Origin of the sequence: Microbacterium sp. AG238, from assembly GCF_003610405.1 — a bacterium.
Taxonomy (GTDB): domain Bacteria; phylum Actinomycetota; class Actinomycetes; order Actinomycetales; family Microbacteriaceae; genus Microbacterium.
The window spans coordinates 565708-619841 of the sequence record NZ_RAQC01000002.1; the positions used below are offsets into that span (position 1 = coordinate 565708).

General features: G+C 68.1%; 67 protein-coding genes (1 of these 67 running past the window's edge). 44 read left to right on the forward strand and 23 right to left on the reverse strand.

The window, feature by feature from the left end:
- Positions 1–105 precede the first annotated feature (105 nt).
- From DEU36_RS16055 to DEU36_RS14395, 16 genes are all read left to right on the forward strand, one after another.
- Positions 106–498 (forward strand): hypothetical protein, encoded by a 393-nt coding sequence (locus DEU36_RS16055; RefSeq protein ID WP_147374428.1) that lies wholly within the window; start codon positions 106–108, stop codon positions 496–498.
- Complete coding sequence (locus tag DEU36_RS14325; RefSeq protein WP_147374429.1) at positions 443–2035, forward strand: hypothetical protein; 1593 nt, start codon at positions 443–445, stop codon at positions 2033–2035. Before DEU36_RS16055 ends, DEU36_RS14325 begins: the two co-directional genes overlap by 56 nt.
- A 10-nt stretch (positions 2036–2045) precedes the next feature.
- A complete protein-coding gene (locus tag DEU36_RS14330; RefSeq protein ID WP_120264989.1) occupies positions 2046–3317 on the forward strand; it encodes a hypothetical protein in 1272 nt (423 codons plus the stop codon).
- Entirely contained in the window at positions 3314–4522 is a 1209-nt protein-coding gene (locus DEU36_RS14335; protein WP_120264990.1) for a head maturation protease, ClpP-related, read from the forward strand. Before DEU36_RS14330 ends, DEU36_RS14335 begins: the two co-directional genes overlap by 4 nt.
- A 1-nt stretch (position 4523) precedes the next feature.
- On the forward strand, positions 4524–4889 hold the full coding sequence (locus DEU36_RS14340) for a DUF2190 family protein (RefSeq protein WP_120264991.1): 366 nt from the start codon (positions 4524–4526) through the stop codon (positions 4887–4889).
- Positions 4890–4900: 11 nt separating this feature from the next.
- Complete coding sequence (locus tag DEU36_RS14345; RefSeq protein WP_120264992.1) at positions 4901–5815, forward strand: hypothetical protein; 915 nt, start codon at positions 4901–4903, stop codon at positions 5813–5815.
- A complete protein-coding gene (locus tag DEU36_RS14350; RefSeq protein ID WP_120264993.1) occupies positions 5815–6066 on the forward strand; it encodes a hypothetical protein in 252 nt (83 codons plus the stop codon). Before DEU36_RS14345 ends, DEU36_RS14350 begins: the two co-directional genes overlap by 1 nt.
- Before the next feature lie 21 nt (positions 6067–6087).
- Positions 6088–6447, forward strand: a complete 360-nt coding sequence (locus DEU36_RS14355) for a hypothetical protein (protein ID WP_147374430.1) — start codon at positions 6088–6090, stop codon at positions 6445–6447.
- A complete protein-coding gene (locus DEU36_RS14360) occupies positions 6444–6803 on the forward strand; it encodes a hypothetical protein (RefSeq protein WP_120264995.1) in 360 nt (119 codons plus the stop codon). Before DEU36_RS14355 ends, DEU36_RS14360 begins: the two co-directional genes overlap by 4 nt.
- A 36-nt stretch (positions 6804–6839) precedes the next feature.
- Entirely contained in the window at positions 6840–7118 is a 279-nt protein-coding gene (locus DEU36_RS14365; protein ID WP_147374431.1) for an HK97 gp10 family phage protein, read from the forward strand.
- Between the two features lie 73 nt (positions 7119–7191).
- Complete coding sequence (locus tag DEU36_RS14370) at positions 7192–7533, forward strand: hypothetical protein (protein ID WP_259455389.1); 342 nt, start codon at positions 7192–7194, stop codon at positions 7531–7533.
- A gap of 66 nt (positions 7534–7599) precedes the next feature.
- Positions 7600–8259 (forward strand): hypothetical protein, encoded by a 660-nt coding sequence (locus DEU36_RS14375; RefSeq protein ID WP_120264998.1) that lies wholly within the window; start codon positions 7600–7602, stop codon positions 8257–8259.
- Positions 8260–8503: 244 nt separating this feature from the next.
- Positions 8504–8887 (forward strand): hypothetical protein, encoded by a 384-nt coding sequence (locus DEU36_RS14380; protein WP_120264999.1) that lies wholly within the window; start codon positions 8504–8506, stop codon positions 8885–8887.
- A gap of 35 nt (positions 8888–8922) precedes the next feature.
- Positions 8923–9243, forward strand: coding sequence for a hypothetical protein (locus DEU36_RS14385; protein ID WP_259455390.1), 321 nt, complete (start codon positions 8923–8925; stop codon positions 9241–9243).
- Between the two features lie 61 nt (positions 9244–9304).
- The gene (locus DEU36_RS14390) at positions 9305–12589 is read left to right on the forward strand and encodes a tape measure protein (protein WP_183045414.1); all 3285 of its coding nucleotides are present in this window, start codon (positions 9305–9307) and stop codon (positions 12587–12589) included.
- A complete protein-coding gene (locus tag DEU36_RS14395; protein ID WP_120265001.1) occupies positions 12586–13419 on the forward strand; it encodes a hypothetical protein in 834 nt (277 codons plus the stop codon). Before DEU36_RS14390 ends, DEU36_RS14395 begins: the two co-directional genes overlap by 4 nt.
- Positions 13420–14279: 860 nt before the next feature.
- On the opposite strand, the gene DEU36_RS16430 is transcribed toward DEU36_RS14395, so the two are convergent.
- Positions 14280–14642, reverse strand: coding sequence for a hypothetical protein (locus DEU36_RS16430; protein WP_396652168.1), 363 nt, complete (start codon positions 14640–14642; stop codon positions 14280–14282).
- Between DEU36_RS16430 and DEU36_RS14405 the strand changes: the two genes are divergently transcribed.
- The 8 genes from DEU36_RS14405 to DEU36_RS14440 all read left to right on the forward strand — a co-directional run bounded on the left by DEU36_RS14405 (position 14606) and on the right by DEU36_RS14440 (position 20420).
- Positions 14606–15256 (forward strand): hypothetical protein, encoded by a 651-nt coding sequence (locus DEU36_RS14405; protein ID WP_147374433.1) that lies wholly within the window; start codon positions 14606–14608, stop codon positions 15254–15256. The two genes, DEU36_RS16430 and DEU36_RS14405, sit on opposite strands and share 37 nt — an antisense overlap.
- Before the next feature lie 173 nt (positions 15257–15429).
- A complete protein-coding gene (locus DEU36_RS14410) occupies positions 15430–16251 on the forward strand; it encodes a hypothetical protein (protein WP_147374434.1) in 822 nt (273 codons plus the stop codon).
- Between the two features lie 15 nt (positions 16252–16266).
- Positions 16267–17322 carry a peptidoglycan DD-metalloendopeptidase family protein gene (locus tag DEU36_RS14415; protein ID WP_120265005.1) on the forward strand — a complete coding sequence of 352 codons (1056 nt, stop codon included), beginning with the start codon at positions 16267–16269 and terminating at the stop codon, positions 17320–17322.
- Positions 17319–17786 (forward strand): hypothetical protein, encoded by a 468-nt coding sequence (locus tag DEU36_RS14420; protein ID WP_120265006.1) that lies wholly within the window; start codon positions 17319–17321, stop codon positions 17784–17786. Before DEU36_RS14415 ends, DEU36_RS14420 begins: the two co-directional genes overlap by 4 nt.
- A complete protein-coding gene (locus DEU36_RS14425; RefSeq protein WP_120265007.1) occupies positions 17779–18126 on the forward strand; it encodes a hypothetical protein in 348 nt (115 codons plus the stop codon). Before DEU36_RS14420 ends, DEU36_RS14425 begins: the two co-directional genes overlap by 8 nt.
- 13 nt (positions 18127–18139) lie before the next feature.
- Positions 18140–18466, forward strand: a complete 327-nt coding sequence (locus DEU36_RS14430; RefSeq protein WP_120265008.1) for a hypothetical protein — start codon at positions 18140–18142, stop codon at positions 18464–18466.
- A gap of 199 nt (positions 18467–18665) precedes the next feature.
- A complete protein-coding gene (locus DEU36_RS14435) occupies positions 18666–19424 on the forward strand; it encodes a M23 family metallopeptidase (protein ID WP_120265009.1) in 759 nt (252 codons plus the stop codon).
- A 72-nt stretch (positions 19425–19496) separates the two neighbouring features.
- Positions 19497–20420, forward strand: a complete 924-nt coding sequence (locus DEU36_RS14440; RefSeq protein ID WP_120265010.1) for a M23 family metallopeptidase — start codon at positions 19497–19499, stop codon at positions 20418–20420.
- Positions 20421–20495: 75 nt separating this feature from the next.
- Here the strand turns inward: DEU36_RS14440 and DEU36_RS14445 are convergent, their stop codons facing one another.
- Positions 20496–21473: a hypothetical protein gene (locus DEU36_RS14445; RefSeq protein WP_147374435.1), complete on the reverse strand. Its 978-nt coding sequence runs from the start codon at positions 21471–21473 to the stop codon at positions 20496–20498.
- A gap of 65 nt (positions 21474–21538) precedes the next feature.
- A complete protein-coding gene (locus tag DEU36_RS14450) occupies positions 21539–21817 on the reverse strand; it encodes a hypothetical protein (RefSeq protein ID WP_147374436.1) in 279 nt (92 codons plus the stop codon).
- Positions 21818–21906: 89 nt separating this feature from the next.
- Here DEU36_RS14450 and DEU36_RS16170 point away from each other — a divergent pair, with 89 nt between their 5' ends.
- Both DEU36_RS16170 and DEU36_RS16060 read left to right on the forward strand, forming a co-directional pair.
- Positions 21907–22062 carry a hypothetical protein gene (locus DEU36_RS16170; protein WP_183045415.1) on the forward strand — a complete coding sequence of 52 codons (156 nt, stop codon included), beginning with the start codon at positions 21907–21909 and terminating at the stop codon, positions 22060–22062.
- 300 nt (positions 22063–22362) lie between these two features.
- A complete protein-coding gene (locus DEU36_RS16060) occupies positions 22363–22773 on the forward strand; it encodes a hypothetical protein (RefSeq protein WP_147374437.1) in 411 nt (136 codons plus the stop codon).
- Between the two features lie 139 nt (positions 22774–22912).
- On the opposite strand, the gene DEU36_RS14455 is transcribed toward DEU36_RS16060, so the two are convergent.
- From DEU36_RS14455 to DEU36_RS14470, 4 genes are all read right to left on the reverse strand, one after another.
- Complete coding sequence (locus DEU36_RS14455) at positions 22913–23560, reverse strand: hypothetical protein (protein WP_147374438.1); 648 nt, start codon at positions 23558–23560, stop codon at positions 22913–22915.
- Between the two features lie 24 nt (positions 23561–23584).
- Complete coding sequence (locus DEU36_RS14460) at positions 23585–23944, reverse strand: hypothetical protein (RefSeq protein ID WP_147374439.1); 360 nt, start codon at positions 23942–23944, stop codon at positions 23585–23587.
- A gap of 85 nt (positions 23945–24029) precedes the next feature.
- Positions 24030–24305: a hypothetical protein gene (locus DEU36_RS14465; RefSeq protein ID WP_183045416.1), complete on the reverse strand. Its 276-nt coding sequence runs from the start codon at positions 24303–24305 to the stop codon at positions 24030–24032.
- A 22-nt stretch (positions 24306–24327) separates the two neighbouring features.
- The gene (locus DEU36_RS14470; RefSeq protein WP_120265016.1) at positions 24328–24693 is read right to left on the reverse strand and encodes an ATP-dependent DNA ligase; all 366 of its coding nucleotides are present in this window, start codon (positions 24691–24693) and stop codon (positions 24328–24330) included.
- Positions 24694–24812: 119 nt separating this feature from the next.
- Between DEU36_RS14470 and DEU36_RS14475 the strand changes: the two genes are divergently transcribed.
- Complete coding sequence (locus DEU36_RS14475) at positions 24813–25766, forward strand: DMT family transporter (protein WP_259455391.1); 954 nt, start codon at positions 24813–24815, stop codon at positions 25764–25766.
- 7 nt (positions 25767–25773) lie between these two features.
- On the opposite strand, the gene DEU36_RS14480 is transcribed toward DEU36_RS14475, so the two are convergent.
- Genes DEU36_RS14480 through DEU36_RS14505 form a run of 6 tightly spaced genes read right to left on the reverse strand, consistent with a single transcriptional unit; the run spans position 25774 to position 31738 of the window.
- A complete protein-coding gene (locus DEU36_RS14480; protein ID WP_120265018.1) occupies positions 25774–26748 on the reverse strand; it encodes an NAD(P)-dependent oxidoreductase in 975 nt (324 codons plus the stop codon).
- Positions 26745–29426, reverse strand: a complete 2682-nt coding sequence (locus DEU36_RS14485) for an alpha/beta fold hydrolase (RefSeq protein WP_120265019.1) — start codon at positions 29424–29426, stop codon at positions 26745–26747. The genes DEU36_RS14480 and DEU36_RS14485 overlap by 4 nt, the downstream gene beginning before the upstream one ends.
- Complete coding sequence (locus DEU36_RS14490) at positions 29420–30514, reverse strand: 3-oxoacyl-ACP synthase III (protein WP_120265020.1); 1095 nt, start codon at positions 30512–30514, stop codon at positions 29420–29422. Before DEU36_RS14490 ends, DEU36_RS14485 begins: the two co-directional genes overlap by 7 nt.
- A 52-nt stretch (positions 30515–30566) precedes the next feature.
- The gene (locus tag DEU36_RS14495; RefSeq protein WP_183045417.1) at positions 30567–31016 is read right to left on the reverse strand and encodes an ImmA/IrrE family metallo-endopeptidase; all 450 of its coding nucleotides are present in this window, start codon (positions 31014–31016) and stop codon (positions 30567–30569) included.
- Complete coding sequence (locus tag DEU36_RS14500) at positions 30985–31350, reverse strand: helix-turn-helix domain-containing protein (RefSeq protein ID WP_183045418.1); 366 nt, start codon at positions 31348–31350, stop codon at positions 30985–30987. Before DEU36_RS14500 ends, DEU36_RS14495 begins: the two co-directional genes overlap by 32 nt.
- Positions 31351–31399: 49 nt before the next feature.
- On the reverse strand, positions 31400–31738 hold the full coding sequence (locus DEU36_RS14505) for a helix-turn-helix transcriptional regulator (RefSeq protein WP_183045419.1): 339 nt from the start codon (positions 31736–31738) through the stop codon (positions 31400–31402).
- Positions 31739–31821: 83 nt separating this feature from the next.
- Here DEU36_RS14505 and DEU36_RS14510 point away from each other — a divergent pair, with 83 nt between their 5' ends.
- Positions 31822–32064: a helix-turn-helix transcriptional regulator gene (locus DEU36_RS14510; RefSeq protein ID WP_183045420.1), complete on the forward strand. Its 243-nt coding sequence runs from the start codon at positions 31822–31824 to the stop codon at positions 32062–32064.
- A gap of 24 nt (positions 32065–32088) precedes the next feature.
- On the opposite strand, the gene DEU36_RS14515 is transcribed toward DEU36_RS14510, so the two are convergent.
- Both DEU36_RS14515 and msrB read right to left on the reverse strand, forming a co-directional pair.
- The gene (locus tag DEU36_RS14515; RefSeq protein ID WP_120265024.1) at positions 32089–32625 is read right to left on the reverse strand and encodes a nitroreductase family protein; all 537 of its coding nucleotides are present in this window, start codon (positions 32623–32625) and stop codon (positions 32089–32091) included.
- Complete coding sequence (msrB, locus tag DEU36_RS14520) at positions 32622–33029, reverse strand: peptide-methionine (R)-S-oxide reductase MsrB (protein ID WP_120265025.1); 408 nt, start codon at positions 33027–33029, stop codon at positions 32622–32624. Before msrB ends, DEU36_RS14515 begins: the two co-directional genes overlap by 4 nt.
- Positions 33030–33095: 66 nt before the next feature.
- On the opposite strand from msrB, the gene DEU36_RS14525 reads away from it, so the two are divergent.
- The 5 genes from DEU36_RS14525 (at position 33096) to groL (ending at position 37075) form a co-directional block, all read left to right on the forward strand.
- On the forward strand, positions 33096–34091 hold the full coding sequence (locus tag DEU36_RS14525; protein ID WP_120265026.1) for a DUF2332 domain-containing protein: 996 nt from the start codon (positions 33096–33098) through the stop codon (positions 34089–34091).
- Between the two features lie 9 nt (positions 34092–34100).
- On the forward strand, positions 34101–34343 hold the full coding sequence (locus tag DEU36_RS14530; protein ID WP_120265027.1) for a DUF3263 domain-containing protein: 243 nt from the start codon (positions 34101–34103) through the stop codon (positions 34341–34343).
- A gap of 29 nt (positions 34344–34372) precedes the next feature.
- Positions 34373–34957 (forward strand): LytR C-terminal domain-containing protein, encoded by a 585-nt coding sequence (locus DEU36_RS14535; RefSeq protein ID WP_120265028.1) that lies wholly within the window; start codon positions 34373–34375, stop codon positions 34955–34957.
- Positions 34958–35078: 121 nt separating this feature from the next.
- Positions 35079–35282 carry a cold-shock protein gene (locus tag DEU36_RS14540; RefSeq protein ID WP_023954799.1) on the forward strand — a complete coding sequence of 68 codons (204 nt, stop codon included), beginning with the start codon at positions 35079–35081 and terminating at the stop codon, positions 35280–35282.
- A gap of 173 nt (positions 35283–35455) precedes the next feature.
- Positions 35456–37075 carry a chaperonin GroEL gene (groL, locus tag DEU36_RS14545; protein WP_120265029.1) on the forward strand — a complete coding sequence of 540 codons (1620 nt, stop codon included), beginning with the start codon at positions 35456–35458 and terminating at the stop codon, positions 37073–37075.
- A gap of 60 nt (positions 37076–37135) precedes the next feature.
- On the opposite strand, the gene DEU36_RS14550 is transcribed toward groL, so the two are convergent.
- The 3 genes from DEU36_RS14550 to DEU36_RS14560 form a co-directional block, all read right to left on the reverse strand.
- Entirely contained in the window at positions 37136–37423 is a 288-nt protein-coding gene (locus DEU36_RS14550) for a WXG100 family type VII secretion target (protein WP_120265030.1), read from the reverse strand.
- A gap of 131 nt (positions 37424–37554) precedes the next feature.
- On the reverse strand, positions 37555–39213 hold the full coding sequence (locus tag DEU36_RS14555) for a sensor histidine kinase (RefSeq protein WP_396652176.1): 1659 nt from the start codon (positions 39211–39213) through the stop codon (positions 37555–37557).
- Between the two features lie 142 nt (positions 39214–39355).
- Positions 39356–40048: a response regulator transcription factor gene (locus tag DEU36_RS14560; protein WP_023954791.1), complete on the reverse strand. Its 693-nt coding sequence runs from the start codon at positions 40046–40048 to the stop codon at positions 39356–39358.
- 88 nt (positions 40049–40136) lie between these two features.
- Here DEU36_RS14560 and DEU36_RS14565 point away from each other — a divergent pair, with 88 nt between their 5' ends.
- Positions 40137–41141, forward strand: coding sequence for a CPBP family intramembrane glutamic endopeptidase (locus DEU36_RS14565; RefSeq protein ID WP_120265031.1), 1005 nt, complete (start codon positions 40137–40139; stop codon positions 41139–41141).
- Positions 41142–41165: 24 nt separating this feature from the next.
- Here DEU36_RS14565 and DEU36_RS14570 read toward each other — a convergent pair whose 3' ends face one another.
- Genes DEU36_RS14570 through DEU36_RS14580 form a run of 3 tightly spaced genes read right to left on the reverse strand, consistent with a single transcriptional unit; the run spans position 41166 to position 44874 of the window.
- The gene (locus tag DEU36_RS14570) at positions 41166–42809 is read right to left on the reverse strand and encodes a DNA repair helicase XPB (protein ID WP_120265032.1); all 1644 of its coding nucleotides are present in this window, start codon (positions 42807–42809) and stop codon (positions 41166–41168) included.
- Positions 42810–42869: 60 nt separating this feature from the next.
- Positions 42870–44597 (reverse strand): helicase-associated domain-containing protein, encoded by a 1728-nt coding sequence (locus DEU36_RS14575; RefSeq protein ID WP_120265033.1) that lies wholly within the window; start codon positions 44595–44597, stop codon positions 42870–42872.
- A gap of 1 nt (position 44598) precedes the next feature.
- Positions 44599–44874 carry a multidrug ABC transporter ATPase gene (locus tag DEU36_RS14580; protein ID WP_120265034.1) on the reverse strand — a complete coding sequence of 92 codons (276 nt, stop codon included), beginning with the start codon at positions 44872–44874 and terminating at the stop codon, positions 44599–44601.
- 112 nt (positions 44875–44986) lie between these two features.
- Between DEU36_RS14580 and DEU36_RS14585 the strand changes: the two genes are divergently transcribed.
- Together DEU36_RS14585 and DEU36_RS14590 are read left to right on the forward strand one after the other, a co-directional pair.
- Positions 44987–45370, forward strand: coding sequence for a cold-shock protein (locus DEU36_RS14585; RefSeq protein WP_023954781.1), 384 nt, complete (start codon positions 44987–44989; stop codon positions 45368–45370).
- On the forward strand, positions 45354–46016 hold the full coding sequence (locus tag DEU36_RS14590) for a DUF3027 domain-containing protein (RefSeq protein WP_120265035.1): 663 nt from the start codon (positions 45354–45356) through the stop codon (positions 46014–46016). The genes DEU36_RS14585 and DEU36_RS14590 overlap by 17 nt, the downstream gene beginning before the upstream one ends.
- Positions 46017–46094: 78 nt before the next feature.
- Here DEU36_RS14590 and serC read toward each other — a convergent pair whose 3' ends face one another.
- Positions 46095–47207 (reverse strand): phosphoserine transaminase, encoded by a 1113-nt coding sequence (gene serC, locus DEU36_RS14595; protein WP_120265036.1) that lies wholly within the window; start codon positions 47205–47207, stop codon positions 46095–46097.
- Positions 47208–47331: 124 nt separating this feature from the next.
- Here serC and DEU36_RS14600 point away from each other — a divergent pair, with 124 nt between their 5' ends.
- The 8 genes from DEU36_RS14600 to DEU36_RS14640 all read left to right on the forward strand — a co-directional run bounded on the left by DEU36_RS14600 (position 47332) and on the right by DEU36_RS14640 (position 53178).
- Positions 47332–48030 (forward strand): metal-dependent transcriptional regulator, encoded by a 699-nt coding sequence (locus DEU36_RS14600; protein WP_120265037.1) that lies wholly within the window; start codon positions 47332–47334, stop codon positions 48028–48030.
- Positions 48031–48264: 234 nt separating this feature from the next.
- Positions 48265–48921: a hypothetical protein gene (locus DEU36_RS14605; protein WP_120265038.1), complete on the forward strand. Its 657-nt coding sequence runs from the start codon at positions 48265–48267 to the stop codon at positions 48919–48921.
- Between the two features lie 1107 nt (positions 48922–50028).
- A complete protein-coding gene (locus DEU36_RS16065) occupies positions 50029–50520 on the forward strand; it encodes a hypothetical protein (RefSeq protein ID WP_147374440.1) in 492 nt (163 codons plus the stop codon).
- On the forward strand, positions 50517–51167 hold the full coding sequence (locus tag DEU36_RS14620) for a hypothetical protein (RefSeq protein WP_120265041.1): 651 nt from the start codon (positions 50517–50519) through the stop codon (positions 51165–51167). Before DEU36_RS16065 ends, DEU36_RS14620 begins: the two co-directional genes overlap by 4 nt.
- Positions 51164–51550, forward strand: coding sequence for a hypothetical protein (locus DEU36_RS14625; protein ID WP_120265042.1), 387 nt, complete (start codon positions 51164–51166; stop codon positions 51548–51550). Before DEU36_RS14620 ends, DEU36_RS14625 begins: the two co-directional genes overlap by 4 nt.
- A gap of 486 nt (positions 51551–52036) precedes the next feature.
- The gene (locus tag DEU36_RS14630; RefSeq protein ID WP_147374441.1) at positions 52037–52231 is read left to right on the forward strand and encodes a hypothetical protein; all 195 of its coding nucleotides are present in this window, start codon (positions 52037–52039) and stop codon (positions 52229–52231) included.
- Positions 52228–52482, forward strand: a complete 255-nt coding sequence (locus tag DEU36_RS16435; protein WP_120265044.1) for a WhiB family transcriptional regulator — start codon at positions 52228–52230, stop codon at positions 52480–52482. Before DEU36_RS14630 ends, DEU36_RS16435 begins: the two co-directional genes overlap by 4 nt.
- A 132-nt stretch (positions 52483–52614) precedes the next feature.
- Positions 52615–53178: a recombinase family protein gene (locus DEU36_RS14640; RefSeq protein WP_120265045.1), complete on the forward strand. Its 564-nt coding sequence runs from the start codon at positions 52615–52617 to the stop codon at positions 53176–53178.
- Positions 53179–53181: 3 nt separating this feature from the next.
- Here DEU36_RS14640 and DEU36_RS14645 read toward each other — a convergent pair whose 3' ends face one another.
- Positions 53182–54134, reverse strand: partial view of a toll/interleukin-1 receptor domain-containing protein gene (locus DEU36_RS14645; protein WP_120265046.1) — the 3' portion only. The gene runs 88 nt beyond the window's last position; 953 of the gene's 1041 nt are visible here — the last part of the coding sequence; its start codon lies beyond the right edge, outside the window; the stop codon is at positions 53182–53184.

A 54134-nucleotide genomic window follows, 5' to 3' on the forward strand; every position in this document is an offset into this window, starting at 1 on the left:
GAGAAATCCAGTGACGCGGGTTGACTGCCCACCTCCCGCACGGTCCGGGCAGCTCTCTCCGCGGGGGTAATACGCAGTGTGGGGGAATTCGAGGAGGTGGGGTGAATGGGGCGACCCAAGGCCCCTTGCGGTACGGACGCTGCGTACCGTCGACACCTCCGTGAGGGAACCCCAGTCGACGAGGCCTGCCAGATCGCGCACACCGAGGCCGGCCGCCGATACCGACAGTCCGCACCGACACCGCCCGCCGCGTCGAATGAGGAGCCGATCGCCGCCGAGGAGACGGCGGTGGATGACTTACAGCTGATCGTCGACACCCTTCGCATCGCGTTGAAGGAAACCGTCAAGAAGGACCCGACCAAGATCGCGCCCATCGCCCGGGAGCTCCGGTACGCGGTCGAAGCGGCGCGCGGGCCGGTCGAAGCGCCGAAGGAGATGACCCTTGCCGAGCAACTCGCCGAAGCCCGAGCAGCTCGGGCTGCAAGAGCCGCGGGTTAGGACACTGCCGCTGAGCCGAGTGGGGTCGCTGATCGACGACATCCTCGACATCAGCGATCTCGCGGGCATTCAGTGCGATCCCTGGCAGGAGAGCAGTCTTGAAGCGATCGCATCGGTTGACGCCTTCGGTCAGTGGGCGGCGACCGAGTTCGGGGAGCTCGTCTCCCGCCAGCAGGGCAAGGGCGGGATTCTGCTGCCCTACGAGCTCGCGCACCTCTATCTCTGGCCCCGCGAAGACGGCGCCCCCAAGCTGATTGGTCACACCGCTCATGAGGGAGCGACAGCGCGCGAGGCATTCCGCCGCGCCCGACGCGCCATTCTCGGATCGCCGGTGCTCCGTGCTGAGCTCGTGGGTGGGGGGAAGCAGACGGCGCAAGGCGTCACCGGGATCTCGACGGGCAACGGGAACTGGTCAATCGAGCTGAAGAACGGCAACCGCCTCGTGTTCTTCACCCGCACCGGCGCAGCCGGCGTAGGCGTCTCGTTCGACATCCTCATCGTCGATGAGGCCCAGCACTCGCCGCTGACCATCCTTGAGGCGCTCCTTCCCGCCACGGACGCCAGTCCCAACAAGCAGGTGCTGTTCACCGGCACCGTGCCGAAGGAAGATCAGGACGGGGAGTACTTCGAGGGGCTCCGTGATCGCGGGCGGAAGGGCGGGTTCGAGCGCACCGGATGGATCGAGCACACGCCAGTCGGGTCCGATGATCCGAAGACGGCCGCGGAGATCGACCTGGGTGACCCCGAGGTGTGGCGGCAGGGAAACCCGGGGCTCGGCATTCGGCTCGCGTGGAAAACCGTGCAGGACGACTGGGACCGGATGGGACAGACCAACCCCGAGGCATTCGCGCGTCAGCGGCTTTCCATTTGGCCCTCTCGGCCCGAGGAGGTCGTCGAGGCGTTGTCCATGCTCGACCTGACGATGTGGACGAAGCAAGCGCACCCTGGTGCCGCGGTGCTCGGCGATGGTGTCGTGCTCTCTCTCGCGCTTGGACGAGGCGGCGGGTACGCCACGATCTGCAAGGCCGCCCGCTTCGACGACGACTCGATCGCCGTCGAGCACCACAAGACCGACGCCGGAACGCTATGGGTCTCCAGCGACCTGAAGGCGCTGAAAGCTGAGCTCGGAAACGCGCTCGTCGTGCTCGATCCGAAGAACGCCGCACCGGTACTCGCCGCACTCGACAAGGCAAAGGTGAAGTACCTCGCGATGAATCACGATGAGATCGCCGCCGCGCACTCGCTGTTCATCGAGCACGTGAACGCCGGGCTTGTTCCGCACCGTGATCAGCCCGAAGTCACAATCAGCCTGCAGCACGCTACGACCCGCAACATTGGCCGAGCCGGCGAGACATGGGAACCGTCGGACCCGTCGAAGCCGATCTCGCTGGCTCAGGGCGTCACGTGGGCGTTGTGGGGCGTCCTGAAGTCCGAGGCGACACCGAAGAAGCAGAAGCCGGCATCCCCGGCGCCGCGCGTTGTGAAGCGCGCCGACGTTGGGCGTGGCGAGGTGAACCTCGCCACATTCCAGTTCTAGGAGGTTTGCCGTGGGCGAGCTCGGATATCAGGCGGACCCCGGGGTCGTCACGTGGGGCACGCTCATCGGGTGGGTCGCAGAGCGGAACCCCGACCTGGCGTGGCCCAACTCCATCGATGTGTTCGACCGGATGCGCCGCGAAGACCCACAGGTGAAGTCAGTGCTGCGCGCGGTGACCCTGCCTATCCTCCGCACGGACTGGGTTATCGACGGATCGGGATGCCGCGACGAAGTCACTGAGCACGTCGCCCGCGACCTCGGCCTGCCCATCAAGGGGAAGCCCTACGTCGCGCCGCGCCGACGCAAAGACCGATTCTCGTTCACCGAGTTCCTCCGACTCGCGCTGCTCGAGTTGGTCTACGGGCACAGCGTGTTCGAGCAGGTCTACTCGGTCGACGACGACGGCAGCACCCACCTGCGCAAGCTTGCGTGGCGGCCCCCTCGCACCATCTCCAAGTTCGACGTCGCAAAGGACGGCGGGCTCGACGCCATCGAGCAGCACGGCACCGCCGGAGCCTCGGACATCCGCATCCCTGTTGACCGTCTCGTTGTGTTCGTCAACGAGCGAGAGGGCGCCAACTGGGTGGGGGAGTCCCTGCTCCGCGCGGCGTACAAGATGTCCGTGCTCAAGGACCGAGTGCTGCGCATCCAGGCGCTCACGGCCGAACGCAACGGGCTCGGCCTGCCCGTCGTCACGACTGCGAAGCCTGAGGAATCGTGGGACTTCGCTGAAGCAACCGAGTGGCTCGACAAACAAATCGAGCACGCCGAAGAGATCGCTCGGCAGGCGCGTAGCGGTGATGCCGCCGGGGTCGGGCTGCCCCACGGCGCGTCGATGCAGTTCGTCGGTGTCACGGGGAAGCTTCCCGACACGGACCAGTTCATCCGGTACTACGACGAGCAGATCGCTCGTGCGGTGCTGGCGAACTTCCTGAGCCTCGGCGGCAACAACTCGAAGGGCTCGTATGCGCTGAGTGAAGTGCTCGGGTCGTTCTTCACGGACTCGCTCAACACGATCGCTGAGCACCTGGCCGACGTCGTTGATCAGCACGTGATCGAGGACCTCGTCGACCTGAACTATGGCAGCGAAGAACCTGCACCTCGGCTCGTACCGGGGCCGATCGGTGAGCGCCAGCAGATCACCGCTGAGGTCATCAAGGCGCTCGTCGACTGCGGGGCGCTCGTCGTCGATGCGCCGCTGCGCGCGTTTGTCCGTGACCGGTGGGGCATCCCCATCGAAGACCTCACCACCGTTGACCAGCCCGCCGAGGAGGCAGCATGAACCCTTTCCGACCGCCGGGGCGAGCGAGTACAGAGCGAACCCCGATCCGCGCAGAGGCGCCATCGGCCAGGACCGATGGAAGCGTCGCGACGCTTCGGCTTTACGACCCGATCGACAGCTACGGAGAGTGGTGGGGGATCTCCGCCAAGGAGTTCACCCGCGAGCTCGACCTACTGCCCGACGAGGTCGACGAGATCCGCCTGCTCATCAACTCGCCCGGCGGCGAGGTCTGGGAGGGCATCGCGATCATGAACGCCCTGCGTCAGCACAAGGCGAAGACGGTCGCGGTCGTTGAGGGCATCGCAGCATCATCGGCGTCGTTCATCGCGGTGTCGTGCGACGAGCTCGTGATGATGCGGAACAGCGAGCTCTACATCCACAACGCGTGGGGCACCGTCATCGGTGACGCGACCGACCTCCGATCCGTCGCGGATGACCTCGAGACCCACTACGACCGCAACATCGCCAGCGTCTACGCGGCGAAGTCCGGCGACTCGGTCGAGCACTGGCTCGCCGAGATGGAGAAGGACCGCTATCTCACCGCCGACGAAGCGGTCGCTGAGAAGCTCGCTGATCGTGTCGAGGGCGACGGTGACGCCGAATCCGCCAAGGCGCGGTTCGACCTGTCGGTGTTCGCGCGATCGGACGGCCGCCGCGCCGCGGCGCGCGCCGTTTCCCCTAAGACCCCGGGCTCGCCCGAGCCGGGTAATCCCAACCAGAAGGAGGCGCTCGCGATGAGCGACACCATCAAGGCTGGACTCATCGAACGGCTCGGCGTGAAGGACGCCGACATCTCGGACGAGGCGCTGCTCGCAGCGGTCGACGAGGCGCTCGAAGAGCAGGCCCCCACCGAGGACGCTCCCGCCGTCGCGACGCTGCCCAAGGGCTTCGTGGCAGTCGACGAGAACGTCTGGAACGAGACGCAGGCCAACGCCCGCCAGGGTGCGGAGGCGCGCGCACAGCAGGAGAAGGACCGCCGCGACGGGATCGTCGCAGCCGCTCTCCGCAGCGGTCAGATCAGCACAGCGTCGGCGTCCGCGATCCGCGAGCAGCTCGACACCGACGAGAAGGGCACCGTCGCGTTCCTCGCGACCGTGCCCAAGAACAGCGTCCCCGTCGAGCCCGTGGGTGTCTCCGACACCCTGACCAGCACCGACGACGCGCTCTACAACGCGATGTACGGCGCGGCCGAGAAGGGGGCCTGAGATGGCTGACTACCTGCCCAAGTTCAAGCCCGGCCAGGCGGTGACTTTCACCGCATCGGCCGACGTCACCGGTGGGCGACTGGTGGACGTCACTGGCAACCGGACGGTCGGACCCGCCGGAGCCGACTCGGCTGCCGTCGTTGGCGTTGCCGGCTTCGATGCCAAGTCCGGGGAGCGCGTGACCGTGTTCACCCGTGCTGGCGGCGTTCACCGGCTGGTCGCCAACGGCGCGATCGCCGCCGGGATCAAGGTCTCGTCGGCAGCCGCCGGCAAGATCCAAACGATCGGCGACACCGCCAACCCCGTCGGCCTCGCGCTCGAGGCCGCCGCCGCCGACAACGACGTCATCGACGTCCTGTTCATCTGAGAGGAGTCCAGATGTCGTACACCTACCCGGTGGCGCACCCCACGGGGACGCTCACCACGGAGCAGCTGCACCTGTTCCTGTCCAACCGGAGCCTCATCGCCCGCCGCGTCGCGGACATCACCAAGATGCGGTTCATCGCCGACTACCTGCTGCAGGCGCGTCTCGACGCGACCGGCGGCGGCATCTTCTACGAGACCGGCGAGCCCGTGTTCTCGTCGGAGGACCCCGAGGCGATCTCGCCCCTCGGCGAGTTCCCCCTCGTCGTGCTCGATGACGGCACCGTGGCGTCGGCGAAGACCGACAAGTGGGGCCTTGACACGATGGTCTCGGACGAGAAGATCGCCCGCCAGGGTCGCACCTACGTGGACCGCGGCATCCTGCGCGTGGCGAACACGATCGTGCGCTACGTCGACTCGGTGGCCATGGCCGTGATCCAGTCGAAGGTCACCAGCACATTCACGTCAGACGAGTGGGCAAGCGCTGGAGCGGCCGTCGAGGCGATGATCTCGGTCCAGGGCGAGCGCGCTGACCTGGGGCTGGGCCTCGAGCTCGACACCGTCGTACTGCGTCCGACGCAGTACGCCAAGGTCATCCGTCTGCTCGTGGACGACAAGGCGCTGCCGCGCGAGGCGGGCGAGACGGCCGTCAACGGCAGCCTCCCGGTGAACGCTCTGGGCCTGACCTGGGCGACCACGCCCCACTTCCAGGGCGCGAACCCGCTGCTGGTAGACCGCGACCAGCTCGGCGGTATGGCCGACGAGAAGCTCGGCGGACCGGGCTACGCCTCGGCCGGCAACTTCGGCGTCGAGACCAAATCGATCCGCGACGAAGACGCCGAAGGCTACAAGCTCCGCGGCCGACGCGTCACGGTGCCCGTGGTCCTCGAGCCCCTCGCGGGCGTGCAGCTCACGGGCACGGGCCTCTGATGGCCGGCCACCAGAGCGCCGACCAGAAGGCGCAGGACGCGGCAGCCAAGAAGGCCGCCGAACCGCAGTTGGCAGGCGAGAAGGCTGCAGCTGAGCAGCTGCAGGTGATCGGCCCGGTGGCCGTGCTCCCGCTGAATTCCGGCGGCGAGCGGTACGCCTACCGCGGCGCGCCGGTCAGCAGCGATGAATACACCGACGAGGGCATCGAGCACGCGAAGGCCATCGGCCTCGTCGGTAAGCCCAAGAAGTAACGAGACAGGGGGGCGATGGAGATGATCACACCCGATGACTTCCCGGGCGTGACCGAGGACGTGGCGCGACGCGTCATCGTCGCGGCACGCTCCATCGCCCCCTGCATCGACTCGTTCCCCGACGAGTCAGAAGCGAAGAAGAACGCTCTCGCGATCCTCCGCGGCGTCGCCGCCGAAGCACCCGCCGCCGGATCGCGGCGCGTGCGCTCCCAGGCCATAGGGCCCGCGCGCGTCGACTACTGGGATGCCGAGACGTGGACTGCGCAGGACCGCGCGGACCTCCGGTCGCTCTGCCCGGCGCCACGACCCACGGGTGCCGCGCGCGGGAGCTTCCCGAGCGAACGGCCCATCTCCCGTCTCTGGCCGGAGAGTTACACATGAACTTCCCGTTCGGTACGACCGTCTACAGGCTCCGCGCTGGCCTCGTCCGTGACCCGTACTCCGACGAGGAAACGCACAGCGACTGGGGCAACCCGGAGGAGCCGCTGGTGATCCCGGGCGCGTTTGTCGCGCATACGTCGACGTCGCTCCTTGCGACCGCGACACGGCAGCAAGCGGCGGAGTCGAAGTCATTGTTCTGCGAGGGATCGTTCGACGTCCAGAAGGGCGACCGCATCCGGGACGGCCTCGACGGCCCCGTGTACACGATCGATGGCATCCCGCCCGCTGCGGACAGCCTCCCGTGGACGGGGTGGACGCCGCCTCGCGAGATCCCGCTGACGCGGTACGTCGGCTGACCGAGGAAGGGGTGTCCGGTGGCGAAGAGCGGCGACATGGACGTGAAATTCAACCGGCGGACGATGGACGGCATCCTGCGGAGCCCCCAGATCGTGGCGGAGACGCGTGCGATCGCGGAGGCGGGCCTGTCGACGATTCGGTCGACGGCGCCGGTCGATTCCGGCGAGTACCGCGACGGGTTCGTGCTCGAGCGGCGTGAGGCGCGCTACCGGACCGTGTGGCGTGCTGTTGGCCGTGACGCGAAGACGCTGCTGATCGAGTCGAAGCTCGGGATCATCGCCCGGGCGTTCAAGGCGGTGCGGCGTCGTGGCTAGGGTCACGCCCCCGGACCTTGAGCTGTGGCTGGCGTCCTATGTGCGAGCCTGCGCCGACCGCGACGGCCACAACGTGACCGTTTCGAACAAGGAGCCGGTCAGTCTGGCGCTGCCGATCACCCGTCCGGTGATCGTCATCCGAGATGACTCCGGCGCCCGCCTGTCTGAGGTCACCTTCGACCGGTCCATCGGCGCGTCTGTGCTCGCCGGGTCGCGGTCGAATGACAAGCCAGCGAATGATCTCGCGCGCTGGCTGTACTCCGTTCTGCAGGATGACGCGATCGTCACCTCGGACGGTTCCCCCATCGCGTCCGTGGAGTGGGGCGGGTTCAACGGCCCGTATCCCGTGGCGGACTCTCTCGACGTGGCTCGCCGGTACTTCACCGGTCAGTACACGGTTGTCGGTTCCTGGTGACCGACGCCAACCCATCACCAACTGGACCGCCCATGTGGGTGGTCTGTTTCTCTTGAAGGAGGAGAAATGTCAGCAGACAGCGAGGGGAACGACCTCTCCGCGGTTGGCGTCCCCATTACCGGGTTCGCGGCCGTGCAGCTCCCGACCGACGCAGGCGCGGCTAAGCAGACGTTCGTCGCGAGTAAGGACGGTGCAGCGACACCGCTGGTCATGCCCGAGGGGTACCAGAAGGTTGGCCTGTTCAAGGTCGATGGTGGTCCGCAAGAGGGCGGCGACGCGGGTGATGCGATCGAGTTCTTCCAGCAGGGACACAAACTCGCCGGCGACGACCAGCCGAACGTGGTCATCAACCTCGCGCAGTTCGACGCCCTCGTCCGGCGCCTGGTGACCGGCAAGACAGCGGACGAGAACGGAATGATCGTCGTGACCGGGCTCACCCCCGACCACGTTTTCCCGCTGTTCACTGCGGTGAAGTTCAAGAACGGGTGGTCGGAACGCAAGAACGGTCTCGCCCGCATCAGTGCGGTCGAGAAGGACCAGATGACCCGCGGCGAGGTCACGGGCCGCGCGGTGACGTTCGAGTGGATCTTCAACGAGGAGATCGGCGGCTTCTATCGCGAATGGCTCGTCCCGCCCGCGAAGTCGGCCGCGTCCGCGCGCATGGGAACGCAGAGCGAGCTCGGCGTGCCTGTCACTTTCGACTCCGTCGAATCAGCGAAGGCCTGACCAGGCGGCTGGACCGGCTGGCCGGGGCGCTATCGGGCCGCCCCGGCCAGCCTTCAACCCGAACCCGATACACGAAGGGGGGCCATGACGCCCTGGGACCTCATCGTCTGGGCACTCGCGGGAGCCGTAGCTCTCGTGATCCTGGGCATCGGTCTGGCGCTCGCGATCGGCATGATCACGGCGCTCCGTACCGTCACGAAGTGACAACCGCATCACCAACCCGATAATCCGAAGGAGGGCCGTCATGGCCGGAACCACACGCAACACCGCGGCACCCGCCGCCCCCGAGTACGATTTCGACAGCTGGGACGAGGAAGCCGAACAGAAGGCGATCGCCGCGGCCGTCCCCGACGTGCGGATGATCATTGTCGAGAAGCGCGCCATCGGTCGCCTCACGGACGGGATGATCGTCGAGGCTCCGCTGAGCCTCACCCTCGACGAGGTCGACGAGATGTCAGCGAGCGGCCTGACCCCGGTCGACCAGTTCAAGGTCGTCTTGCGGAAGGTCGGCGGCGACGAGCTCGCGAACGACTTTGGGCGCCGCGACATGGTCGAGTGCGCGATCCTCGCCGAGAAGTACTTCCGTCTGCTCCAGCGCATCCAGCAGGCGGCCTTCCCGGAATCCTGACCGTCGCTCAGCTCATCCGAGAGCACCGCGGTGCCGTGGCTGTCACTCTGCGCGGCTACGGCACCGGCATCTCGGAACTGGGCGACGGCCTCCTCTGGGGGGAGGCGAAAACTCTGCTCGAGGAAGCCGCCACAGACGGCGGAACGGCGCTGGGCGCTGAGCTCGCCGGGTGGGCGTACCCCGCCTCGATGGTGCAGCTGATCACGCTGTCCGCGCAGATCGGCGACAGCAAGGTCTTCCGCAAGGTCGCTCCGTGGGCGCTCGACAACCCGCAGCGCAGAAAGCAGAACCAGGCGACCCCGGATGAGATCGCGGCCGCGCGGGCCGAGCTCGAGGCGGAGTTCGTCTTCACCTGAGTCACCGGGAGGTGTCATGTCGTCTGAGGTTGGCTCTGGTCACTTCACCGTTTTCCCGGTTATGCCGGGGTTCAAGGCACTTGTCACGCGTGGCGCGAAGGAAGCCGGCACTGCGGGCGCGAAGTCCCTCGAGGGTGGGTTCAAGGGTGTCGGGGCGCGCGCTGGGCGCACTCTCGGCCGTGACCTGAAGTCGACCCTGACGTCTTCAGCTGGCGACCTGGGTACGGCGCAGATGCGGACGCTGACCGGTACGGTCGCGTCCGCGTCCGCTGCGCTCGGGAAGGCACGTCTGAAGCAGCAGGACGACGCCGGCCGTGTGCGGGTCGCTGAGGCCCGCCTGGCTGATGCGATCCGGAAATCCGGGGAGGGCTCGACGCAAGCTGTCGCGGCCGAGGAACGGCTCGCGAGCGCCCGTCGGGCCGCGCAAGCATCCACGGATGCGGTCACGGCCGCATCCCAGCGGTTGCGTGCGGCGCAGGATGCTCTGCGTTCGGCTCAGGCCAGCGTGGAGGCCTCGGCGGTGTCCGCGAATCGTGGGCTGCGGGGTGTGCTCAGCAGCTTCAGAGACGGGCACCGGGATGCGAACGCTGCACGGTCGGCGTTCTCCGGCCTGTCGGGGTCGCTGGGAGGAATCTCCCGGAGCGTCCAGGACGTGTCCGGGCTGTCCGCTCTCGGGCGTCTCGCTCGTCTCCAGGCGCAGCAGGTGTCGACCGCGTTCACGTCGATGGCTACTGCTGTCGGCGGGCGGCTCGCGTCGATCGGTGGGTCCGTCGGCCGGGCGCTGGCGAACGTCGGTTCCACCTTTCGGGGTGCGTTCGGCCCGACCATCCAGTACGCCAGTGCCGCGGGTACGCGGATCGCGTCGCCGTTCATGGACCTCGGCCGCCGGGTGTCGTCTTGGATGTCCCCGTTCACCTCGCAGGTGTCCGCGGGGTTCTCGAAGGCCGTTGGTGCTGCGGGGCCGGCCGCGTCTCGGATGGTGTCGACGTTCGCTGCCGGCGCGTCGCGTCTGGGCTCCGCAACCTCGAGCGCACTGCAGTCGGTCATCAGCGCGGCGTCCGACGCCGGTTCCGCTGCGGGGCGTGCGCTCGGGTCGGGTCTTCAAAGCGCCGCGACAGGCGCTGTAACGGTTGCGGCGGCTGGTATCGGTATCGCGTTCGGGAAGGGATTTTCCCGCCTGGGCGCGATCGACACCGCCCGGGCGAAGCTCACCGGTCTTGGGAACTCCGTCGGCGACGTGCAGTCGATCATGGGCGACGCTCTCGGCGCCGTGCGCGGGACCGCGTTCGGTCTGGGAGAGGCGGCGACGGTTGCCGCTGGCGCTGTCGCCGCGGGTATCAAGCCGGGGCAGCAGCTTCAGGCGACGCTGAAGGGTGTCGCGAACGTCGCCGCAGCGTCGGGCACCTCGATGGAGGAAACCGGGGCGATCTTCAACAAGGTCGCCTCCACCGGCCGCGCGTACACGGACAACCTGAACCAGCTCGCCGACCGGGGCATCCCGATCTACCAGGCGCTGGCGAAGCAGCTCGGGGTCACCACGGACGAAGTCCGCACGATGGCCAGCGCAGGCGAGATCGACTTCCAGACGTTTTCCGACGCCGCGGCATCCGCCGCGGGCACCGTCGCGCAGGAGATGGGCAAGACCGTCCCGGGCGCGGCGAAGAACTTCTTCGCCGCGATGGGCCGGGTCGGCGCGAACGCGCTCGAGCCCATTTACGGGAAGATCGCGCCGCTGATCCAGGCGGCGACGTCCGCGCTTGGTCCTATCGAGGAGCGGGCGAAGGCGTTCGGGCAGGTGGTGCTGAACGTGCTCGGCCCGGCGATGGACTTCATCACGAACCTGCTCAACCGGGTGGGGGAGGGAGCGGGCCTTGCTGAGCTCGGGCTCGGCGGCCTGCAGGGGGTCATCGGCCCGCTGATCGGCGCGTTCGTCGCGCTCGGCTCCGGCGGGCTCGCGGGTGTGCTCTCGCGCATCCCGTTGCTGTCCTCACTCGTCCCGGGCCTGACGGGAGCTCTCGGGCTGCTCGGAGGCCCTCTTGGGATCGCGGCTGCCGCGTTCGCGGGCTTCGCGCTCTCCGGCGGTGACGTCGGGGCGTTGGTGTCCAGTCTGACCGGCATCATCGAAACCGTCGTCGCGGCCATCCCGGGACTGGTGGGGCAGGTCGCGCAGTTCGTGCCGATGCTGGTCGAGTCGCTGCTGTCGCAGGTGCCGGCACTACTGACAGCGGCCGTCAGCCTGGTGGACGCGCTGATCACCGGGATCGTCACGGTCATCCCCTCGATCGTGACGGCCGCTGTCGCTCTGGTGCAGGGGCTGATCACCGCGATCGTCGACAACCTGCCGATGATCATCGCCGGTGCGGTCGCACTGGTGGCGGCGCTCGTACAGGGGATCATCACGGCCATCCCGGTGCTGATCACCGCCGCGCTCGAGCTCGTGAGCGGTCTGCTGACCGCGATCGTCGGCGCGCTGCCGATGATCATCGAGGGCGGCATCCAGCTGCTCATCGCGTTGGTGACCGGCATCATCAACGCGCTCCCGACGCTGGTCGAGGCGACCCTGTCCCTGGTGACGGGACTGCTGAGCACCCTGGTCGAGAACCTGCCGATGATCATCCAAGCGGGCATCCAGCTGCTCCTGTCCCTCGTGACAGGGCTGATCGGTGCCCTGCCGCAGCTGATCACCGCTGCGATCACCCTGGTGGTGCAGCTGGTGGCGGGGCTGATCCGGATGCTGCCGGAGCTGATCAAGGCAGGCATCACCCTGGTGGTGTCGCTGATCAAGGGGCTCGTTGAGGCGATCCCGCAGATCATCGCGGCGCTCCCGCAGATCATCGACGCGATCGTGAGCGGATTCGCCGAGGTCGACTGGCTCAGCCTCGGCGCTGAGATCATCCAGGGCATCATCGACGGGTTCTTCTCGATGGTCGGTGCCGTGGGTGACGCGATCGGTTCGGTCGTCGGGGGCATCCTCGACTTCTTCCCCCACTCGCCCGCCAAGAAGGGCCCCCTGTCCGCTCCAGGGTGGCGCCAGCTGAAGACGTCAGGCGCGGCGATGATGGGCCAGTTCAACTCCGGTGCGCAGGCGGAAGCAGACCAGTTCGGTCGCGTCATCCGGGCCACCGCTCAGGCGGCATCCCACCGGGCTCAGGTGCGCATGTCCGCCGTGGGGACCGATCTGGCGGTTTCGGCCGCGGAGCGGGAACACGCCGGCTCGAGCACGGCGAGCGTCGCGCCGAGGCAGCCATCGACTATCGAGCAGACATTCATCGCTCAGTCGAACGATCCGCGCCTCGCGGTTCGGCAGATGGCTCGTGAAGCAGAGAGGGCGTTCGCATCATCATGATCACCTCATCTGTCATCCTCGGCACGCTCCGGTTCCCCGGCTACGCCGCCGAAGGGTGGTCGTTCAAGTCCCTCACCGATTGGTGGGGGCAGACGGAGGACAAGACGGAGCGCACGGAGCGCCCGCAGGGACACGGGGCGTTCACGCCCGTCCGGTCGTTGCGGGCCTCCCGCGCCATCAGCGTCGAGGTCAACTACCTCGGCCGGTCGCAGGCGGACGTGGAGGACGCGTTCGACACCCTGTCTGCGATCGGTGCCGACGGGCCGGTGCTGATGACCGTAGAAACCCCAGCCGGGGCATCGTGGCGGATCGTCACCGTCGAGAAGGTCACACCCTTGAACCACAAGGGCGGGGCACGCCGCGGGTTCGCGGCGGTCGACCTGATCGCGCACGACCCGCGCCGGTATCGGTCGGGGGAGTGGCTGTCCACCCCGCCCCCGTCCCCGGGCCAGGGCCGCACGTGGCCGTCCGTTCGCCCGCTCATCTGGCCGGGCGGTGGGTCGTCGGGCCGCGTCGAGCTCGTGAACGACGGGAAGGCGCCTTCTGCGCCCGTGTTCCGGCTCGGCGGCGCGTTCGCGTCCGCGCTGATCACCTGCGTGGGCACGGGCGCGCGCGTCGGCCTGGACCGGCCAGTGCCGGCCGGGTCGTTCGTGGAGATCGACTTCAGCACCCGCCGGGCGATGCTTGACGGCCTGTCGGACGTGTCCCGGTGGCTGCGGTTCCGTGAGTGGACCGAGGTACCCGGGCTGACGTCCCGCACATACCAGTTCGACGCGACCAGCCCCGACGGGGCAGTCATGCAGGGGATGGTGAATCACGCATGGTGGTGACCCGGATCACGGTGTTTCAGACGCGCGGAGGCCAGACCGTCGACGAGATAGAACCGTCGAAGTTCGACTGGGAAGAGCAATCCAATACCCCTGAGACGATCAACATGACGTTCGTTGACCGGGTCGCGGACTGGATGAATCTGTTCACCCCATGGAAGCACTCGATCGCGTTGGAGGTCGGCGGTCGATGCCTCGGCGGGCCGATCATCCCCTCCAACCTCGACGGCGACAAGAACGAGCTCGAGGTCACCGCGCGCGGCCTGCGGTTCATGCTCGATCGCGTCCCGATCCTTCCGGCGTCCGCACTCATCCGTGAGCTCGCGCCCGGTGGTGTTCCTGACCCGACGTTGGACACCACCATCAGCGGTGTCGACTACGGCACGATCGGGAAGAAGCTCATCCAGCAGGCAACGGTGTGGCCGGGGTGGGCCGACATCCCTATTCGATTCCATCCCGACCGGGCCGGGAGCCGCACTCGCACCTACGCAGCCGTCGACCGGAAGCGTGTCGAGGACGCGCTCGGGGATCTGGAGTCGGTGCAGAACGGTCCCGATATCCGTCTGCGGCTTGAGCGCACCGGCCCGGACAGTTTCGGGTGGGTGTACGAGTCCGGCACCGAAGAACAGCCCCGCCTGCAGGGACAGGTACCGATCGCGTGGGAACCGGACGACCTCACCGGTCTAGGGGTGCAGCGTGATCCTTCCCGCATGGGTTCGATCTCGTGGACGCAGGGCGGCCGCGCCGACGACACAACCCTGATTCGGATGATGTACGACCCGTATCTGGTGGAGCGAGGGTTCCCCCTGCTACACCTCGAATCGGGCGGATCGTCGACGATCTCAAACCCGGTGACGGCGGACTCATGGAACGCCGAGACGCTGCGCACCGCGCGCGCCCCGTGGGAGTTCTGGCGGTTCGCCGTCGCCGCGGACCAGCAGCCCTATCCGTACGAATACGGCTGCGGCGACCTGGCCAACCTGTACCTGTCGCCAGCCATCCGTTACCGGGCAGGCCTGGTGGCGGGCGCCGAGATGCCATCCGTGCCTGGCGCAACGGCGGGGGAGGCGATCCCGTCGTACCTCGAAGCGAGGGCATACACCCGCCGCATCGTCGGCATTTCCGGGTCCTCTGACACCGATCGACTCACGATCACTTGTGGTGAGGCGTACGACGCATAGGGGGTGCCATGGCAGACCCGAAACCGCCGCGGCACGGCGCGGCATTGGTCGTTGACAAGATCGTCGAGGTGCGCCGAACTGTCGAGAGCCTTGCGGTCGCTTCGGGGACTGAAAGGGACAACACCGTCGCAAAGCTGAAGGCCGCGATCGCCGAGCTTGAGCGGCAGCAGTCCATCATCAACTCCCAGCAGAACGATCTGCTCGGACGGCTGGCGTACTCGACCGCGTCGCAGGCGCGCGCTTCGTGGGGTGCTCCAGTTCAGTCCAGTAGCCAGGCGTTCGGACCGTCTCAGTCATTCGAGCTTGACCGGGCTCGTGTCGTCTCGATCACGTTCCAGCTGTCGGCGTTCGCGACTTCGCATGCCCGTCAGGGCGGCGCGTCTGCCAACTCGTGGCTGAGTTCGCAGATCCGGGTGGACGGGACGCTCCAGAACTTCGCTTCGCAGGGTTCGTTCGGCGTGGTGGCGTCGTACAGCGGCGGTCCCGATAGCGGGAGCGTGAGCGTCGGGCTGTCAGCCCGGTGGCTGGGAATCCTGCCCGCGGGTGCCCACGTGGTCCAGGGCGCCCTCAGCCCGTCTATCTCGGTGACAGGGGGCGGGTCGGGTTACGTCGAGGCGACCAACCCGCACCTTTTCGTTGATGTTCTGCAACCAGCTTGAAAGGGACCCTCATGACTCTGACGCCTTCGCTCCCGACCGGCTCGCCGGCAGGACTGCCGCTCCGGGCAGAGCGCCGCATTTGGGCGGGTGCCGTCGCGCGCTCCGCAGACGGCACCCCGCGCACCGGGGTGCTCCCCGCGCGCCTCGATCCGCTTGTGACGGGCAAGCCGTCCATGGGGTACAACATCGCCGAGTTCGTTGCCGTCACTTCCCGATCTCTTCCTGGCGTCGAGCTCGTTGCGAACGACGGCACATTCGAACTCGCCCCGCCCGGGTACGCGGCCCCGAGCGCCAACAGCCGTATCGACGTCATCTGGGTGCGTTCCCGGTTCGCCGAGTTCGGCGACGCGTCCGATGCTCCTGAGTTCGGGATCACAAAAGGCGCGGCGTCACCTACTCCTGCGAAGCCGTCGCTGCCCGCCGGTGCACTCGAACTCGCCGTCGCCGAGGTGAAAGCCACCGACACCACCACGCAGACCGTGATCATTACCCAGTCCGTCCGGTACACCGCGATGGCGGGTGGATCTGTCCCACTCCGCAACCGGATGGAGCAAGATGCTTGGGCGCCCGCGGACGGCTCGCTCGCGCACCGCATCGACAACGGAATCCACCTGGTGCGTGTCGGTGGGGCTTGGGCCGAGCGAGTCCCGGCCGCCCATCAGGGGCGCCGGGGATCCGCAGCGCAACCAGCTGGCATCGAGATTCCAACCGACACCGTCCAGCTCCCGCAGGGCGTCATCGTGAAGACTGGCACGCTCGTCGCAGGCACGACAGTCAGTTTCGGCAACGAGTACTTCCCTGTCGTTGTGTTCGACACGCCGTTTCCCAACAAGTGCTTGTCGGTTACCGCGAACCCGCTCACCGGAGATCCGATCACAAAGGCCACCGGTGCGATCGGCTTCGACACGGTTGCCGCCAATCGGTTCCGCGCGCTGATCCCCGAGTCCTCGAACCCATGGGTGCGCGGCTTTACGTATATCGCCGTCGGCTACTGAGAACGAGGTGACGGGATGAACTGGCGTGTCTTCTATGCCGTGTCGATGTGGACGAACCGCTTCTGGGAGTGGGGGCCGTTCTACACGATCGCCCGGGCACCCTGGGGTGGTGGGTTCCACATCGCTCTAGACATCGGCACCGGCCGTCGCGCGGTGAACGTTCCGGCTCTACACCCGGGCACGGTCGCGTTGGTCAGTAAGACGACGTCGATGGGCTGGGTCATCTACATCGACACGGGCCTCCCCGGCGCCCGCCGTTACCACGTGTACTGCCACATGTCCGGCGACCGGCTCCCGCGGCGAGGGCAGTGGATCGACCGCAACCAGCGCGTCGGACGCCTGGCGCAGTTCGGCGCGAACGTCAGGTTCGACCACGTCGACTATGGCGGCACCGCGTGGGACGGCATCCACCTTCACCTGGTGATGACCGACCGAATCGGCGGCGCGCACCTCATCAGCACCGGGGCAGCGTACGCGAACCCCGAAACCTTCATCCGCGAGGCCCTCGCCGGCACGTCCGCCGGCGGCGGTTCCCGTCCGTTCGATCCCGAGGAGGACGACATGCCCAGCGAAGACTGGCTGAAGCAGCTCGGCGCCGACATCGTCGACCAGGTCACCGACAAGGTGACCCGCCGCGTAGGCGATCACACGCTGATGCCCGGCGCCGGCTACACATATGACGCGGCCGCGTGGCCGGTGCTCAACGACATCCGCCGTGGAGTGATCAACTTCCCGGGCGCCGAGTATCTGATGGGGCCGGCGTTGGCGAACCAGGGCCACATGATCCTCGCCGCGATCGTGCAGCTCGCTGCCGTCGTTGACCCCGACGGTGACGGTCACCAGGGCCTCGACATCCAGGCGTTGATTCTCGAGTCCGAGGAGCGTACGAAGGCGTTCTACGTCGAGCAGCAGAACGCGCAGCTCGCCACGCTCCGCGAGACGCTGGTGAACACGCTCGGGACGATCGAGGGCGTCACCCTCGACACCATCGCCGACGGCGTCGACCTCGCTTTCTCCCGCGCGTTCCCGCAGCCCGCGCCGGCAGCGGCACCGGTGGAGGTCAGCGGGTGATCCTCCGCCTGTACCGGGCGAGCATCTGGCACCCGGACGCGATCCCACCCGACGAGTGGAAGTACCGCAACCTCAAACGGGTGTGGCTGCCGATCTACGACCTGATCGCGATCTTCGCCGGCATTCAAGCCGTCCTGTTCGGGTCCACGATCCTCGACCGCCTGTTCCACCCGGAACTCGTCGACCTGCTCGGCATCACCATGGCGACGATCGCGACGGTGTGCCTGGCGGGGGTGGCGTTCCCGTCCTTATGGCGGGTGGAGATCATCGGGAAGGTGCTCCTCGTCGGCCTCGTCGCCGGGTACATCACCAGCATCCTGCTGTTCTCCCAGCGCCCCGAACCGAACCTGTTCGTCGTCGGCATGCTGACGTTCGGGCTCCCGCTGGCGTTCTTCCGCCTCAACCTCCTCGGGGAAGAGATGAAGGAACGCCGCCCCGAGGAGGAGGCATCCGCACGTGAGTGAGATCGTCATCGCCATCATCGGAGGCGTCTTCCTCGTCGCCGCCGCGCTCGTCACCTACCTCGGCACCCGCGGCAAGACGAACGCGGACGCGAAAGCAGTCCTCGACGCCCGGATCGACGCGCGCGTACAGAGCGAGCTGTCCCGCGTCTACACCCGCCTCGACGAGGTCGAAGAGGCCGCGGTGCAGCGAACGTCCGCATTCGCTCGCATTCTTCGCTCGATAGCACGCCAGTGGCCCAACGAGCGCGGCCCCGACCTGGACCCGTCCGACATCTCTCTCATCGAAGACACCATTCCGCCGACGTGGCTCCGCCGCGCTCAACCTAACAACGAGACCTAGGAGGTCACCCACCATGGATGTCACCATCCCGACCGCGCCGCTCGGCGTCCTGACCCTGCTCGCGTTCTTCGGCACCTACGCGGTGTCGTTCCTAAACGGCGTGCTCCCGTTCGTGCACAAGCCCTGGCAGAAGCGCGCGGTTTCTGTCGCCGTCGCGATCGTCCTCGCGGCAGTTGTGATCGTGTTCTACCACCAGCTCACCGGTGAACCGATCGGCAACCCGTGGCTGTTCGCGCTGCTGTCGATCGTGATCGTCTCCGCGTCGTACGCCCTCGTCACGAAGGATCTCGGCGCAAAGCGGCTGGAGCACTTCGCCGATTCCGACAGCTCCGTCAGCTGAGGCGCTGCCGCGTCACTACACCGCCCTGGTGCCCTTCCCTTGAGGAACGGGCACCAGGGCTTTCATTGTCTGTAGTGGTCATCCTGCAAGAACGCAAGTCGAACACAGCTACTAGCAAGTTTCGGTCATTTCTGTCGCGTATAGAACAGATGTTCTACGCTGGAAGCCAGGAAGAGCAACGTCAGGGAAGGGACATCTCATGCCAACTCTCTCGCGGCCGGTCGAGCCGGACGCCCCATACAAAGGGGGGTGGGGAAGCTACACGGGCCACAGAGGCATCGACTACGGCTGGTGGACCGCTGACCCCGTGCGCACGCAGCGTGTCTACGCGGCACTCGGCGGCCGGGTCTCATCGGTCTACCGCGACGGCGGAAACAACAACGACTGGGGCAACCGGGTCATCATCGACCACGGCTACGGCATCCAGACGACGTACAGCCATCTGCGTACCGGCGACGTTTACGTGAACGTCGGCGACCTGGTGTCGACCGGCCACCACCTCGCTCGAATGGGGACCACAGGTCGATCCGACGGAGTGCACCTGCACTTCGAGCTCTACATCGATGGCGACCGGGTCGACCCGGAGCCGTACTTCATCACACCGCTGCCGCGAATCCCCAACACACCCCAGCCTGAACCCGAACCGGAGGACGACATGTTCACAGACGAAGACCGCAACCTGCTCCGTGGCGCAGCCACCGCAGCCCGCCCCCTGATCCGCCGTCCGGATGGCTCGGTGTTCTTTGCCGATCCGATCGGCGCAGACCACCTCGGTGATTTCCGCAGCGCGGACATCGGCGTCGGCGAGTTTCTCGCGACCGCCGAGAACGTCTGGGGAACACCGAAGTCGGTCGGCGCGCGCGAGTTCGACATCGCTGTCGCGATTGCTAACCGCCGCTGGGACCGAAAGCGCGAGCAGATCGTCGACGCGGTAGTCGCGGCGATCGCCGCGCAGTGAGCCGGCCTCGGCAGAAAGGAGTCAGCTTTGCTCTGGCCAAACGGTAAGAAGACCGAGCCAAGACGCTCGGATATGTACGGCCCGCGGGATCCCATCTACGACCCCGACTACGGGTGGACGCGCGCGTTTCATCTCGGGCAGGACTGGAACATCGGTGGATCAGTTCACGCGATCGCACCAGGAGTGGTCATCGAGGCCGGCCGCGGTGGCGATCCCGGGGTTGGTGGCGAGTCGTGGATGGGGCTGCAGGTGCTCATCGATCACGGCATCGTCGAGGGTCGCCGACTCTATACCCGGTCGTGCCACATGTCGCGGCTGTCCGTATCGAAGGGGTCTTGGATCCCGGAGGGAACTCAGCTCGGCATCGAAGGCCAGACGGGACTTTCGCGGGGCGTGCATCTTCACCTCGAGATGTACCTCGACGGCACCTGGCGCGCATCCGGCACTGACCCGGGCAACACGATCGCCCCCATCCCTTACATCACCAATCATCTTTCTGACCCCCAGCCTGAACCGGAGGACGACATGTACGACCAGAACGCACGCAACGAGCTCTTCGCCGAGCTCCGTAAGCTCACCGAAGAGATCAAGCGATTCGCGTCGCCGCTGAAGCTCTTCACCTACGGCACGGGCATCGTTGCCGTGAACCCGCAGACCGGGAAGTCGATGGTCCTTAGTGCGGGCTACCCCGAGCTGCTGGCCCATCTCGGCTACGCAGGCGGTGGCGCGCCCGTCGTCGAGCAGGGCCAGCTCAACTACGCCACCAACTATGTGGGCGATGCAGTGGGCATCCCGAGCCTGAAGCTCAGCGGAATGTCGGCGCAGACGATCGCCGAGGTGGAGCGCACGGTGGCTGAGAACCGTGTCGCTCTCTCGCAGGATCAGTACGACCGAATCGTCGATGAGGTGGCGGCCGCTGTTCGCGCCGACGGCGTCGACGGCGTTGAGAAGGCGCTCAGCGCCCGCACGACCGTGATCGCGCCGATCGAGGCGTAACCCGCCTGGCGAGCCGTACACCCGGACGGCCCCGGTAGCCCTTCGCTGCGGAGGGGTGCCGGGGCTGGGTCGCGCCTAGGGCACCCTCTTGATTACCTGCTCGAGCAGCGGCTGAAGCAGGTTGGTGGCCTCTCCCGACTTGCTGCTTTCGGGCGGCGGAGCGAGGACGCGACGTGTGAACATCTCAAACATTGCGTCCTGCACTTTCTGATCATCGATTCGTTCGACAAAGCCCCGGAATGACTTGAGCTGCACCTGGATCGCTCGTGCCCAAGTGGCTATTCGCCGGTGGTGTGAGGACTGTCGCGCGGTGTACGCCGCGATCGCGCCGAGAGCTGAGACGATCGCGACTCGAAAGACGACACCCTGCCAATTGATCTCCCGGCTGAGGTTCTCAGCCAGGAACCCGACCCCGCCCAGTGTGGCCAGCACCAAGACCACCAAGGTCCACCTGCGCCAGTTCCTGGCCGAACTAGCTTCTTCTGTAGCGACTGTGTCGAACGACGACTCAAGGGCGGTCGTGGCGGCTTCACTCGCTGCCGCCCGTGCCGACTCCAGCGCCACTTCCGCTTTCCGGGCAGATTCGGCCGCCGACGAACTGACCTCCTCGGCGCGTGTCGCAGCAGAGCTGATTAGACCCTGGACCGTAACAAGAAGCTGAACGTCCTCGAGGCCTCGCTCGAGCGACACCTTCACGCTGTGTCGCGTGGGGTGCGCAGGGTCGGTGGAACGGTCATCGGCAACTGACCCGAGGGTGATCGCCACGCGCGCCGCGGAAGTGTTGAGCAGACTCGCACGCTCGCCGTCTGTGGCCCTCGTAAAACGGCCGATAGAGTCAGCGAGCTCATCTGCAGCCTGTGCGAGGTCACGGTGGGTAGATTCTGCGACATCCATCGACTGAGCCAGTATCAACGCAGTCAGCGTCTGCCGCGTCAACCGCTGCACTGCAATCCGAAGGACCTCATCACGGTTAGGGTCAGCCCCGGCAGCTTCTAGGTCGCTTTGGGCTCGTTGCAGACGGCCAAAGACCGGACGGTAGTCCCAAGATGTCACGAGTCGAAGTGTACGGCGTGTCGATCGCGGGGCGCGCGTACCGGATCGAGGGTCACAGACCGGTACTAGGACTGCTGGGCTACCCCGCGTCGTCGTAGACCCTCCTCGACCCAGCGGTTCGTGCCGGGGATGCTACTTAGCGCCATCGCGAGCACGTGAGTCTCGGGGGAATCGAAATAGCCGGCCCATAGACCTGCCGCCCTAGTGAGGATATCGTCGCGCCCATGAGCGGCGGCGGCGAGCTCGGCGATGACAGGCTCGGGGTCGCGGGTGTACTGGTTGCGGGCGCAAATCGCCGACAGTTCCACGTCGAGCCGGGTGTCAGGTTCGAGCGGTGACCTCATGACCGGGTTCTCCACTTCTCCGGCCGAGAGGGAGCTATCGTACGACACTCGCCGCGCACAGCTCGGCGGCGGACCGATACCGTGTGGGCATGGCGAACTTCGACCTCGTGTGGGTCATCTCGATCACGGCGGGGCTGCTTGGCCTCATCATCACCCTGTTGGTCACCTACTGGGTGATCCGCCTGGCGGTCACACATGCCCTCCGCTCGCATGAGCGGTGGGTGGCGGACGGCGGCGACCGCTAAGGCCGATGATCCATCACGACGGCTTCGACATCGGCACTGAGCCGGGTTGCGAGATCTGCGGCACAGTCATGCGCACGGTCGACGGCTGTTATCGGTGCGGCGGATGCGGGTGGGAGCTCGCCATCCCGTGGACCGAGAGACCTGCGGGCGGGGATGTCCTGCCAGGATTCGTCGGTTTCTGACCCGACTCTCACGTGCTCCCTGTCCGCGCGCAAAGGTCACTGCCGGCTTGATGACTGGGGGCCCGTCTCTGATCGCGACGGGGGTGAAGAAAGGAAAGCCGGAACGGAGATGATTCCGGTGAAGCCGATCACATCGATCACGACTAAGCGCGACGGCATTCTCGACACAAAGGTCTCGGTGATCACGGCGGGGAACACTGTCGATTTCCGCGTCTCGCACGCCGAGGCGAAGATCGTGAAGGACACGCTTACGCAGCTCATGACAGGCGGGACGCCCCCGGTTCAGGCCGAACCGACCGGCACGCCGGTCAGCTCGGCGCCTCTTACGGTCACTCGAGACGGCTGGTCGTATGCGATGGCCGCGTTGCGGCGCGTGCGGTGGATGGCCGGCGTCTCAGCGGTCGACTCCGCTGGCCGATCAGCGCCGCTCGAATGCAGAGGTCGACTGGCAGCGGGGATTGGCGTCCGCTTTGGCGCGGCTCGCTCACCGTTTACTCACCGTTTTGCGCGCGTACTTGGCTGTACTTAGCCGTACTGCGGGCCCGCGTAGCCGCGGAAAGTACAGGAAAGTACAGGAGAGTACTAGCCGCTTCGAAAACGGGGGTTACGGGTTCGAGTCCCGTAGTCGGCTCAGAAAGACGCTGATCGGGCGTCATCCGCTGCGCGGCTCAGCTTGCGAGAATCCGTCCCATCACGTCGCGGGCGAGGCCTGCCGCGGTCGTCTCGTCCACGAGCGTCGCATCGACGATCACCCACACTCCGTCACTCAGCGCGTACGCGAGAACACTCCCGATGCCGTCTTCGACAGCGCGATAGAACACGTCGACGCCCGAGGACGCATCCTGGCTGTACTCGCTCGACGTGCTCAGCGCGGTCTGCAGTTCCCGCTCGGCCTGAGCCTCGAGAAGGGCGACCTCCAGGTTCACGACGCCGTCCGACTGCGGGATGCCCCACCCGCAGCTCGTTGTCGTGCGTGCGGCCTCGTACGCGGCGCGGGCGAGCGGGCCGGGCAGGGCCTCGGCGCTCCACGCGATGGTGGAGAGCGGACCGATCCTGGCGTCGTCACGAGCCACCGCGCGTACCTGCTCGGTGGTCAGCATGTCGTCGCACGGCGGTATCGACACGACATTTCGCGTAGGGGTGGGTGTCGGGGTCGACGGGTTGGTCTCCGGAGTCTGCCGTGGTGCTTGCGAGGGAGGAGGCGTCGTCGAGAGCACCTCTTCCTCGGCAGGGGTCTCCGCGGTGCAACCGGTCGCAGCGAGAACGAGGGCCAGTGAGATCAGACCGACGTGGCGCAGACGGGGCTGTAGCTCCATGTCTGAAACGCTATCGTGGCGCGCTCAGATGATGTCGATCGCTCCGCCGAAGTCGTCGTTCCACGACGACGGGTCCTCGACATTCGACCCCAGGTCGGACTCCGGCTGGCGCCGGGGGAAGTCGGGATGCAGCTGCAACCAGCCGACGGCATCCTCGAAGTCGGGTTCGGGGATGTCGACGGCCGCGGGCCGCGAGAGGATGTGAATGCCGCTCCCGATCACGAGGTCGACCTGCGCGGGCTCGTCCGAACCGGGCTCGATGGCGAGGATGGTGACGACCTCGCTTCCCGAGGTCGCCGCGACGCTCGCCGTCAGAGCCAGCAGGGCACGGGCGACAGCATCGCTGGTGATGAAAGTCTCGCCCCCGTACTTCACGTAACGCATCGCCCTGCACGATGCCACGGCAGCCCCCCGACGAGCACGGGGTTGCAAAGTCGAGTGCGGCGGGCTAGCGCGCGCGCTCGTCGTGTCACTGCTTCCGGATGTTGACGAGCTGCCAGCCCTCGGGCACCTTTGCGAACAGGGCTGCGCGGTCGTCTGCTTCGATGTCGCGCAGGCCATCGCGGCGCTGGTAGGTCGCGGTGGCTTTGAGCTCGGTGCTGCCCTTGATCATCTGCACCGGTGCCGACACGAGGTCGAAACCCTCGGGGGCCGCAGCCTGTGCCTGATCCCGGATCTCCTCGAGCGAGTGCCCCGCGAGTTCGACGGAGGTGTTCTCGACCCGACGAATGGTGCCCACGTACATGGGAACCAGCCTAGGCCGGGTGTCAGTCGAGACCGACCGCGTCGGCTCGGTCGGGCAGCGGCGTGGGGTCCTGGCTGCTGCGGCTGCGCGGCGCGGGTTCGGGGGTGAGGTAGAGGCCGCTGCCGGAGTTCGCGACCGCGGTGAGCGCTTCGAGCCAATCGCGATTCAGCTGCGGTGAGCGATGGCCGTGGAACTTGAAGACCAGGTCGGCGTTCTGATGGATCCACACCGACCGACGGCCGTCGCCGATGCTCACATCATCGCGCCACGTGAAGAAGAAGCACTCGTTGCGGCGCAGCTTGGATCCGATGACCTGTTGCAGGTGCGCGAGCGCGCGATCCTCGATCTCGACCTTGGTGTTGCCGTTGCCATAGATGAATCGCCCCATGATGATCCCCGTCCTCCTCATCCACGCTCCCGGTTCGCCACGACAGCGTCAAGAGGGGGCACACGCAGTGCGAGGCCGCGGTTCGTGGTGTGCGGCGCTCCTGATGCACTATTGACCGAGTGACCGACCAGATCCGACCCCCAGCTCTACCGCTCGGCGTGGCGATCGCCGCGACGGTGTTCATCGGCGTCCTCACCGCCGTGCAGGCGCGCATCAACGGTGCGCTCGGCGCCGCGATCGGAGACGGTTTCGTCGCGGCATCCATCTCGTTCGGAACCGGGCTGGTGCTGATCCTCGTGATCACCCTGTCGGTGCCCAGCGGCCGGCGGGGTCTGCGCCTGCTCGTGGCGGGGGCGGGGCGCGGCATCCCGATCTGGATGCTGCTCGGCGGGCTCGCCGGGGCCGTCACGGTCGCGACCCAGGGGCTCACGGTCGCCACGATCGGCGTGGCGCTGTTCACCGTCGGTCTCGTGGCGGGGCAGACGGCAGGAGGGCTGGTGCTCGACCGCGTCGGGTACGGCCCCGCCGGTGTCGTGGCCGTGACCGTCCCGCGCCTGGTAGGCGGACTGCTGGCGATCGTCGGCGTCGTGCTCTGCGCGCTCGGGCAGCGGGGCGAGCCCGTCGCCTGGTGGATGCTGGCGCTACCGCTGATCGCGGGAGCCGGCATCGCCTGGCAGCAGGGGACGAACGGCCGGTTGCGTCAGGAGCTGGGCAGCCCCCTCTCGACGACGGTGGTGAACTTCACAGGCGGCTCGATCGCGCTGGGTATCGCCGCGGCGGTGAGCGTGACGGTCAACGGGATGCCGTCGGAGCTGCCCGCCGAACCCTGGATGTACCTCGGCGGGGCGATGGGCGTCGTGTACATCGTCATCTCGGCCGCTCTGGTGAAGCGCACCGGAGTGCTGCTCCTCGGCCTCGGATCGGTGGTCGGGTTGCTCGCCGCGTCGATCGTCCTCGACGCGATCGCACCGCCGCCGTCGGGGCCTTCGCTGTTGGCCGCGACGACCGCTGCTGCCGTCGCATTCGTCGGTGTCGTCATCGCGGTCGTGCCGTGGCGGCGACGCGTGCGCTGAGCGGAATTCAGCGACGCGCGGCGTAGTGCTCCGCGAGCCGTGACAGTCCCTCGTCGATCGAGACGGTCGGCGCCCACTGCAGATCACGACGGATCTCGGTCTGATCGAACCAGTGCGCGGTCGAGAGCTGTTCGGCGAGGAACCGGGTCATCGGCGGCTCGTCGGCGCCGGGACGGACGTCCCACACTTTCTCGACGGCGGCTCCGGCAGCACGGGCCACGGCGGCCGGCAGGCGCAGCTTCGGCTCGGGGGCGCCCGCAGCCAGGCAGATGCCCGCCATGAGGTCGCCGACGGGTCGCGGTTCGCCGTTCGTGAGGACGTAGGCGCGGCCGCCGACGGCATCCGCTCGGTGCAACGCCGCGACGATGCCCGACGCGGCGTTGTCGACGTAGGTGGTGTCGATCAGGGCGGTGCCGCCGTTGAGGAGGGGCAGTGTGCGCCGTCGGGCGCGAGCCACGATGCGCTCGATGAGCTGCGGGTCGCCCGGACCCCACACCAAGTGCGGCCGAACGGCGACGACGCGCATCGCCTCGGTGTCTCGGCCGAGGGCGATCAGTTCGGCCTCGGCCTTCGTGCGGGCGTACTCGCCGCGCGCCCGGACCGGATCGGCCGGATCGGCTGCGGCGCCGGCCAGGGCGGAGCCGGCGTGGGCGACCGAGGGGGATGAGACCTGGACGAAGCGCGACACCCCGGCTGCCGCGGCGGCATCGAGCAGGGTCGTCGTGCCGCCGACGTTGACGTTGTAGAACTCGCGTCGGTCGCCGGCGAGCGACACCTTCGCGGCGAGGTGGACGACGGCTTCCACACCGGCGACGGCCTCCGTCACGGTCGCCGCGTCGGTGACCGAGCCGCGGATGTCGCGTGCTCCCGCGATGCCCGAGGGTCGGCGCTGCAGCGTGCGCACGTCATGCCCGGCGGCGATGAGATCGGCCACGACCGCGCGGCCGAGGAATCCGGATGCCCCGGTGGCCAGGACGATCACGGTGCGCTCGGCTTCTCGCCGGCGAGCACCCGCTCGGCCCAGGCCGCCAGACGCGATCGGTCGATCTTCGAGTTGTGCCGGATGTCGGTGGGCAGCGCCGGGACGACGAGGGCGGCGGCGACGGGAGCATCGGATGCCGCGCGAATGCGTTCGGCCAGTGCCGATGGCGCGAGGCCGGGCCGGCGCGCGCCCGACGTGGTCTCGACGACCGCGACGCATACCTGACGGCCTCGGGGTCCGACACCGACGACCGCCGCGCGGCGGACGTCGTCGAGCTTCTCGATCTGCTGCTCGGGGCCGACGGGGGTGACTGGGCTCTCGTTCGTGACGATGACGTGGGGGAGTCGTCCCTCGACCCACAACCGGCCGTCGGCGTCGAGGTGTCCGACGTCGCCGGTGCGGTGCCAGCGCCCGGGGTGAGAGGCGGTGTCGCGCACGGCGTCGCGATCGGTCGCCCACAGGCGGTGATAGCCGCGCTTGAGGTGCGGGGCCGAAACCACGATCTCGCCGGTGACGTGGGGCGCGTCCGAAAGGTCTCCGGTTGCACGACCGTCGGCGTCGAGAGCGGAGATGCGTACCGTTCCCGTGCCGATCGGCGTACCGACGCACACCCCCGCATCGGGCGACTGCTGTGCGCGCTCGAGCTCGTCGAGGGTGACGTCCGTGACGAGCAGGCACTCGGTCATGCCGTAAGGAGTATGCGCTTCCGCCTCGGGCATCAACTCCTGCGCCCGGCGCAGGAGGTCGATGCTCACCGGCGCCCCGGTCGACAGGAACGTCCGCACCTGTGCGAGTGCCGCGCGGTCGTCGGCAGTGAGGGCACCGGCGGTCGCGCAGACGTTGGCGACGGCCGCCGGCGAGAGGAACACGATGCGGGCACGCGAGGCGCGGACCGCTTCGGCGACCGCCGTCGCGGTGAGGGTACGTGGTGCGGACACATCCATGCGCGGTGTCGCCGATCGCGTGCCGAGCGCGGGACCGAGCAGGGCGAAGGGGGCGAAGCCCGTCACCAGTCCGATGTCGGGGGTCACATCGAAGTGCGCACCGAGGGCGTCGCGGAGAGCGGCGAGCTGGGCGTGCGTGTATACGACGCCCTTCGCGGGTCCGGTCGAACCCGAGGTGAAGAGGATCGCCGCATCAGCGTCTGCGGACGGCGGCGCCGGCACCGCGCTGCGAGCACCGGACGCCGCGATCTCGGCGAGCGAGGCTTCGACGCCGAGCGCGCGCGCCGCGGGGGCCGGCAGGTTCGGAGCCGAGATGCGTCGGCCCGGCCAGCCGAGTGCCCGCGCCGCGGCGAGGCCGGCCCGCTCGCCGATGACGAACGCCGGCTCGGTGCCGCGGACGGCGCGCGAGAGCCCGCGGATGCCCAGTCCGCGGTCTGCGACGACCACGACAGCGCCGATGCGCAGACACGCGTAGAGCACGGCGGTCAGCGTCGGTCCGGGCTGCACCAGCAGCGAGACGCGGTCACCGCGTCGGATACCGAACGATGCGAACCCCGCGGCGAGCTCGTCGACACGCTGCGCGAGCTCACGCCAGCTGACATCCAGCGGTTCGCCGCCGACTCGGCGCGTGAGATCGACCACGGCGGTGTCGTCGTCGTCCCGCCTGTCGGCGAGCCGCTGCCAGATCGGCACGAACGCCTGCGCGTCGCTCGCGTCGGCATCCTCGACCGCGGGAGATGCGCCGCGGTCGACGGCGCCCTCGGTTTCACCTGCGTCGGCGGACGAGAGCCCGGCGTCGTCGAGCCAGTCGAGCAGGATGTCGGCGTACGGCCGTTCCTCAGCGAGCATGTGGCCGGCACCTTCGAAACGGTGCACATCGGCGTGAGGCAGACGGCGCGCGAGGTCGTCGAGATGGTGCTCGCCGAACACCGGGTCGCGCGGTCCGCGCAGCAGCAGCGCGGGCACCGTCAGATCGACCAGACCTCCGGCCAGCTCATCGAGCGCCGGCGTGCTCGGATGTTCGGGGGTCGCCGGGATGTCTGCGACGAACGCACCGATGCCGCGCCGCAGCTCGCTCGACGCGTAGGGCGCGCGATACGCGGCTCGAACCTCGGGAGCGAGTGGCGGATCGGCCAACGCCAGGGTCGTGTCGAGGAACGCGGTCGTCTTGACCGTGGTCGTGGCCAGCAGCGACCGGGCGCCTGCGACTCGCAGAGCGGAAGGAAGCGGCATCCCCGCGGGGTGATGGACGGCGGTGTTGAGCACGGCGACGGCGTCGACACGGTCGCGGTGACGAACGGCCCACCCCAACGAGATCGGCCCGCCCCAGTCGTGGCCGAGGGTGACGAGCGTGCCGGCGATGTCCAGGTCGTCGATGAGCGCGCCGAGGTCGTCGATGCGCTGCGGCAGTCCTCGCGTCAGCGTCGTGCGCTCGGAATAGCCCATCTCGAGCTGATCGACCGCGACGACGCGCCACGCCGGACCCCCGGCACGCGCGCGCTCCAACGAGGTCGCGACGAGGGCGCGCCACAGGTACGACCAGGTCGGATTGCCGTGCACCGCGACGATCGTCCCGACGGGAGGGATGCCCTCGCGCTCGAGAACCGGCGCGGTGTCGAGCAGGTGCCACCGGCGCTGCGCGCCGGCGTCGGCTCCGACACCGGCGACGACGCGCGTCGTCGACACGCCGCTCTCGATTCCGGGGAGTCCGCGCGGCACGGCGGGGGTCACCACGCGAGCTCCAGCATGCTCGTGTTCAGACCCGAGCCGACACCCATGAGCAGCACCCGGTCGCCGTGCTGCAACGTCGCCTTCTCCGCGTCGAGTGTGATGGGGATCGAGGCCGGCCCCACGTTGCCCAGATGGGGGTAGGTCACCGGCACGCGACGGCGATCGAGGCCGACGGCCTTCACGATCGCGTTGGTGTGCACCGACGAGACCTGGTGCGTGACGTAGCGGTCGACCGTCGACCACGAGAAGGTCGACTGTGCTTCCTTCCACGCGTCGACCACGAGGGCCAGTCCGCCCTTGAGGAGGGCCTTGGCATCGGTGAACATCCCGTCGACGCTCCCGACGCACAGCTCGTGGAACTGCGTCGCGGCGCGCGTCACGCCGCCGACGATGCGATGGCCGCCGGGGTTCGCGCTCGCGCGCCCCAGCACCGCGGCAGCGGCGCCGGAACCGAGCGTCAGCGAGGCGAACTCGCTCATGAAGCCTTCGCGGTCGAGACCGCCGCGGTTGAGGCGCTCGACGGTGTTCACCTGGATCTCATCGGCATCCTCGCCGTTGACGATGATGGCGTAGTCGATCTGGCCCGACTGGATCATGCCCGAGGCGAGGCTCATGCCGTTGATGAAACCGAGGCAGGCGTTGGCGACGTCGAAGTTGATGGCCGAGGTCGGCAGCCCGAGCCCGTGATGCAGGCGAACGGCGACGGAGGGCTCGAGGTGCTTGCGCGACACCGAGGTGTTGATGAGCAGGCCGATCTGGTCGGGGCGCACGCCGGCCTCGTCGAGTGCCCGGCGCCCTGCCCGGATCGTCGCGTCGTCCGACGACTCGCCCGCCGCCCAGTTTCGTCGCTCGTTCACTCCCGCGACGCGGCGCAGCAGGCCGGGCTTGAGCTTGAGCTCACGCAGCACGCCCGACAATCGTTCCTCGATCGCGTCGGATGAGGTGACGCGAGAGGGGAGGACACTCGCGACCGAGAGGAGGGCGACGTCGTCGTAACGAGTGGTGGCGTTTCCGTGCAATGCGACTCCCGCGGTGTCTCCGGTGGCCAGCGGCTTCTGCCTCCGACCCGCGCTCGAGGCGCATCCGGGCATCCGTCGATTTTACGTCTCGACTCATGCGGTCGGCTGCATGCGGAACGCTGTGCTACCGCGACGCCCCCGTCGGGATGTCCGGCATGCGAAGGACGCGAGGATGCTGGAGCGTGCGTTGGAAGGCCCGGATCAGGTCGACGGTGACATCCAGTTCGAGGGCCATCGCATCCACGTGACCGTCGTGGATGCTCTCGGCGCGCGCATAGTCGTCGACCGGCACCAGCACCCGTGCCGCCCATTCGTCGGCTCTCACCTCTTGCCGTTCGGCGTGGTGCGGATCGCGGAGTGGTACGTCACCGTAGACGGCGTGGGCGCACTCGTGCGCCAGCACCGACCGGTGGAGGCGGCGGGCCATCCCCGGACGGAGCCGGACGATGCGGAGCCCGTGCTCGTACTCGCCGTCGCGGTCGGGTGGCAGATCGGTGATGCTCAGGCTGACGCCGAGAACATCGAGTGTGTCGAGAAGCTCGTCATCCGTCACCGTGATCCCCTCCGCGGTCATGCGGTGGCGCTTTGGCCACCGCCCGCTCAGTATCGCGTGAGGGTCCGACATCGATGCGAGGGATGTGGGACCGGTCGCGGGGGCGGCGGGACCGCTGGCCCGGCATGACGACGACATCGACGAGGGGGATGCCGACGGCGCGGCAAACGGCGTCGAGCTGGTCGATCGTGAAGACCTTCTTCGCCGCGAGGACACGCGACAGCTGCGAGGCCGACATGCCCGCTTGTAGGGCGATGTCGGTCTGACGCAGCCCGCGCCGCGCGATCTCGCCGGCGAGCACATTCGCGACGTGAAGGCTGAGTGGGCCGGGTTCCGGTGTTCTTCCTGTGGGCACGTGCCCAAGTTTGGCCGAGTTGCCGCCGTTCCGCCGCCCCGTCCCCAGATCAGGCGGATGGCGACTCGGCCACCGCGCGACGGGGTCGGCTCGCAACACCCACGTCATTGCGCGAGATGTCGATGGGGCCGGGGCCGCGGCTCCGCCGCTGGCCGGGGATCACCACGACGTCTGCGATGCGGATGCCGACGGCACGGCACACCGCGTCGAGCTGGTCGATCGTGAAGACCTTCTTGGCGCCGAGGACGCGCGACAACTGTGAGACCGACATGCCCGCCTGCGCTGCGATGTCGGTCTGACGCAGTCCGCGCCGCGCGATCTCGCTGGCGAGCACCTCGGCGACATGACGACTGAGTGGGCCGGGTTCCGGTCTCTTTCCTGTGGGCACGTGCCAAGTTTGGCGGAACAATTGCCATGTAGCAAGAGTGTCAATCGTGTTGCCATATGGCAGACGGCTTGCTAAGTACCCGCGTGGCCCGCTCCATCCGCGCGGTCCTCGCGGACGAGCGGTTGACACAGGAATGGCTTGCCGAGGCGAGCGGCATCCCGATGCGCACGCTCGCTCGTCGCTTGCACGTGCGGCGCCCGTCGGCGATGTCGATCGAAGAGCTGGCGCGGATCTCGGCGGCACTCGAGGTCGATATGACGGACCTGCTCGACGACAGCCGCCTGACGACCCGCCGGGTGGGATCCCGCGCTCAGCCGCCGACCTGAAGCCCAGTCTCGGACCCGAGCCGATCAGGGCATCGGGCTGAGGAAGGCCTCGCCGTCGATCGTCTTGCGGCGGCCCGAGTCGCGATCGGCGGGCTTGCCGCCCACGTAGAGCCACCCGAGCAGTTCTTCGCGTTTGCCGAGCTTGTGGGCTTTCGCGACGGCCTTCGATCGTGTGGCACCTCCTGTGCGCCAGAAGACGCCCCACCCGGCCTCGTCGAGCAGCAGGCTCAGGAGGTGTGCGACACCGGATGCCACGGCCTCCTGCTCCCAGCGCGGCACCTTGCTCTTCTTGCTGTAGCTCGCCACGACGGCGATGAGGAGGGGCGCTCGCATCGGTTTCGTCGAGACCCCCCGCTTGCCCTCGGCCTTGTTCAACGCGCGGCCCAGCCGGGTGCGACCATCGCCACGGATCTCGATGAGCCGCCACGGGCGCAACGACGAATGATCGGCGACGCGCCCCGCGGCTGACACCAGCCGCACGAGCTCGTCATGGCTGGGCGCCTCGTCGGTGACCTTCGACCACGACCGGCGCGCGCCGGCGGCCTCGAAGGCTCCGGTCACTTCTCCTGCTCGGGCGTGAACGACAGCGACAGCGAGTTCATGCAGTAGCGGTCGCCGGTAGGGGTGCCGAAGCCGTCGGGGAAGACGTGGCCCAGGTGCGAACCGCAATTGGCGCAGCGCACCTCCGTGCGCACCATCCCGTGCGAGCGGTCTTCGATGAGCTCGACCGCCTCGGGGCGCACCGACTCGTAGAAGCTCGGCCAGCCGCAGTGCGAGTCGAACTTGGTTCCGCTCTGGAACAGCTCGGCGCCGCAGGCGGCGCAGGTGTACAAGCCCGCGCGGCTCTCGTCGAGCAGCTCACCTGTCCAGGCGCGCTCGGTGCCCGCCTGGCGCAGCACCGCGTACTGCTCGGGGCTGAGCTCCTCGCGCCACTGCTCGTCGGTCTTGTTCACGGAATACGTCATGTCTGCTCCTTCGCCTCGTCCTATTCAACTCGACGTTGCGGGTCGATGTTCCCGGAGAATGTCCTCATGTCCGACGAGTTAGCCGCCGTGATCGAGCGATACCGGCGTTTCGCCCGAGACGAGGCCCCCGGGCGCTCCGACCTGTACGCCGCCTGGGCGCGGCGTGTCGTCGACGACACGGCTCTCCAGGAGGTCCTCTCCCGGCTGCCGGCGAACCGTCGTCAGCCGCCGCTCGTGTTCGCGGTGTGCCGGCTGCTCGGCTCGGGTGATGTGGCCGCCGAGTCGTGGGCGGCGTGGGTGCTCGAGAACGCTGACGCTGTCGTCGCCGAGAGCCTTGCCCGCTCGGTGCAGACGAACGAGCCCTTGCGGTGCGCGGTGCTTCTTCCGACGCTGTCGCGTATCGAAGGTCCGATCGCGCTGCTGGAGGTGGGGGCGAGCGCGGGGCTGTGCCTGTATCCCGACCGCTACTCGTACCGCTACGTCGGTGCCGACGGCGAGGTGCGGCTCGATCCGGCGGCGGGAACCTCGGAGGTGGAGCTCGTCACCGAGGTCGTGGGGGAGCGGATGCCGCAGGTGCGGCATCCCGAGATCGTCTGGCGTGCCGGCATCGATCTCGCGCCGCTCGACGTGCGCGACCGCAGCGACGTCGACTGGCTCGCGCGTCTGGTCTGGCCCGGGGAGGACGGTCGTGCCGAACGCATCCGGGCCGCGGCCGCGGTCGCGGCATCCGAACCGCCGCTGATGTTCGCCGGGGACGCCCTCGATCTGCTCCCGGAGGTCGCGGCCCTCGCGCCGGCCGAAGCGACGTTGGTGGTCACGACACCCGGCGTGCTCGTGCACATCCCGCGCGAGCGCCGCGCCCCGGTGATCGAGCGCGCGCGTGGGCTCGGCCGGTGGCTCACGATCGACGACCCGGCCACCCACGAGGGGTGGTCCGCGGCCGTGCCGACCGGTTGGCCGGGCGGCTTCGCCGTCGCCCTCGACGGCGAGATCGACGCCGCGGCCGACCCGCTCGGCCGGTGGTGGGAGTGGCGTCCGGGCTCCGGGCGTCCGTCGTCGTAGCGTTGACACGTGGCCCTGTCTGATCGCGACCGTTCGCTCCTCGACTTCGAGGCACGTTGGGGAGCCCACAGCGGGGAGAAGGAAGAGGCCGTGCGCGAGGAGCTCTCGCTGAGTCCCGCACGCTACTACCAGCTGCTCGGGCGCGTCATCGACTCGCCCGACGCGGTCTCGCACGACCCGTTGCTCGTGCACCGGCTGCGGCGTATGCGGGCGGCGGCCGAGCGCTCACGCGCCGACCGCGCGGCCATGTGACGCGGAGCTTCGGCAGATAGCATTCCTCCGTGCCGACAACGACATACCCGAAAGACCGCTTCGACGAGCTCCCCGCCGACACCACCCGAGTCGGCGCCCATCGGGCGGAGAATCCCCGGCTGCGCGCCGGCGTCCTCCTGGTGTGGGCAGCGGTGGCGATCCTCGTCCTGGTCGCGGCGGGTGTCGTCGGCACCATGATCGTCACCGGACGCATCGCACTCTTCCCGGCGGAGCCGACCGCGACGGCCGTGGTCGAGGCTCCGGTCGAGGCCGACCCTGTGGTCGACACCTCGTATCCGGTGCTGATCCTCAACGCCACGTCGGAGCGGGGGCTGGCGAGCTCGTTGCGCGACACCGTCGTGGGCGCGGGATGGAGCTCGGATGTCGTCGACGCGGGCGAAGCGAGCACTCATGACTTCGCGACCACCACGATCTTCTACGTGACCGCGGCGGACGAAGGCGCCGCGCGAGGCCTCGCGCAGGTCATCGGCGGCGCGGACGTGGAGATGAGCGAGGCGTATGCCGGCCCCGACAGCGCCGACGGGGCGCCGAGCAAGCAACTCACCGTCGTCGTCGGACAGGACCGCGCGAGCGGGACATCGGACGGCGAATGAGCGGGCGTGTTTCACGCTCGTGAAATTCTCGATGCGGCCGTGTCAACAGTGACCGGAACCGCCTGATCCGGCGGAACGCCCTGCTTACTATGACGCTGTCGCACAGCATCAGGAGATTCGCATGACACAGGGCACCGTCAAGTGGTTCAACGCCGAGAAGGGTTTCGGCTTCATCACCGTGAACGAGGGACAGGATGTCTTCGTCCACTACTCCAACATCGAGATGAGCGGCTTCCGTGTGCTCGAGGAGGGGCAGGCGGTCGAGTTCACCGTGGGGACGGGGCAGAAAGGCCCGCAAGCGGAATCGGTGCGTGTCGTCGCCTGAAACCCGCCTCTCGCACAGAGCGCGCCGCCGTCGCGGCGCGCTCTGTCGTTTCCCGGCCGGTCGCCGACGACGCGGCTTGCACTCCCCATGGGCGAGTGCCAGAATGGCTTTAGCACTCACCTTCATCGAGTGCTAAAGACTGTTCTCCACCGTCCGGGAGGGACGACACACACATGGCAAAGATCATCGCTTTCGACGAGGAGGCCCGCCGAGGCCTCGAGCGCGGCCTGAACACGCTGGCCGACGCCGTCAAGGTGACGCTCGGCCCGCGCGGTCGCAACGTCGTGCTCGAAAAGAAGTGGGGTGCCCCCACCATCACGAACGATGGCGTCTCGATCGCCAAGGAGATCGAGCTCGACGACCCGTTCGAGAAGATCGGTGCGGAGCTCGTCAAGGAGGTCGCCAAGAAGACCGACGACGTCGCCGGTGACGGAACGACCACCGCGACGGTTCTCGCTCAGGCGCTCGTGCGCGAAGGTCTGCGCAACGTCGCAGCCGGCGCCGACCCCATCTCGCTCAAGAAGGGCATCGAGAAGGCCGTCAAGGCCATCACCGACCAGCTCCTCGCTGACGCCAAGGAGGTCGAGTCGAAGGAGCAGATCGCTGCCACCGCTTCGATCTCGGCCGCTGACCCCTCGATCGGCGCGCTGATCGCCGAGGCGATCGACAAGGTCGGCAAGGAAGGCGTCGTCACCGTCGAGGAGTCGAACACCTTCGGCACCGAGCTCGAGCTCACCGAGGGTATGCGCTTCGACAAGGGCTACATCAACCCGTACTTCGTCACGGACCCGGAGCGCCAGGAGGCTGTCTTCGAGGACCCGTACATCCTCATCGCGAACCAGAAGATCTCGAACATCAAGGACCTTCTGCCCATCGTCGACAAGGTGATCCAGGAGGGCAAGGAGCTCCTCATCATCGCCGAGGACGTCGAGGGCGAAGCTCTCGCGACGCTGGTGCTGAACAAGATCCGCGGCATCTTCAAGTCGGCTGCCGTCAAGGCTCCCGGCTTCGGCGACCGCCGCAAGGCGCAGCTGCAGGACATCGCAATCCTCACGGGCGGCCAGGTCATCACCGAAGAGGTGGGCCTCAAGCTCGAGAACGCGACCGTCGACCTGCTCGGCCGCGCTCGCAAGGTCATCATCACCAAGGACGAGACCACGATCGTCGAGGGTGCCGGTGACTCGGCTCAGCTCGAGGGCCGCGTGACCCAGATCCGCCGCGAGATCGACAACACCGACAGCGACTACGACCGCGAGAAGCTCCAGGAGCGCCTCGCGAAGCTCGCCGGTGGCGTCGCCGTCATCAAGGCCGGAGCTGCGACCGAGGTCGAGCTCAAGGAGCGCAAGCACCGCATCGAGGACGCCGTCCGCAACGCCAAGGCGGCTGTCGAAGAGGGTGTCGTCGCCGGTGGTGGCGTCGCGCTCATCCAGGCCGGCAAGAACGCGTTCGCCGGGCTCGAGCTCACGGGTGACGAGGCGACCGGTGCCAACATCGTTCGCGTCGCCATCGAGGCCCCGCTCAAGCAGATCGCCCTCAACGCCGGCCTCGAGCCGGGCGTCGTCGCCAACAAGGTCGCCGAGCTCGAGATCGGTCACGGCCTCAACGCCGCGACCGGGGAGTACGGCAACCTGTTCGAGCAGGGCATCATCGACCCCGCCAAGGTGACGCGCTCCGCGCTGCAGAACGCGGCGTCGATCGCGGGCCTGTTCCTCACGACCGAGGCGGTCGTGGCCGACAAGCCGGAGAAGACCCCGGCTCCCGCGGGCGACCCCACGGGTGGCATGGACTTCTGATCCATCGCATACAGAACGGCCCCTCCTTCGGGAGGGGCCGTTCTGCGTTTGGAGGTGGCGTCAGCGGAACATGCCTGCTGCCGCGGCCTCGGCCTGCAGGTACTGCTGGCCCGCCGCGTCCAACGCCGACCCGATGTCGCCCAGTGCCGCTTCGACCTCGCGCTGTGCAGCGCGCCAGCGTTCGGCGACCGCGTGGAAGGCGAGGGCGGCGCCCCCGGTCCACGAGCCCTGCAACCGCGTCAGCTGGGCCATCATGGCCCCCGTATCGGTCTCGAGGCGTGCCGAGGTGGCCCGGATGGCGGCGGTCGCGCTCGCCACGGCGTCGCTGTCGATCGAGAAGATGGCCATGTCGCTCCTTGCGTCGTGCGGTGGGTTGCCGAAACGCTATGTCGTGGGTGCCGGGCCGCGCTCGCGCGCGCGGGCGATCGGGGACAGGAGTGAGCCCGATGCGGCGGGGGAGAAACCCCGCGGAGCTCGGCTCAGCGCTCGTCGCGCAGACGCGGCAAGGGCTGCGTCTCGATCCACAGGTGCTCGGCTGCCTCGCGGCGATCTGCAAGAGGGAAGGCGACGCGGAACGTCGCCCCGCCGCCCGGCGTGCCCTGGACGTCGATCGAGCCGTGCAGCGCTTCCACGATCGAGGCCACGATCGACAGCCCGAGACCTGAGCCGCCGGTCTCACGCGTGCGCGAGGTGTCGGCCCGCCAGAACCGCTGGAAGATCTTCTCGCGCAGCGGCTCGGGGATGCCTTCCCCGTGGTCGATCACGGAGATCCACCCCATGCGGGCGTCACGATCCAGGCCTACCGCGATCTCGATGGGGGTGCCCTCCGGGCTGTAGCGCCGCGCGTTGCCGATCAGGTTCGCGACGACCTGGCGGATGCGGTTCTCGTCGCCGAGCACCACGGGCACCAGGGGCGGTTCGGCCGGTTGCAGCAGCGGCTTCGTGTCGGAGGTGGTGTCGGCGGCGGTGCCCGCTGACGCGGCATCCGTCCTCCGCGACGTCGGAGCCGTGTCGCCTCCCGAACGGGTGGAACGCTCGTCTTTGGGGCGTCGCCGCAAGCGTGAGAGCGTCTGGCCGGTGCGGTTGCGGGCGCCGCCCGGACGCTTGGTCGTCGATCCGGCTCCCGTGTTCGTCGGCACCTCGACCGTGAGGGTCTCGTCGGAGAACTCGATCACCGAGACCTCGCGCTCGGGTGCTGCGGCCCGCGTGTCGAGCGCGGCATCGCGGGCGATCGGACGCAGATCGACGGGCTTGATGACGAGGTCGCGTCGTTCGTCGAGACGCGCGAGGGCCAGGAGGTCTTCGACGAGGCCGCTCATGCGAACGGCCTCCTTCTCGATGCGCTCCATCGACTGCGCGGTGTGCTCCGCATCGGTGATCGCGCCCATGCGGTAGAGCTCCGCGTAGCCGCGGACGGTCACGAGCGGAGTGCGCAGCTCGTGGCTGGCGTCGCCGATGAAGCGGCGCATCTGCTGCACGGTCGCGTCGCGCTGCGCGAGCGCGGTGTCGATACGGTCGAGCATCGCGTTGATGGCGATCTTCAGGCGCCCGACCTCGGTGCCGGGCGAGATGTCGCCCATGCGCTGACTCAGGTCGCCCGCCGCGATCGTCATCGCCGTCTCCTCGACCTGGCCGAGGCTGCGGAAGGTCAGGGTGACCAGCCACCGGGTGCCGAGCGCGCCGGCGAGGAGGATCAGCGCGGCGATCACCGTGTAGATGCTGATGAAGTTGGCGACCGTCTGCGTGACCGAGGTCAGTGGCAGGGCGACGAGCTGGGTGTAGCTCTCACGCGAACCCTCGGGCTGGAGCACGTCGACGCTCGCGTGGAAGGTGCCGTTGCCCTGGCGGGCGGGGAGCTCGAAGGGCTCCGTGCCCTTGACGACCGTCCGGTCGAGGGGGAACGAGGCGGGCAGGTCGGGGCGCACCGATTCGGGTCCGCCCGCGACCGACAGCAGCTCTCCCTCGGCGCTGTAGATCGCGACGACGAAGTTGGTCGGCGCCGGCGCCGCCTTCCCCTCGAAGAGGGCGATGCCGTCCTCGACGGTGACGTCCATGACGGTGCTCGCCAGATCGGTCGGAGCCAGCGACCGCAGGCTGCCGTCGAGGGCCGCGACCTGCGCGTTGCGGAGGAAGATCATCGTGCCCACGCCCGCGGCGATCAGCCCCATCGCGAGCAGCGTGACGATGACCCCCGTCACCTTGGTGCGCAGGCTGATGCCGCGCCACCAGCGGGTGACGCCGTCGTTCGCGGAATCGCTCAGGCGTCTGCGCTCCCGCGGATCAGGCCGACTTGTCGGCCTTGAGCATGTACCCGAAGCCGCGCTTGGTCTGGATGAGCGGCTCGGAGGAGTGCGGATCGATCTTGCGGCGCAGGTACGAGATGTAGCTCTCGACGATGCCGGCGTCGCCGTTGAAGTCGTACTCCCACACGTGGTCGAGGATCTGCGCCTTGCTGAGCACCCGGTTCGGGTTGAGCATCAGGTAGCGCAGCAGCTTGAACTCGGTGGGCGACAGATCGATCGACACGTCGCCGACCTGGACATCGTGGGTGTCCTGGTCCATCGTCAGCTCGCCGGCGCGGATGATCGACTCCTCGTCGGCCTGCATCGTGCGGCGAAGGATGGCCTGGATACGAGCGACGATCTCGTCGAGGCTGAACGGCTTCGTGACGTAGTCGTCCCCCCCGGCGTTGAGGCCCTCGATCTTGTCCTCGGTCTCGTCCTTGGCGGTGAGGAAGAGGATCGGCGCGGTGTATCCCGCCCCGCGGAGCCGTTTGGTGACGCTGAAGCCGTTCATGTCGGGCAGCATCACATCCAGCACGATCAGATCGGGCTCCTCCTCGAGCACCGCCGAGATCGTCTGCGCGCCGTTGCCGACGGCGCGGACCTGGTATCCGGCGAACTTCAGCCCGGTGATCAGCAGGTCACGGATGTTCGGTTCGTCGTCCACGACGAGAATGCGCGGTGCTGTCATAGGCCCATACTGGCACCGGATCCCATCGGTTTGCTGGATATCGCGCGGCAGTGGGTCGACCTGGTAGAGGTCGGGAGAGGATGGAAGCATGCCGCGTCCGATCGATTCCGACCGTCTCGCATTCCACAGACTCGTCTTCGCGCGCCGTCGTTCCGGCTGGTGGACGCCGCTCGCGGTGGGTGCTCTCGGCATCATCCTGTTCCTGCTCATGGTGCTCGTCGTCTCGCTCGCCGCGATCCTCGTCGCGTTGTCGAACGACGACGCGGCACGGGCGCTGAACCGCGTGCTCGACGATCCCGGGGCGCTGGATGTCACGAATCCGCTGTCGCTGCTGATCGGTCTCGGCTCGGTCGCGTTGCTGCTGCCCGCCTACCTGCTCGCCTCTCTGATCGTCAACGGGCGTCGCCTCGGATTCGTCTCCGCCGTGTTCGGCCGACTGCGATGGCGCTGGCTGCTCGTGTGCTCCGGGCTCGGCGTCGCCGTCGCGCTCGTCGTCACCCTCGTGACCGCGCTGCTGCCCGCCGAGGATCCCGGGGCACAGCTCACGCCCCCGACGGGCGGCGCCCTGTGGCTGAGTCTGCTCGTGGTCGTCCTCGTCGTGCCGGTCCAAGCCACCGCGGAAGAGTACGTCTTCCGCGGCTACCTGATGCAGTCGATCGGGCGGTGGCTGCGGCATCCGCTCTTCGCGATCCTGCTCCCGGTACCCCTGTTCGTCATCGGGCACCTGTACGACCCGGTCGGCCAGGCGGGCGTGGCGCTCTTCGCGATCGCGGCGGGTTGGCTCACCTGGCGCACCGGAGGATTGGAGGCGGCCATCGCGGTGCACATCGTCAACAACCTGCTGGCCTTCGTGACCGGGATCGTGGCGGGGTCGGACCCCTCGGCGACGGATGTCGGCTGGGTGAGCTTCGCGACGTCGGTCCTGCTGCTCGGGGGGTACTGTCTCGCCGTCGAGTACGTGCTTCGGCGGCGCCCGATCGCGCGCACATACGCGATGCCGCGGACGCCGATGCCGGCGCCGATCCCCATGCCCACGCCGACGGCGACCGTTCCGCTTCCCGGCGAGCCGACGCCCGAGCTCACCAAGCCCTGACGCAGCCCGCCGGCGGCGGTGCGCTCAGGCTGCCTCGAGCTTCTCGGCGTCGAGGATCGTGTAGCTGTATCCCTGTTCGGCGAGGAAGCGCTGCCGGTTCTGCGCGAAGTCCTGGTCGACGGTGTCGCGCGCGATGAGGGTGTAGAAGCTCGCCGTGTGGCCGTTCGACTTCGGTCGCAGCAGGCGTCCGAGACGCTGCGCCTCTTCTTGGCGCGAGCCGAACGAGCCCGAGACCTGGATGGCGACGGAGGCGTCGGGCAGGTCGATCGAGAAGTTCGCGACCTTCGAGACGATCAGCACGGGGACCTCGCCCGTCCGGAACGCGTCGTACAGCTCCTCGCGCTCATCGACGGGAGTCGACCCCGTGATCTTCGGTGCCCCGAGCGCCTCGGCGAGCACATCGATCTGATCGAGGTACTGCCCGATCACCAGGATCTGCTCACCCGCGTGCTTCGCGACGAGGTCTCGGACGACCCCGATCTTCGCGTGCGCGGTCGCCGCCAGGCGGTACCGCTCGTCATCGGCCGAGGCGGCGTACTCGAGGCGGTCGGATGCCGGGAGGTCGACGCGCACCTCGTAGCAGACGGCGGGGGAGATGAAGCCCTGGGCCTCGATCTCCTTCCAAGGCGCGTCGAATCGCTTGGGTCCGATGAGGCTGAACACGTCGCCTTCGCGGCCGTCCTCGCGAACGAGGGTCGCGGTCAGGCCGAGGCGGCGTCGCGCCTGAAGATCGGCGGTCAGCTTGAACACGGGAGCGGGGAGCAGATGCACCTCGTCGTACACGACCAGGCCCCAGTCGAGAGCGTCGAGGAGCGCGAGGTGGGCGTACTCGCCCTTCCGCTTCGCCGTGAGGATCTGGTAGGTCGCGATCGTGACCGGCTTGACCTCCTTCGACTGACCGGAGTACTCGCCGATCTCTTCCGGGGTCAGGCTCGTGCGCTTGAGCAGCTCGTTGCGCCACTGCCGTGCGCTGACGGTGTTGGTCACGAGGATGAGCGTCGTCGTCTTGGTGTCGGCCATCGCCGCGGCGCCCACGAGCGTCTTGCCCGCGCCGCAGGGGAGCACGACGACGCCCGAACCGCCCTCGGTGAAGATGTCGACGGCTTTGCGCTGGTAGGGCCGCAGGCTCCACCCGTCTTCGTGCAGCTCGATCTCGTGGGGCGTGCCGGGGGTGAAACCGGCGAGGTCTTCGGCGGGCCATCCGATCTTCAGCAGCTCCTGCTTGATCTGACCGCGCGCCCAGGCATCGATGATGTAGGTCTCCGGGGTGGGGTGGCCCAGCAGCAGCGGCTGGATCCGCTTGTTGCGGGTGACCTCCGCCAAGACGGCCGCGTCGTGCGAGCGCAGCACGAGCGTTCCCTCGTCGTCACGTTCGATCACGAGACGTCCGTAGCGCGTCACCGTCTCACGGATGTCGGTCGACACCGAGGGCGGCACCGGGAAGCGCGACCACCGGTCGAGCGTGGCGAGCATGTCTTCGGCGTCGTGCCCGGCCGCACGTGCGTTCCACAGGCCGAGCCGCGTGATGCGGTAGGTGTGGATGTGCTCGGGTGCACGCTCGAGCTCGGCGAAGATCGCGAGCTCGTGGCGTGCGTCCTCTGCGTTCGGGTGGGCGACCTCGAGCAGCACGGTGCGGTCGCTCTGGACGATCAGGGGGCCATCAGCCATAACGAGCAATCGTACCGGTGCTGAGCGGACATCGGCCTGCGCGCCGAGCGTCCGCGATGCTCAGGCCAGACGTGCCGACACGATGCTCGACACCGGGAGGGTGCGCTCCACGTCCGACGCGCGGTCGCGCCCGCGCAGGCGGCCGCCGCCGAGACCCGTCGCCTCGAGCACGAAGTCGCGCGTCGTCCCGTCGGGCAGGCGCACGCTCACCTCGATCACCGCGCGCGCCTTCACCGCCTGCTCGAGCTCGCGCCCCAGCCACGCCGCATCCGCGTCGTCGGAGGAGTGCGCGCCGCGGATGCGGTCGATCAGCGTGCGGTACGACGCGTCCTCGGAGCGGGCCGTCGCGACCTCGGACGAGTCGGTCAGACGGGCCCGGTCGAGGATCCGCACCGCTCCGTCGTCGTCGACCGCGGCGACGGGATAGCGGGCATCGCTCAGCATCCAGAAGACGGCGTCGACGGAGCTGCGGCTGATGAGCCGGTCACCATCACGCACGAGTCCGAGGGGACGGAGCGCCTGATCCACCGCGAGCGTGTCGAGTGCGCTCCGATCGGATGCGGTGACCTGCGTCCGACCGGTCGCGTCGGTCCCCACGCGCAGCCGGCCCTGGCGCTGCGCGGCGCGTTCGAGCTCGTACGCCAACGGCTGAGGCAGGCCCGTGAGCGAGATGGTCGTGAGGAACTCGGCGAGGGATGCCGCATCCTCGCCTGCGGCCAGCGCCGCTCCGATCGACTCGGCGGAGAAACGATAGGTCGAGGCCTGTGCACGCGACTCGCGGCGTGCCGCCCGGCGCAGCCGCGCGTCGATCGCCGGTTCGAGGGGGCCCGGCGCGATGGCGGTGAGGTCGTTCTGGAGGAAGATGCGGTCTACCTCGCCCGGCAGGTTCTGCTGGAGGGCAGCCCGGTCGACATCGCCGCCGTCGGCCATGGCCGACGCCCACGCGGCCGGCCGACCCGAGGCGTCGATGATCGCCCAGAACCGCCACTGCGCAGCCAGACGCTCGGCACGTGCCGGCCACTGCGGGTCGAGCGGGTACGCGTGATGCCATTCCGTCAGCGGCTGCCAGCCGCCGCTCGTCGTGCGCAGAGCTGCGGGGAGCGCGTCACGCAGGTGTGACGCGGTCTCGCCCCACCGATCGACCGATCCGCGCAGGAGCCACGCGCTGCCCTCGGTCGTCACGCGCCATTCTCGGTCGACCGGACCCAGCAGACCTGCGTCGAGACCGATGCCGATCACGAGGTCGACCGTCGCCGCATCCGGCACCGCTCCGGCCTCGATCAGGCGGCGACGATCACCCGCGCCGAGGGTTCCCGCCCCGGTGCGTCCCAGCGGTGACGGCTGGGTCAACGACAGGACGTCGGCGAGCGACGAGAGCGCGGTGAACGCTCGCTCCGCCAGCTGCGCGTCGTCTTCGCGAGACGCGTCAGCGACGAGCGGGGCGGCGGCGTCGGGGCGAGAGAGGTCGCGCCATGCTGATGCGGCGCCGGCGTAGGGCAGCCCGTCGGGGGAGACGAGCCCGAGGTGAAGAAGTTCCTCGCGCGCCGCGCCCGCGGGCACCGGTGCGTCCGACGCCACGGCCTCGTCCATGGCGGCGACGAGCGGTCGCGACAGCAGCGGAGCGGCCTTCGCGACCGCGGCGGGATCGAGCAGGGCCTCGGCGGCGTCGAAGAAATCGGCCCAGGCGGCATCGGCCCCGACGCGACGGCGACGCAGAAGTGCCGTCAGGGCGTCGTCGTCGACCGTGGCGAGCCAGGTCGCGAGGGCACGAGCGTCGACGGGAGACACGTCACCGGCCCTTGTTGGCCCGGCTCCGTCGGATGAAGGTCATGATGAGCACCGTCAGCAGCAGGGCGAATGCGATCGGCGGTGCGATCCACACGATCGCGCTGACCGTCGGCCAGGCTCCCGAACCGAAGTCCGCCTGTTCGAGGCCGGTCGCGGTGCCGATGATGATGGCGAAGAAGCAGACGATCGCCAGGACCAGCAGCCCCAGCGACATGAACGCGAGGATGCGGTCTATACGGCGGACCGGGAGGTCGTCGCTCGGGCTGCGCGTGCTCATCCGCATCAGCGTAGCGCTTCGCGGCGGTGCCGTAGGCTGGTTACCGGGGCTCACACGGCCCCGGCATTCCGTTCTGCCCGCGAAACGCGGTCCGTGACAGCGAGGTACGCACATGCCCACCGGCAAGGTCAGGTTCTACGACGACGAGAAGGGGTTCGGCTTCATCTCCTCCGATGACGGCCAGGACGTCTTCCTGCACGCCACGGCACTCCCGGCGGGCACCGAGTCGCTCAAGCCGGGCACGCGCCTCGAGTTCGGCGTCGCCGACGGCAAACGCGGCCTGCAGGCGCTGGCCGTTCGCGTGCTCGAGGCTCCCGTGAGCCTGAGCAAGCGCAACCGCAAGCCCGCCGACGACATGGCGATCATCGTCGAGGACCTGGTGAAGCTCCTCGACGGCATCGGCGCCGATCTCCGTCGCGGCCGATACCCCAGCTCGGGTCACGGCAAGAAGATCGCCGCGGTGCTGCGCAAGGTCGCCGATGACCTCGACGCCTGAGTCTCCCGACGTCTCGACGTCGGACGAGCCCACGGCCGCCGAGGCGGTGACCGTCGACGAGCGACTGCTCGCCGCGCATGATCTGGCACGCGCGGCGCTCGCCGAGATCACGCCCGCCTCGACGATCGGCGACCCGGTCGACTACGTCATCGAGGCCGACGGTGTCGTCTCGCTGCGCTTCGCCAACCGTCTCGCCGGCTACCCCGGATGGCTCTGGACGGTCAGCGTCGCGGCCGTCGACGGCGCCGAGCCCACCGTGCTCGAGGTCGAACTGCTGCCCGCGGCGGGTGCACTGCTGGCCCCCGATTGGGTGCCATGGGCCGTGCGGCTCGCGGATTACCAGGCCGCTCAGGCAGCCGCTGATGAGGACGAGTCCGACGACCTCGACGATGACGACGCGGCCGAGCTCGACGACGCCGATGACATCGACGATGAAGACGACGACGAGGTGGACGAGGACGACTTCGCCGACGGCAGCACTGCGGTCACCCACGCGGGCGATGTCGACGGCGTCGACATCGATGCTCTCGACGACGACGCCGCTCTCGACGACGACGACCTTTCGGGCGCCGACTCCGGCGACGAAGACGCCGAAGACGACGAGGACGAGGAGTCGGATCACGACGAATCGCTCTGGGAGCGCTGACCGCTCTCACGCACCTGACGACGAAGGGATGCCGCGCGATGCGGCATCCCTTCGTCGTTTCTCAATCGCGCGAGGCGGTCAGAGGCGCTCGATGGTGTAGTCGATGCACTTGATGAGCTGACGCACATCGTCGGGCTCGATCGACACGAACGTCGCGATGCGCAGCTGGTTGCGGCCGAGCTTGCGGTACGGCTCGGTGTCGACGATGCCGTTGCCGCGGAGGCTCTTCGCGACGGCCGCTGCGTCGACGGTGTCGTCGAAGTCGATCGTGACCACGACGGGGGAGCGGTCGGCGGGGTCGGCCACGAACGGCGTCGCGTGCTCCGAGGCCTCGGCCCAGTCGTACAGCGCGGACGAGGACTCGGCGGTGCGGTCGGCCGCCCACTGGAGGCCGCCGTTGCTGTGGATCCACTCGAGCTGCTTGTCGAGCAGGTACAGCGTCGCGACGGCCGGAGTGTTGAGCGTCTGGTTGAGGCGGGAGTTGTCGAGCGCGTTCTTGAGGCTCAGGAACTCGGGGATGTAGCGGCCGGAGGCGGCGACGCGCTCGATCCGCTCGATCGCTGCGGGAGAGACCGCGGCGAACCAGATGCCGCCGTCGGAACCGAGGTTCTTCTGCGGAGCGAAGTAGTAGACATCGCACTGCGAGACCGAGAAATCGATGCCGCCGGCCGCGCTCGTCGCGTCGATGACGGTGAGTGCGCCGTCGTCGCCGACGACACGGCGCACCGGGGCGGCGACACCGGTCGAGGTCTCGTTGTGCGGCCAGGCGTAGACGTCGATGCCTTCGACGGGCTCCGCCGCGATGCTCGACCCGGGTTCGGCCTTGCGGATGTCGGGTCCCTGCAGCCACGGGGCTGACGCCGCCGCGCCGAACTTGCCGCCGAACTCGCCGAAGACGAGGTTCTGGCTGCGGTTCTTGATGAGGCCGAAGGCCGCGGCATCCCAGAACGCCGTCGATCCGCCGTTGCCGAGGATGATCTCGTACCCGTTGGGGAGTCGGAGCAGATCGGACAGGCCCGATCGGACCTGACCGACGAGGCTCTTCACCGGCGACTGGCGGTGCGACGTGCCGAGCAGGATCGAGCCGGGGCCCGACAGGGCGGCGACCTGCTCGGGCCGGATCTTGGCGGGGCCGCAGCCGAAGCGGCCGTCGCGGGGGAGGATGTCTCGGGGCAGGGTGACGTGCGCCATGAGCCGATTCTAGGGGCGGTGCCCGGCTCCGCCGTGCCACGGGCCGGAGGTAAGGGCAGCCTCGGATGTCCTCGCCAGCGGATAGGCTGGGATCCTCTCGACCACGCGCACGACAAGGGCTGTGATGACCGATCTCATCGACACGACAGAGATGTATCTGCGTACCATCCTCGAGCTCGAGGAAGAGGCGATCGTCCCCCTGCGTGCACGCATCTCCGAGCGCCTCGGGCACTCCGGCCCCACCGTCTCGCAGACGGTCGGCCGTATGGAGCGCGACGGCCTGGTCGTCGTCTCGGAAGACCGCTCGCTCGAGCTGACCGACAGCGGTCGCCAGAAGGCGGTCGACGTCATGCGCAAGCACCGTCTCGCCGAGCGCCTGCTCAGCGACGTCATCGGTCTCGACTGGGCCTACGTGCACGAAGAGGCCTGCCGCTGGGAGCACGTGATGAGCGAGCTCGTCGAGCGTCGCCTCATCGAGCTGCTCGGTCACCCCACCGAGTCGCCCTACGGCAACCCGATCCCCGGTCTCGACCAGCTCGGAGACGTGCCCGCGCGTACGTTCGACGACGGTGTGGTCGGTCTCGTCCGCCTGCTGAACGAGACCGGCGGTCCGATCGCCGGCACCGTGCGTCGCCTGGCCGAGCCGGCGCAGGTCGATCCCGAATTGCTTCAGCAGCTGCGGGCGGCGGGCGTCGTTCCCGGTCGCGACGGCACGTTCCAGTTCTCCGAGGGCTACGTGCTCGTGCAGATGGACGGCGTCGACGAGGGGCTCGAACTCCCCGTCGAGGTCGCGTCGCACATCTTCCTCACGCGGCGCGACTGAGCGCCGTCCTCCGCCGCGCCGACCCTGAGCGTCGGGTGGGGATGGGAACGACGGCGTGACTTGTTTGTTGCGTCCCCGCCAGAGGACTCTCGTTTCGCGAAATGACGCGGGACCCTCAGGGGTCACTGTAGTCCCGGGGACGTGCTCGTTGGCAGAAGTTGGCACGGACCGCCTCCTGTGGAAGTTGGTGGCTGGAGTCACGGCGAGGGTGGGCCGCATCGCTAAGGTCGGCTCATGAAGCTGAATGCTTTCCCCACCAGGGGGAGACCCTCGAAGGACATCGTGCAAGGTCTGGAAGAGGTGGTGATGCTCACCCAAGCCGCGCTATCCATCGTCAACACGCAACGTCGCGTGCTGGACCGCGACGCGCTGCAGCTCGGAGTCGGACTCCGTCCATCCAAGCGTGACGCGGCTTACGAGGTGACGGTTGTCGATCAGTTCTACCAACTGGGACAGAGGCACTTCGAGCGGCGAAACATCTCTGCAATGTGGGAACGACCATTCTTGACCGGCCAGCGGGGCCGACCCACCGCGGTTGACATCTCGCTGTTCTACGAGGGAAAAGGTCGCGAAGTCAGGGTCGAGTTCGGGCGCTACACGAAGGAGAAATTGCGTTCAGATGCCAAGAAGTTGAACGCACTGACAACACAAGTCGAGCCGGGCTATGGGAACGTCGTCAACCACTTAGTGCTCTGGGAGGAACGCGCCACCTCTCTCACGCGGATCGCCCTCCTTGCTCAGCTAGAAAGATTCCGGAGGCAAGCTACCGAGGTCAGCTCACCAACCATGCTTGTGGAGGTCCTGATGGCGTCCTCGGTAGATCTGTTCGCTGAACAGCATGATCAGCACCGAGTGATCGACGTTGGTCTCTTCAAGGTCACTCCGAGGTGAAGTGCGCCTGGCCCCTCACCACTCGCGCTTCGGTTAGAGCGTGACGCGCACATAAATATCCCAGGTCAGCGGGTCCTCTTGGCGTGGAGTACGATCTGTTCATCCGCCCCGGGGCATAGAGAAGCCGCCCCGACCCTGCCAGGTCTGAGGCGGCTGTAGAAACGATCTCTGCCGATGAGCGTACCCGACGACCTCACTCTGGACGAACTCCTCGCATACCCCGACCCAACGCCGGTTAGCGCGCGACGTCCAAGAAAGCTGACGCTCGCCGAGATGCGCGCCTGGCCGGATAGCGCGAACGCGTCAGATAAGCGCACATTAGTTAGTGCGAATCAGCACTCTCTGAGCACGTCAGATAACCTACGACCTTCCAGGGCGTATAGGGATGAGGAGATCGACGCTCTCGTCGCCGACCTCGTGGCAGCGCGTGCAGCTCGACGCAACCGCAAGGCGATGCGTCGCCCCTTCCGCCGTCGTGGACAGGCCGACCTCTTCGACGTGGTCCGGCTCCACCTCCGTCGCCTCAGCCGCCGTGTGCTGAACGACCGATGCCGTGACGGCCTGGAGCCTCCCGAGCACGACCTCCTCGTGCTGGCGCTGGAGCGCTACTTGGAGCAACAGTGCTGGCACCTGGTCTACGTCCAGGAGTACGGCGACGCGCGCGAGCCCTCCCGAGTGCGCCAGACCTACCTAGACAGCGAGCGCGCGGTCGAGAGTGTGGCCCGATCTTGTGCGCGTTACGCACTAGACAACTGGTCTCCGGATTGGATTCTGGAAATGAGGCGGCGGGGCGCGAAGGGGGGACGGACGTCCAAGCGGCCTCCGTCGTGGACCGACCACGACCTCGACGCTTTGGCCGCACTGGACGGGCTTACCGTGGCCGCGCAGGCTCGGACGCTGGGGCGCTCCCGGAGCACTGTGGATCGAATGAAGCGAGCGCTTCGGGAACGCGGTTAGCGCGTACTCGCACCCAACTACTGGACTCTCCTCAGCCGTTCCGACACCGAACAGCGTTCGATGCCGGATGCGGTCGATATCCCTGGTATGGAGACCTCGCAGCGGACTGGACGTCCGTGCACAGTGTGCGCGTCAGACGACCGTGATGCCGTGGAACGTGACCTTCTCGCTGGAGGTACCTTTCGCGGCGTTGCGCGCCGGTTCGGGCTTTCCAGCGATTCCCTCCGCCGCCATGTGCGTGGCCACGTCGCCGATGCGCTTCGCGATGACATCCTCGACGCGTCCGGTACCCGTGGCGTCGAGCTGGCGTCGCGTGTGCTGGACGTCATGGAGTCGGCCCGCGATGTGCGGCTGGATGCCGAGTCTGACGGACGCACCGCCATCGCAGCAGGGCGGGCCGAGCTGGAGGCGCTGTCCTTCCTCCAGGACCGCCTGGGCGTCACGAAGGTCGAGACCGGGGAGAACGTGCGCGACGCCCTCGACCTCCTCGCCGCCGTGCGTGCCATCGCACGGGAGCATCCGAGCGTCGTGCTCGTTCTCGCCGATGGCCTGGAGGCCCGGGGGCGGACGGCATGGGCGAGGCAGTACAGGGAGGCCATTGCCTCACTTTCAGAATCGACAACGCGAGAGGTGACAGCATGACCACCGACACCACGACCGAGACCATCGGCGAGCGCCGTCTGCGCGAAGCACGCGAGGCCGTGGCCGCCCTGGACACCTCGACCCCGACGACGACGGCGAGCGCCGTGGCCAGCGTGCAGCCCGGGGACGTGGTGCACAGCTTGGATGAGGGCGGCATCGCCATCGCCCGCTCGGTGAACATTTTCGGGCAGGCATCGGTCATCCTCCGTCGCGGGGATGAGCTTGTCGTCGATGAAGAAATGATCGACGCCAGCCGCGACCGTCACGGGAACGTGACCTGGCCAGCCCTGGTGCTGGACGAGGCGGCTCAAATTGAGAAATGGGGCACCGTCCGACTTCGGGCAGGCCGTGCCCCCGCCGACCTCCGCCCGTGGACGCACGGGAGTGCGCTGTGGCGGGACATGCGCGAGCGCGCACGTCGCGAGGCGCACGCCCTCCCCACTGCCGAAGCACGCGCCGACGCGCTGGCTCAGGTCGAGCGCGTGTATGGAGCCGCCCCTTCTACCGCGACGACGCTGAACAAGGCGCCCGACCCGTCCGTGCGAGCCGCCGAGGAGCAGCGGGCGCGCATCGCCGCGAGCGGTGTCCGCTCATCCTCGACGTATGCACCGCGGGAGCGCGGCGGGTACTCGGAGGGGCGTGAATGAGCAGCACGGGCAGAAACCAGAACAGGGCGGTCGGCGCGGCCATCCGCCAGCTCGTCGCTGCGTTCCTCGTCGCCAACGGCCACCACGTAACCGCCAAGCCCGTCCCGCGCCGCATCAGCGACTCGTTCGAGACCGCGCTCGATCCGGACATCGAAGGCATCCCGGGCATCCATATGGAGGTCAGCGCGAGACTCCGCCCGCGGCTCTCCGAAACCCTGGACGGCGCCGTTCGCGCGGCCAAGATCAACGGCGACGCCATCCCTGTCGCCGTCCTGCATCGGCCTGAACGCGACGTGGCCGAGTCGTACGCCATCTGCACGTTGGCGGACATGTCGCGGCTCATCCACGCCGTCCAGGCGTCCACGTCGCCGCGGTCCTCATAACTTCACACACGCCACCGTGGTGACGGGCATCGCCACGGTCCCGCTGGCCGAGGGTTCAGGTCCCCGACGCCAGCACCCGGGATGGCGGGTTCAGTTCCCCGCCATCCCGGCCCCTTACCCCGACCCCGGCGCGCCAAACGACTAGGGCTGTCGGACTCATCCCGCGCCGGGGTCGGTCCCCTCTCACACCGAAGGACGACCATGAGAACCAAGAAGGCCCGCGTCATTCACGCGTTCAGAACCTCCGGGTCGAACTCGCCCGGCTACAGTCGGCCAGCGCCGCAGCAGTCGCAGTCGGTCCCCGCCGCAGCCGCCGCCGCTCAGCAGCCTCCAGCGCCTCGCACAGCACCGCGGCGACCACAGGACGCCCGCACGCCCGCCGAGGCGCTGGACGGGCTCCTGAGGGCCGGTGAGCCAAAGCTCGTCGCCCCCCGATTCACGGACACCTCCGGCCCGTGGGTTCGCGTCGGTAATGATGAGGTGCGTGTGCCTCGCGATGTCATCGTGGGCACCTCTCGCGCGCGTGACGGTCGCCACGTGGTCGTCGTCGCCCACCTCGATGCCAGCGACGAGGCCGGACGCGTCCAGGTACTCGTCAGCAGCGAGCGCGGGGTCCTCGAATTGGTCGGACTCCCGGCCTCGCAGCTTCGGGAGCTCCGAGTCGCCTTCGTGGGCCGATGACGGCGGCGAGCGCGTGGGCCGAGCTGCAAGACGCCCTGGCCGCGACCACGCCTTCATGCGCGGGCGATGGCCGGTTCACCGACGATGGCCGAGCCGACTCCGCGAACGCCCAGCTCGTGGAGGTCTGTGCGACGTGCCCCGTCTTAGATGCGTGCGCCGCGTACGCCCGCGCCGAGAAGAACCACCGCCTCGTGGGTTTCTGGGCAGGACGACGGCGGGGGACACACCGCGACCGAGTATCCAAGCGGTGAACGTCATCGAGCGTCCGTAAACGATCATCTTCGGACACACTTCACTGCGGCCCCGTTCTGCGGCGTGTCCGTGTCCAATACTCGTGTCCGAAATCTATGTAACGTGAGCACCGTTTGTGTTACAGTCGCTGCATGACGAGTCAGCGCATTGGTTACGGGCGGGTCTCCACTTCGGATCAGAATCCTGAGTCTCAGGAAGACGCGCTCGCGGCGGCCTCGTGCGACCGTCGCTTCATCGACAAGATGAGCGGCACCAAGGCCAGCCGACCCGAGTGGAACGCGTGCAAGGAAGCGCTCCGGAAGGGCGACACGCTCGTAGTCACACGACTCGACCGGCTGGGACGCTCCACAAAAGACCTCCTCGACATCGCCGAGTACCTGGAGGCCAAGGGCGTCAACCTCGTGGCCACCGAGCAGGATGGCGTAGACACCACGACACCGCACGGCAAGATGTTCTTCACGATCCTCGCCGCGGTCGCGGAGTTCGAGCACTCGATGATGAAGGCGCGCACCCTCGACGGTCTCGCCGCCGCTCGTGCCCGTGGCCGCAAGGGTGGCCGTCGTGCTGCCCTCAGCTCCCGCCAGGTCGACGCCATCCGCAACCTGTACGAGACAGGGGAGGCGACGGTCTCGGAGATCGCGGAGGCGTTCAAAGTCTCGCGTCCGACCATCTACCGCGCACTGGAGAGCGCCTGATCCTCAGAACGGAGAGTCATCTCCCACGCGGTTCCACGGATCGGGCTCAGGTGCGAGGTGGGCAGGCATCAAGCTTTCGAGCCCACGAACCCGCGCCACCTCGCGAGCAAGATCAGCGTTCGCATCGAACCCGGGCTGAGCAATGGCGAGCTTGAACACGAGTTCCGCATACGGACCCGTCTCGCCGCCCTGGATGCCGCCTCGCGCGTTGTACACCTGGTCGTTGTCCCGCACTGCGGTGAGCAGCCCGCCGACCTCAGTTACGCCGAGCCCCGACGCACTGTGCAGTCGCTCCCAGATCTGGTCCGTTTTTCGGAAGCTGCCGGAGGCTTGCAGAGCCGCCACCAGCGAGGCATCCAGACCTGACGCCAGAGCGGGTTTGGTGGCGATCCAGTCCATGATCGCGTCGCCAACCTGTGCCGCCGTCATGCCGCTCCGCACCGTGAACGCTTGCTTCTTGCCGAGCGGTCCGTACGGGTCTTCTCCCTGGAACTTCAGTGCGTACGTGGGCACCTCGCGACCGAGGAGCCAACCCACCTCCTGGTCGCACCAGCGACTCTCGATGAAGCCCGGGAACAGGAACACGACACCGGCGTCAGCCGTTCGAAGCGCGCGCTCGATCTCTGGTTGCCATTCCTCGTCAGGCTCGATTGAGTCGTGAGCAACGAAGAGCTTGACGCCCCATCTAGCCAAATGCTCGCCGACCTCGCCGGTCAGTGCCCGCTGCGATGCGAGGTGAGAGGCGAACAGGAACAGCGGCGTCGCTTCCTTCTCCGCCTGAACTTCGATAGAGACCTCGAACAACTGGCGAACGGCTAGAGCAAGCTCGTCCACGTCGGCGCGAGGCAGATCTCGAATGAGCTCTAGGACGGCTCTTGCCCTGTCAGCGTCGGTCACCTCGTAGTGGTCGTCCTGCCAGTGGCCCCACGCCAGCTCTTGAAGCCCCGCCTCGTGCA

Coding starts and splice junctions, on each gene's coding strand:
- DEU36_RS14465 (WP_183045416.1), bottom strand. CDS start 24,305: ATGTACGTGGGCACCATTCGTCGGGTCGAGAACACCTCCGTCGAACTC.
- DEU36_RS14605 (WP_120265038.1), top strand. CDS start 48,265: ATGAAGCTGAATGCTTTCCCCACCAGGGGGAGACCCTCGAAGGACATC.
- DEU36_RS16430 (WP_396652168.1), bottom strand. CDS start 14,642: ATGCCGCGCCGTGCCGCGGCGGTTTCGGGTCTGCCATGGCACCCCCTA.
- DEU36_RS14390 (WP_183045414.1), top strand. CDS start 9,305: ATGCCGGGGTTCAAGGCACTTGTCACGCGTGGCGCGAAGGAAGCCGGC.
- msrB (WP_120265025.1), bottom strand. CDS start 33,029: ATGACGTATTCCGTGAACAAGACCGACGAGCAGTGGCGCGAGGAGCTC.
- DEU36_RS14565 (WP_120265031.1), top strand. CDS start 40,137: ATGCCGCGTCCGATCGATTCCGACCGTCTCGCATTCCACAGACTCGTC.
- DEU36_RS14405 (WP_147374433.1), top strand. CDS start 14,606: ATGGCAGACCCGAAACCGCCGCGGCACGGCGCGGCATTGGTCGTTGAC.
- DEU36_RS14580 (WP_120265034.1), bottom strand. CDS start 44,874: ATGAGCACGCGCAGCCCGAGCGACGACCTCCCGGTCCGCCGTATAGAC.
- DEU36_RS14410 (WP_147374434.1), top strand. CDS start 15,430: ATGGGGTACAACATCGCCGAGTTCGTTGCCGTCACTTCCCGATCTCTT.
- DEU36_RS14375 (WP_120264998.1), top strand. CDS start 7,600: ATGTCAGCAGACAGCGAGGGGAACGACCTCTCCGCGGTTGGCGTCCCC.
- DEU36_RS14585 (WP_023954781.1), top strand. CDS start 44,987: ATGCCCACCGGCAAGGTCAGGTTCTACGACGACGAGAAGGGGTTCGGC.
- DEU36_RS14490 (WP_120265020.1), bottom strand. CDS start 30,514: ATGCCCGGATGCGCCTCGAGCGCGGGTCGGAGGCAGAAGCCGCTGGCC.
- DEU36_RS14380 (WP_120264999.1), top strand. CDS start 8,504: ATGGCCGGAACCACACGCAACACCGCGGCACCCGCCGCCCCCGAGTAC.
- DEU36_RS14360 (WP_120264995.1), top strand. CDS start 6,444: ATGAACTTCCCGTTCGGTACGACCGTCTACAGGCTCCGCGCTGGCCTC.
- DEU36_RS14640 (WP_120265045.1), top strand. CDS start 52,615: ATGACGAGTCAGCGCATTGGTTACGGGCGGGTCTCCACTTCGGATCAG.
- groL (WP_120265029.1), top strand. CDS start 35,456: ATGGCAAAGATCATCGCTTTCGACGAGGAGGCCCGCCGAGGCCTCGAG.
- DEU36_RS14560 (WP_023954791.1), bottom strand. CDS start 40,048: ATGACAGCACCGCGCATTCTCGTCGTGGACGACGAACCGAACATCCGT.
- DEU36_RS16055 (WP_147374428.1), top strand. CDS start 106: ATGGGGCGACCCAAGGCCCCTTGCGGTACGGACGCTGCGTACCGTCGA.
- DEU36_RS14430 (WP_120265008.1), top strand. CDS start 18,140: ATGGATGTCACCATCCCGACCGCGCCGCTCGGCGTCCTGACCCTGCTC.
- DEU36_RS14460 (WP_147374439.1), bottom strand. CDS start 23,944: ATGCGTTACGTGAAGTACGGGGGCGAGACTTTCATCACCAGCGATGCT.
- DEU36_RS16435 (WP_120265044.1), top strand. CDS start 52,228: ATGACGGCGGCGAGCGCGTGGGCCGAGCTGCAAGACGCCCTGGCCGCG.
- DEU36_RS14440 (WP_120265010.1), top strand. CDS start 19,497: ATGTACGGCCCGCGGGATCCCATCTACGACCCCGACTACGGGTGGACG.
- DEU36_RS14415 (WP_120265005.1), top strand. CDS start 16,267: ATGAACTGGCGTGTCTTCTATGCCGTGTCGATGTGGACGAACCGCTTC.
- DEU36_RS14625 (WP_120265042.1), top strand. CDS start 51,164: ATGAGCAGCACGGGCAGAAACCAGAACAGGGCGGTCGGCGCGGCCATC.
- DEU36_RS14455 (WP_147374438.1), bottom strand. CDS start 23,560: ATGGAGCTACAGCCCCGTCTGCGCCACGTCGGTCTGATCTCACTGGCC.
- DEU36_RS14555 (WP_396652176.1), bottom strand. CDS start 39,213: ATGATCTTCCTCCGCAACGCGCAGGTCGCGGCCCTCGACGGCAGCCTG.
- DEU36_RS14345 (WP_120264992.1), top strand. CDS start 4,901: ATGTCGTACACCTACCCGGTGGCGCACCCCACGGGGACGCTCACCACG.
- serC (WP_120265036.1), bottom strand. CDS start 47,207: ATGGCGCACGTCACCCTGCCCCGAGACATCCTCCCCCGCGACGGCCGC.
- DEU36_RS14435 (WP_120265009.1), top strand. CDS start 18,666: ATGCCAACTCTCTCGCGGCCGGTCGAGCCGGACGCCCCATACAAAGGG.
- DEU36_RS14365 (WP_147374431.1), top strand. CDS start 6,840: ATGGACGTGAAATTCAACCGGCGGACGATGGACGGCATCCTGCGGAGC.
- DEU36_RS16170 (WP_183045415.1), top strand. CDS start 21,907: ATGGCGAACTTCGACCTCGTGTGGGTCATCTCGATCACGGCGGGGCTG.
- DEU36_RS14495 (WP_183045417.1), bottom strand. CDS start 31,016: ATGACCGCGGAGGGGATCACGGTGACGGATGACGAGCTTCTCGACACA.
- DEU36_RS14450 (WP_147374436.1), bottom strand. CDS start 21,817: ATGAGGTCACCGCTCGAACCTGACACCCGGCTCGACGTGGAACTGTCG.
- DEU36_RS14550 (WP_120265030.1), bottom strand. CDS start 37,423: ATGGCCATCTTCTCGATCGACAGCGACGCCGTGGCGAGCGCGACCGCC.
- DEU36_RS14620 (WP_120265041.1), top strand. CDS start 50,517: ATGACCACCGACACCACGACCGAGACCATCGGCGAGCGCCGTCTGCGC.
- DEU36_RS14525 (WP_120265026.1), top strand. CDS start 33,096: ATGTCCGACGAGTTAGCCGCCGTGATCGAGCGATACCGGCGTTTCGCC.
- DEU36_RS14355 (WP_147374430.1), top strand. CDS start 6,088: ATGATCACACCCGATGACTTCCCGGGCGTGACCGAGGACGTGGCGCGA.
- DEU36_RS14470 (WP_120265016.1), bottom strand. CDS start 24,693: ATGGGGCGATTCATCTATGGCAACGGCAACACCAAGGTCGAGATCGAG.
- DEU36_RS14570 (WP_120265032.1), bottom strand. CDS start 42,809: ATGGCTGATGGCCCCCTGATCGTCCAGAGCGACCGCACCGTGCTGCTC.
- DEU36_RS14340 (WP_120264991.1), top strand. CDS start 4,524: ATGGCTGACTACCTGCCCAAGTTCAAGCCCGGCCAGGCGGTGACTTTC.
- DEU36_RS14600 (WP_120265037.1), top strand. CDS start 47,332: ATGACCGATCTCATCGACACGACAGAGATGTATCTGCGTACCATCCTC.
- DEU36_RS14335 (WP_120264990.1), top strand. CDS start 3,314: ATGAACCCTTTCCGACCGCCGGGGCGAGCGAGTACAGAGCGAACCCCG.
- DEU36_RS14590 (WP_120265035.1), top strand. CDS start 45,354: ATGACCTCGACGCCTGAGTCTCCCGACGTCTCGACGTCGGACGAGCCC.
- DEU36_RS14350 (WP_120264993.1), top strand. CDS start 5,815: ATGGCCGGCCACCAGAGCGCCGACCAGAAGGCGCAGGACGCGGCAGCC.
- DEU36_RS14395 (WP_120265001.1), top strand. CDS start 12,586: ATGATCACCTCATCTGTCATCCTCGGCACGCTCCGGTTCCCCGGCTAC.
- DEU36_RS14540 (WP_023954799.1), top strand. CDS start 35,079: ATGACACAGGGCACCGTCAAGTGGTTCAACGCCGAGAAGGGTTTCGGC.